The 57,671-nt window shown below is 56.9% G+C and carries 36 protein-coding genes and 2 pseudogenes; 27 read left to right on the forward strand and 11 right to left on the reverse strand.

Annotation, left to right across the window (positions count from 1 at the left end):
- Positions 1-815: 815 nt before the first annotated feature.
- Positions 816-1,417, reverse strand: a pseudogene (locus FJ980_RS35195) (recombinase family protein).
- 1,066 nt (positions 1,418-2,483) lie between these two features.
- On the opposite strand from FJ980_RS35195, the gene FJ980_RS00660 reads away from it, so the two are divergent.
- From FJ980_RS00660 to FJ980_RS00670, 3 genes are all read left to right on the forward strand, one after another.
- Positions 2,484-3,056: a Crp/Fnr family transcriptional regulator gene (locus FJ980_RS00660; RefSeq protein ID WP_246676261.1), complete on the forward strand. Its 573-nt coding sequence runs from the start codon at positions 2,484-2,486 to the stop codon at positions 3,054-3,056.
- Positions 3,057-3,071: 15 nt separating this feature from the next.
- Positions 3,072-3,311: a hypothetical protein gene (locus FJ980_RS00665; RefSeq protein ID WP_140541036.1), complete on the forward strand. Its 240-nt coding sequence runs from the start codon at positions 3,072-3,074 to the stop codon at positions 3,309-3,311.
- Positions 3,312-3,991: 680 nt separating this feature from the next.
- On the forward strand, positions 3,992-4,177 hold the full coding sequence (locus FJ980_RS00670; RefSeq protein ID WP_140541038.1) for a hypothetical protein: 186 nt from the start codon (positions 3,992-3,994) through the stop codon (positions 4,175-4,177).
- Between the two features lie 504 nt (positions 4,178-4,681).
- Here the strand turns inward: FJ980_RS00670 and FJ980_RS00675 are convergent.
- The gene (locus tag FJ980_RS00675) at positions 4,682-5,458 is read right to left on the reverse strand and encodes a hypothetical protein (protein ID WP_140541040.1); all 777 of its coding nucleotides are present in this window, start codon (positions 5,456-5,458) and stop codon (positions 4,682-4,684) included.
- Between the two features lie 517 nt (positions 5,459-5,975).
- Here FJ980_RS00675 and FJ980_RS00680 point away from each other — a divergent pair.
- The 5 genes from FJ980_RS00680 to FJ980_RS34540 all read left to right on the forward strand — a co-directional run bounded on the left by FJ980_RS00680 (position 5,976) and on the right by FJ980_RS34540 (position 9,885).
- Positions 5,976-7,145, forward strand: a complete 1,170-nt coding sequence (locus FJ980_RS00680) for an SH3 domain-containing protein (RefSeq protein WP_140541041.1) — start codon at positions 5,976-5,978, stop codon at positions 7,143-7,145.
- 45 nt (positions 7,146-7,190) lie between these two features.
- Complete coding sequence (locus tag FJ980_RS00685) at positions 7,191-7,571, forward strand: KTSC domain-containing protein (protein ID WP_210241666.1); 381 nt, start codon at positions 7,191-7,193, stop codon at positions 7,569-7,571.
- Positions 7,572-7,573: 2 nt separating this feature from the next.
- A complete protein-coding gene (locus tag FJ980_RS00690) occupies positions 7,574-8,023 on the forward strand; it encodes a hypothetical protein (RefSeq protein WP_140541043.1) in 450 nt (149 codons plus the stop codon).
- A 40-nt stretch (positions 8,024-8,063) separates the two neighbouring features.
- Positions 8,064-8,768 carry an SOS response-associated peptidase gene (locus tag FJ980_RS00695; protein ID WP_140541045.1) on the forward strand — a complete coding sequence of 235 codons (705 nt, stop codon included), beginning with the start codon at positions 8,064-8,066 and terminating at the stop codon, positions 8,766-8,768.
- Between the two features lie 670 nt (positions 8,769-9,438).
- Positions 9,439-9,885 (forward strand): hypothetical protein, encoded by a 447-nt coding sequence (locus FJ980_RS34540; RefSeq protein WP_181170723.1) that lies wholly within the window; start codon positions 9,439-9,441, stop codon positions 9,883-9,885.
- Positions 9,886-10,032: 147 nt separating this feature from the next.
- Here the strand turns inward: FJ980_RS34540 and FJ980_RS00710 are convergent, their stop codons facing one another.
- From FJ980_RS00710 to FJ980_RS00725, 4 genes are all read right to left on the reverse strand, one after another.
- Positions 10,033-10,722: a hypothetical protein gene (locus tag FJ980_RS00710; RefSeq protein ID WP_140541049.1), complete on the reverse strand. Its 690-nt coding sequence runs from the start codon at positions 10,720-10,722 to the stop codon at positions 10,033-10,035.
- Positions 10,723-10,868: 146 nt separating this feature from the next.
- Positions 10,869-11,132, reverse strand: coding sequence for a hypothetical protein (locus FJ980_RS00715; protein WP_348640638.1), 264 nt, complete (start codon positions 11,130-11,132; stop codon positions 10,869-10,871).
- A 5-nt stretch (positions 11,133-11,137) separates the two neighbouring features.
- The gene (locus FJ980_RS00720) at positions 11,138-11,389 is read right to left on the reverse strand and encodes a hypothetical protein (protein ID WP_140541051.1); all 252 of its coding nucleotides are present in this window, start codon (positions 11,387-11,389) and stop codon (positions 11,138-11,140) included.
- Positions 11,390-11,418: 29 nt separating this feature from the next.
- On the reverse strand, positions 11,419-12,009 hold the full coding sequence (locus tag FJ980_RS00725; RefSeq protein WP_140541053.1) for a hypothetical protein: 591 nt from the start codon (positions 12,007-12,009) through the stop codon (positions 11,419-11,421).
- A gap of 74 nt (positions 12,010-12,083) precedes the next feature.
- On the opposite strand from FJ980_RS00725, the gene FJ980_RS34545 reads away from it, so the two are divergent.
- Complete coding sequence (locus tag FJ980_RS34545; RefSeq protein ID WP_181181061.1) at positions 12,084-12,419, forward strand: hypothetical protein; 336 nt, start codon at positions 12,084-12,086, stop codon at positions 12,417-12,419.
- 135 nt (positions 12,420-12,554) lie between these two features.
- Here FJ980_RS34545 and FJ980_RS00730 read toward each other — a convergent pair.
- A pseudogene (locus FJ980_RS00730) lies at positions 12,555-12,758 on the reverse strand (MucR family transcriptional regulator); the annotation flags it as partial.
- Between the two features lie 259 nt (positions 12,759-13,017).
- Between FJ980_RS00730 and FJ980_RS00735 the strand changes: the two are divergent.
- On the forward strand, positions 13,018-13,710 hold the full coding sequence (locus FJ980_RS00735) for a hypothetical protein (protein ID WP_140541055.1): 693 nt from the start codon (positions 13,018-13,020) through the stop codon (positions 13,708-13,710).
- 427 nt (positions 13,711-14,137) lie between these two features.
- On the opposite strand, the gene FJ980_RS00740 is transcribed toward FJ980_RS00735, so the two are convergent.
- The 4 genes from FJ980_RS00740 to FJ980_RS00755 form a co-directional block, all read right to left on the reverse strand.
- Complete coding sequence (locus tag FJ980_RS00740) at positions 14,138-14,719, reverse strand: DUF5675 family protein (protein ID WP_140541056.1); 582 nt, start codon at positions 14,717-14,719, stop codon at positions 14,138-14,140.
- Positions 14,720-14,768: 49 nt separating this feature from the next.
- Positions 14,769-19,778, reverse strand: a complete 5,010-nt coding sequence (locus tag FJ980_RS00745; protein WP_140541057.1) for a hypothetical protein — start codon at positions 19,776-19,778, stop codon at positions 14,769-14,771.
- 134 nt (positions 19,779-19,912) lie between these two features.
- Positions 19,913-27,700 (reverse strand): hypothetical protein, encoded by a 7,788-nt coding sequence (locus tag FJ980_RS00750; protein WP_140541058.1) that lies wholly within the window; start codon positions 27,698-27,700, stop codon positions 19,913-19,915.
- Between the two features lie 35 nt (positions 27,701-27,735).
- Positions 27,736-29,376 (reverse strand): ABC transporter substrate-binding protein, encoded by a 1,641-nt coding sequence (locus tag FJ980_RS00755; RefSeq protein WP_140541059.1) that lies wholly within the window; start codon positions 29,374-29,376, stop codon positions 27,736-27,738.
- 335 nt (positions 29,377-29,711) lie between these two features.
- Between FJ980_RS00755 and FJ980_RS34550 the strand changes: the two genes are divergently transcribed.
- The 17 genes from FJ980_RS34550 to FJ980_RS00840 all read left to right on the forward strand — a co-directional run bounded on the left by FJ980_RS34550 (position 29,712) and on the right by FJ980_RS00840 (position 57,667).
- Complete coding sequence (locus FJ980_RS34550; RefSeq protein WP_181181062.1) at positions 29,712-29,873, forward strand: hypothetical protein; 162 nt, start codon at positions 29,712-29,714, stop codon at positions 29,871-29,873.
- Positions 29,874-29,998: 125 nt separating this feature from the next.
- Positions 29,999-30,625 carry a M35 family metallopeptidase gene (locus tag FJ980_RS00760; protein WP_140541060.1) on the forward strand — a complete coding sequence of 209 codons (627 nt, stop codon included), beginning with the start codon at positions 29,999-30,001 and terminating at the stop codon, positions 30,623-30,625.
- A gap of 137 nt (positions 30,626-30,762) precedes the next feature.
- Positions 30,763-31,383 carry a hypothetical protein gene (locus FJ980_RS00765; protein WP_140541061.1) on the forward strand — a complete coding sequence of 207 codons (621 nt, stop codon included), beginning with the start codon at positions 30,763-30,765 and terminating at the stop codon, positions 31,381-31,383.
- Between the two features lie 1,379 nt (positions 31,384-32,762).
- Positions 32,763-34,931 carry a type I secretion system permease/ATPase gene (locus FJ980_RS00775; protein WP_281406292.1) on the forward strand — a complete coding sequence of 723 codons (2,169 nt, stop codon included), beginning with the start codon at positions 32,763-32,765 and terminating at the stop codon, positions 34,929-34,931.
- 3 nt (positions 34,932-34,934) lie between these two features.
- On the forward strand, positions 34,935-36,380 hold the full coding sequence (locus FJ980_RS00780) for an HlyD family type I secretion periplasmic adaptor subunit (RefSeq protein ID WP_140541062.1): 1,446 nt from the start codon (positions 34,935-34,937) through the stop codon (positions 36,378-36,380).
- Between the two features lie 98 nt (positions 36,381-36,478).
- Positions 36,479-37,261 (forward strand): tetratricopeptide repeat protein, encoded by a 783-nt coding sequence (locus tag FJ980_RS00785; protein ID WP_140541063.1) that lies wholly within the window; start codon positions 36,479-36,481, stop codon positions 37,259-37,261.
- A gap of 1,734 nt (positions 37,262-38,995) precedes the next feature.
- Positions 38,996-47,764 (forward strand): calcium-binding protein, encoded by an 8,769-nt coding sequence (locus tag FJ980_RS00790; protein WP_140541064.1) that lies wholly within the window; start codon positions 38,996-38,998, stop codon positions 47,762-47,764.
- Positions 47,765-48,165: 401 nt separating this feature from the next.
- Positions 48,166-49,311 carry an FAD-dependent oxidoreductase gene (locus FJ980_RS00795; protein ID WP_140541065.1) on the forward strand — a complete coding sequence of 382 codons (1,146 nt, stop codon included), beginning with the start codon at positions 48,166-48,168 and terminating at the stop codon, positions 49,309-49,311.
- Positions 49,312-49,314: 3 nt separating this feature from the next.
- On the forward strand, positions 49,315-49,929 hold the full coding sequence (locus tag FJ980_RS00800) for a hypothetical protein (RefSeq protein ID WP_140541066.1): 615 nt from the start codon (positions 49,315-49,317) through the stop codon (positions 49,927-49,929).
- 4 nt (positions 49,930-49,933) lie between these two features.
- Positions 49,934-50,698 (forward strand): aldo/keto reductase, encoded by a 765-nt coding sequence (locus FJ980_RS00805; protein ID WP_181181063.1) that lies wholly within the window; start codon positions 49,934-49,936, stop codon positions 50,696-50,698.
- Positions 50,695-51,576 (forward strand): DMT family transporter, encoded by an 882-nt coding sequence (locus tag FJ980_RS00810; protein WP_246676263.1) that lies wholly within the window; start codon positions 50,695-50,697, stop codon positions 51,574-51,576. Before FJ980_RS00805 ends, FJ980_RS00810 begins: the two co-directional genes overlap by 4 nt.
- A 42-nt stretch (positions 51,577-51,618) precedes the next feature.
- The gene (locus FJ980_RS00815; protein WP_140541069.1) at positions 51,619-51,909 is read left to right on the forward strand and encodes an alpha-hydroxy-acid oxidizing protein; all 291 of its coding nucleotides are present in this window, start codon (positions 51,619-51,621) and stop codon (positions 51,907-51,909) included.
- On the forward strand, positions 51,906-53,828 hold the full coding sequence (gene qatA / locus FJ980_RS00820; protein WP_140541070.1) for a Qat anti-phage system ATPase QatA: 1,923 nt from the start codon (positions 51,906-51,908) through the stop codon (positions 53,826-53,828). The genes FJ980_RS00815 and qatA overlap by 4 nt, the downstream gene beginning before the upstream one ends.
- A gap of 329 nt (positions 53,829-54,157) precedes the next feature.
- Positions 54,158-54,724, forward strand: a complete 567-nt coding sequence (qatB, locus tag FJ980_RS00825) for a Qat anti-phage system associated protein QatB (protein ID WP_140541071.1) — start codon at positions 54,158-54,160, stop codon at positions 54,722-54,724.
- A gap of 2 nt (positions 54,725-54,726) precedes the next feature.
- Positions 54,727-56,091, forward strand: a complete 1,365-nt coding sequence (gene qatC, locus FJ980_RS00830; RefSeq protein ID WP_140541072.1) for a Qat anti-phage system QueC-like protein QatC — start codon at positions 54,727-54,729, stop codon at positions 56,089-56,091.
- The gene (qatD, locus tag FJ980_RS00835) at positions 56,091-56,855 is read left to right on the forward strand and encodes a Qat anti-phage system TatD family nuclease QatD (RefSeq protein ID WP_140541073.1); all 765 of its coding nucleotides are present in this window, start codon (positions 56,091-56,093) and stop codon (positions 56,853-56,855) included. The genes qatC and qatD overlap by 1 nt, the downstream gene beginning before the upstream one ends.
- Positions 56,852-57,667 carry a hypothetical protein gene (locus tag FJ980_RS00840; protein ID WP_140541074.1) on the forward strand — a complete coding sequence of 272 codons (816 nt, stop codon included), beginning with the start codon at positions 56,852-56,854 and terminating at the stop codon, positions 57,665-57,667. The genes qatD and FJ980_RS00840 overlap by 4 nt, the downstream gene beginning before the upstream one ends.
- The last annotated feature ends 4 nt before the right edge of the window (positions 57,668-57,671 follow it).

The following is a 57,671-nucleotide window of genomic DNA, read 5'->3' on the forward strand; positions in this document are numbered from 1 at the left end:
ACGCGTGACCGCCAGAAAGCCGCTGGAGCGGCTCGTAGTGCCGTCGAGCCCGGTTCCTCTCGGCGTCAAGCAACTCGTGCTCCCCAGTCAAGCCGTTCATAAAAAGCTTGAGCAAATGGGAAGCTAAGCGTTCCCCTTGTTCAGAGGCGGATAAAATGCCGCGCTCAGCGCAGATCGCCCGAAGAACTCGAGCTAGCATCTCGATTTCGCTCGCCTCCAAAAACCGACCTGGATACAGCATGACGCCCGCTCCCAAAAAAGCTCGTTGATCCGGCGTTTACGCTACGTCAGGCACGGCACGCGATTACCTATGATAGTCTCATTGGTTTTTTTCCGATCTAATGCCGCGAAGTTCCTGTTCCGGCCGAGAGGAGGTTGGAGCAGGATCAAATCCATTCTGTCCATGCAGGCAAACCACGATGCAAAAAACATAGTGGCATGCGGGGAGGCACCATGAATTTCGTGAGAAATGGCGTCGGCCCGTTTGAGGCCGCCATGGTCTCGGTCATGACCCTAGCGGCGATCGCAATCATACTCGTCATTGTCCCAGGGATTTACTGAATTTCCCTCCGTCCGTTCATCGTCAGATCACGAATGCCCGCCAGTCACCCGCGGCGTCATGTCCAGATTTTTCTTTGATCTGTCCCCCCGCGGCGATGTCTACCACGATGCGCGAGGGACCTACCTCCTGGCTTCTTGGAAGCCAAGGAGAGGGCCTTCGAGGTAGCTCGCAGGCTGGTAAAAGGTGGAAAGGGCCGCGATGTGGTGTGCACAATCCGGGATATCACCGGCAGCGAGCTGATGCAGCTCCGGATTCAGTGCGTAATTCCCGGTGAGGCCAAAACTGCCTTCGTTGACGAGATCAGCACTAGGGCCGGGCAACGTGGTGCGACGGAATGAGGCGGTATCCCTGCACTGGAGCAAGCCATAACCTTAGCAATACCAGCCGGGCCAAGGCGGTCGGCGTGGAGGGCCATAACACGGCTTCTATCCAGCCGCGGCGTCCCACCCTTGTAGACGCCGTCACGTTTTGCCTACTCGCGCTGTCGTTCTTTGATGAACCGACGCTCCATCTGAGCGACCATACCAAGCACGGTAAGCACGATATGACCCATTTCTACCCGCGTTGACACGTGCGGGTCTAGCACGGTCACGAACGCGCCCTTCTGCTCGCATTCGTAAATCAGGTTGAGGACGTCACGCGTGTCGCGGCCAAGCCGGTCTAGGCGCGTCACCATCAATTCATCTCCGGGGCGGAGGAACTCTAGAACGGTTGCCAGTTCGGCGCGACCGTCGCCGCTGCCGCCCGACACCTTCTCTGACCGAATGACCTCGCACCTTCAGCTTTTAGCTTGGCGAGTTGCGTTTCGAGGTCCTGATCAACCGTGCTGACGCGAGCGTAACCAATGCGAGCCACAGCCTGTCACCTCACGGTCGAAAGGCTCACGCTATCCTGTCGCAAATAGTCAGTGTCAAGTGACCTCTTCGGCGATGAATACTCGCGTGTAGCTCCTTGCAGCTGCACATGGACGAGGCCTGCCCGATCCGAGGCGGGCTTATTTCCCGTCCTCGCTGCTCGTCTCTCTAACGGTCCGGCTTCAACACCTCAGCCACTTCGAATCATTTTTAGCTACTGCTAACAATTGTGATTCCGCAGGAACTGATTTCGGCTTAGCACTCGGCTTAGAAAGAGATTGGGCGGACGCGCGGGTCGGAGCATGACAAACCACGTAAGAAACGGCGGCGACCTATTTGAAGCCGCAATGATCACGGTCATGGCCTTGGCGGTTATCGGTATCATCCTGATCATTGCGGTGGAAATTTACTGACGTCGTTCAGCCCCGCTGTCCAATCGGCCCTTGAGCGGCACCCCGGGTAGACATCGGGGCAAATAAAAACAGTCTCATCTGGTCGCCCGCTTCACAAAAGCCAATCAGGCGCTTGGAATTGTGCAGCAAGCCCCCTTTATCAACGGCATAGAGCGGAACGAATATCAAAGGTATCGTTGAACCGGTTTGGGGTCACGCCTCCTGGGAGCTACGCTTAAGCCGATTACCTCGGGCCGCGACCTCGTGCAGAGGCTTCTGGAAGAAACCGGCATTACCGAGGCAACAAGCGCGAGAGTTGGTGTCACTACTCGGCACGAATTGGTCTTCGCTCGTCCGAGAGGCCAAAGCCATCACCAACAAGCCGAGGCCGCCCAGACTGCGCTCGTAAGACATCTCGCGAAGCTCGCGCTTGGCAGCAAAGCCGCCCGCCAAAATGGAACATTAGCGCCTGATCCCGGTTCGGTACGCAACTCAACCCGGTCACCCAACTTGGCACATGTCCTTTCCCCGAACGTTTTGATCCGTAAGCTTCAGAACATCTCCGATTTGACCCAGTCAGATATAGCTATTTTAGAAGGCATTCCGCTTTCAAAGAGGGAGTGTCGTGCAAACGAGGATATTGTACGCGAGGGCGAGCGACCCACCCATTCATTTGTGGTCTTGGAGGGCTTGGTGGGATCGACCAAGCTTACCGGCGACGGCAAACGGCAGATCACGTCCTTCTTTGTTCCGGGAGATATTCCCGATCTGCACGGTATGCATCTCTCGGTTCTGGACTGCACCTTTTCATCGCTCGCGCGCGCCAGTCTGGGCTTCATGCGGCATGATGCCATGCGAGCCATCTGCGACCGACATGCCTCCATAGCCGCTATATTTTGGCGCTCGACGCTGATCGACGCAGCAATATACCGAGAATGGGTTACCAACGTTGGAAGGCGCGACGCCTATACCCGTATGGCTCACATATTGTGCGAACTGATCGTTCGCCTTCACTCGATGGGGGTTATCAAAGATCATGTAGCCAATCTCCCGGTCACGCAGGCGGCCCTTGCCGACGCGTTGGGCCTGTCGACTGTCCACGTGAACCGAGTGCTTCAGGAGCTGCGACGCAACGGGCTGATATTTACCGAGGGCACCCGATTTCATGCTGTTGATTGGGCCGGGCTCGTCCGAGCCGGAGATTTTGACGCCACCTACTTGCATCAAAGGACCGCAACAACATTCTGATGGCGAGCTGGTGCGATGGCGAGATACTTCTTTGATAGCGGTGATCGCGACGTTGTCCTCAAGGATGAGGTAGGCATCGAATGCGATGGGATCGGGAGCGCGCGTCATCAGGCCATAGAAGGTCTGGTAGACCTGACGAGAGAATTCCTTAAGGACCTCAATGGCCAGGAGTTGTTCATCGAAATCCGCAACGAGCATGGAGAAAAGCTGGCAAAGTTGAGCCTATCTCTGCATGCGCAACCGAGCGCTCAATGAAGGCTAGGGATTTCGGGACTGATCGCGGTCACCCCGCCTGTCCAGCTCACGTGCCGTGCGAACTCGATCCCGATCTCACCGAGAGCGATTGCCAACTCACCGAATGCGTAATGCATGAGACGATATTGTTGGGCCGGTTCGTCGCCTTCGACATGCACGAATAGATGCGCACCCAGGAACCCTCTGGTTCTCACCGGCGGTCTCGGAACGATTCCCTTCCGGGCGAGTTCCTATCTTAGGGCCCCGATTGGATGCCCTGCTCAATGTCCATCCTTAACGAGTCTGCCCAAGCTTTCCGGCAGTTGATCACTTCGGAAGACTACCGTCGAAATTTGCGCGAGCAGCTAAGCTTGGACGTCGGACCGACTCTGCCGACATCTTTCACTGACTTGTTAGCGGCGCTGGATCGGCGGGACGAGGAAACAGATGACGCAAGTTCGTAGGGGCTGGATTGCGCCACTGCATTTCCTCCCATGCGGACTGACGCGATCTTGCCGATATGACCAAATCATACCCGTTGCAGCGGCACCCCAACGCCCCTGCGTTTAGTTCACGCCGCTTCAAATGCCCAGGCTCTAAGCCCGGCAGCCTCCTGTCGAGCTTTTTTCTTTACCTCAACTTTTATGGAACCGAATCCCAAATTCGGAAGTTACGGCCGCTGGGGGTAGAGAGATCCAGCCATGTCAGACGAAAACCAGACGATACCGCTCGTCCAAAAGCTCGTTCAGGAGACCGGCATCACGGAGACGCAAGCGCACGAACTTGCCCTCCTGATCGGCTGGAACTGGAACTCCCTTATGCGAGAGGCGAAGCTCATTCAGGCTGGGGCAGGGGCTGAGCTCGCCGGACCACCTGTCGAGGATTGACGCGCTGACGACGGAGTTCCTATCTCACCATCAAAAAATTGATTCAGCGCAAAGCCACTTCGCCGCCAGTCCCCTAGAAGAAGCGTTGCGGGGGCCAAGGTGGCAGTCAAAACCGAACCAAACCCACACCTCTCTTAGTGGTGAGGCTTCCGGCAATGGCTGCCAACAACTACCTCGCTTGGCACCCAGACTCCGCTGCGCAGCGGTCTTTAGCCGTCCCACAGATTGACGCACTAGGACAATATTTCGGTCCGTATCGACGATCCAACCAATGATGGATGACGGCAAGCAGCGATCCATCGTACCTAAAGAGCTACTGTCAAGAGTGACACTTCAATGTGAAAGACTAATTTCACACTAAAACAGTTGCAGGAGGGTTTCTTGGAACGATCGGTGCCGCGTATCGCCAAACCAAGAGGCAGCAGGCGACGGACGAGCTGCGCGAGAATGCCAACGCAAATGCCTGGACGACTTCGAAGGCCTGCTGGCGAACTGTCAGCCCGGTTAGCTGATAGCTAAGAGTTTAAGAACGGCCTGCAGTGCTTGCTCAGCCACATGGGCTAGCGCATTGCCCGCGAAGCCAGCAACGAGCCACTTCAGAGCGTGAATAAGCACCGCCTCGATCGCGGCCAGCCGAACGGACGAAGCCTTAATCAGCAGAATGCCCGCATCAAGTTCGAACTTCACTCGGTCGCGGTCGTCTGGATCTATTTCGTTGGAAGCCAGCGCAGCGTCATGAGCGGCTTCTATCGCTTCGAGCGTGGCTGTGTATTCGGGCTTGTTGTGATCGAGATGCACAATCCGGTCAGATGCCGGCACTTGAGTTACGTCGATCGGCTTGTCCTTATTTCGCTGAAGGTAGCGCCGCAGATCCCGGATCATCGGGTCGTAAAGGTGCTCCGTCATCTCGTGGAGAGTGTCATTGATGTTGTTGGAGCGGCTATAGAAATAGTTGTGAGCGAACTGCCAAGCCGCGTTCTCGTCGCCGGTAAATGACGCTAAAAGATTCAGCTGTCCGCTCAGAGCTTGTTCGAAGTCCTTTGGCCAGACCATTCGCCCGGACCCAACCATTCCGGTTGGTTCCTTGAGAACCTCTGCCTCGACGCGCTCGATAGGCATCAGGCCGCGAAGCCATGTGAGCCTCGATGCTGATGGCTCTGGGGCGCGTTGCAACAATTGCAGGAACCGCTGCGCGACAGCCGGAAACTCCTGATACCGCGATCCGATCAGACGCTGAGCGAGATCGTCATACTCATCAAGAAACTCTTGGAACTCGTCCATCAGACATCCCCACCCATGGCAGCACCCACTGTAAGATAACGATGGCGCGCTGTATTTCCAAGTAAGACACAATAACAGATGCGGAGCTGCGGAAACGGGGCGCGGATCACGAGACGGGCGGGAGGGAGGACTATCGCAACATCTCCTCCCGCCCGGTCGAAGTCTTTGGGTTCGGCATCATGCGGCTAAGGGTGGCCGCCACCAGATCGGCCTCGCGCGACGCCTCGTTGCACTCCTTGCATGCCCCGAACTCCATGCCTTTGGGCCGATGCTTGCCATCGAAGATGCTGCGAGGCGGGTAGTGCTCCACCGTCTCACTTGGCGTGCTTCCGCCGCAGAATATGCAGAACGGCTGGTCCTCTGATCCGCTGGGAGAATGTTTTTCGCTGCTTTGCTTCGCCCATCGATTCGTCCTCCTCTGACAATAGAGTCCACGCCGAAATTCATAATTTTCGCAACAAGGATTCGACAACTTCGGCTCGCCAACGCTAGACTTCGATCAGGGGTGCTTGGGGCCATGTTTCGCGTTTTCTCGATCCTAGTTGTGTTGTGCAGCGTATCGACTCTGCTAGCTGCTTCGTCCGCCCATGCTGGGTTACAGTTCCAGGCGGGACAGACTGACGGCGGGCTCCGCTACATTTTGGTATCAGGGGATTTTGCCTATCAGGACGACTTGTCGGTCTTTGAGGCACTGGTGCATTCCAGCGCCTCGACGGCGGTTACGTTTCATTCCCCCGGCGGCAACATCCAGAAAGCTATGGACCTGGGTCGGCTCATTAGACGGCTGGGCCTGGCGACCGCACAGTTTAGAGCCTCTGAGTGCGAGTCAGCTTGCTCGTTGGCCTTCCTTGGCGGCGTGATACGTTTTGCCGAGGCGGGCTCGATAGGCGTCCACAAGTCATCGTTTCAGGGCGACGTTCCCTTCACCACGCAAGAGGCGGTCTCCGCTGTCCAGCAAATCACGGCCGACGTCATCACCTACATGATCGAAATGGGTGTGGACCCCGCGCTGCTCCAGCTCTCCCTGCAATACGATAGCAACGACATCCGGTATCTCTCCATGAGCGAGATGGCGAAGTACAAGGTGGTCACTTTCACCCCAGGCGCGGGCCAAGCCACAGTTGCAAATGCGCCGCCATCCTCGATGCCGCCATCTCAGCCCCCACCGCCGACCCCAATCACCACACCACCGCCTCCAGCTAATCCCTCGCTGGTGGTTCCTGAGGCTCATTCTGGCCGGATAGGGCACCCGAGGGGCTCTGCGCCGCTTAAGGCGCTCCCGGAGGGAAAGTCCACTAATGTCGCGGTGCTGCGAAATGGCAGCCCGGTGGCGATCCTGGGCAGTAGCGGCCGGTGGTATCGAGTCCAGGCCGGGAACCAGGTCGGCTACATGCACGACACCTGGGTCCATGTCGATCAATACGACAGCGGGCCTTTCGGACGACGCCACATACAGGTCAAGAGCTTCGACAACTACGCCGAGGCCGAGGCCTATGTCCGAACGTCGTCCATACCAGTCTCCGCCTATCTGGCTACCAACGGGTGGTTCGCGATAACGCTCGACAATACCTACGACGAGCCCATGGCGAGCACCTTGGTCGGCGAGATGAAAGCGCGGGGCGCGATCCCTAGTGACTCCTATTCGACTTTCGGAAACACCTATGTTCGCAAGGTATGCTGCCAGTAGGCGGCCGCCAATCGTCAGGAGTCATCCATGAGAGCGGCGTGTGGAATGTTCCATCGCCTCCTCGCACCCTTTGCGGGCATGAAGTCCCGCGCAGCAATCGCTGGGGTCGCGCTGCTGGCCGCCTCGGGGTTGCTGCACGCCGAGACGGTTGATGTGAAGTATCGCGGGCCGGTGCACCTCGCCAAGTTCCAATGCACTGGGGAGCTAGATAGCAGCGTGCTCAAGCGCGTCTGCTACAACCCCGAGTACTCCTACATGCTCATCCGCCTCAAGCAGACTTGGTATCACTACTGCGAGATTGACCAGGGCACGGTGGACGCACTGTTCGCCGCAGAGTCCAAGGGGCGCTTCTACGATTCGAGCATCAAGGACTCGGGGACTGGCGGCAAGTTTGGCTGCCGGGACAAGCCGGTGCCGGAATTCTGAAAATGACCAACGACAAGCCCGAAAAACCAATTGAATATTTAGGCATCAAGCACGACGAGATATTCACGTTACAGCTCTCGTGGCGCGTTCTGCGACATTCGGCCCGGGCCGATCCCTGGATGCGAAGAAAGGCTGTGAACTATTTGGCTTCGAGGTTGGCATTGGCAATTAGCATCCTGGTTGCGGTGGTGCATTTCATCTGGGCGGTTGGTTCCGAGTGCGGAGTCAATTTCGCCCGGGGTGGTGGGATCATAACTTTTACCGCTGCGGCCTTGTATGCGGTGCGGGAGTGGCATGAGCCTAAAACAGGGTTGTTGAGTGGCGGGGAGGTGGAGCGAATCCACATTTGGAACCCGCTATTTCTCCTCCCACTCCTAGCTGCTATTGGAACGCTAATATGGGCGTACGGCGATCTTCTGCCTTGGCTCAGTTCCAAGGGCTGCCACATGTAAGGCTTGCCCAAAGTTCCGGCGCTAGTGCACATTCGCCCACATGTGCAACCTCTACAACATCACCACCACCCAAGACGCCATCCGCGAGTGGACCCGCGCCATGCGGGACATCATGGGCAACCTTGAGCCGTCGCTGGATGTCTACCCCAACATGCCCGGCGCTGTGGTCCGCAATGCTTCCGATGGCCAGCGTGAGCTTGCCAAGCTGCTCTGGGGTATGCCTACGCCGGCAGAGCGGGTGAAGGGCAAGGCGCACTATGGCACCACCAACATTCGCAATCCGCAGTATGGGCACTGGCAGCAATACGTTGGCGTGCAGAACCGCTGTGTGGTGCCCGTCACGAGCTTCGCGGAGCCGAGCCCTACGCCCAACGATAAGGACCCGGAGACGGGCATACAGCGGAACTACTGGTTTGCACGGGGCGAGGACCGGCCGCTGTTCTTCTTCGCGGGCATATGGACGCGCTGGCGGGGTGTCCGCAGGGTCAAGGATGGGCCGGGCGACTTCGAGCTTTACGGCTTCCTCACGACCAAGCCCAACGCCCTGATTGCGCCGATCCATGAGAAGGCCATGCCCGTGATCCTCACCACGCGGGAGGAGGTGGAAACCTGGTTGACGGCCCCATGGTCCGAAGCGCGACACATGCAACGGACGGCCCCACACGATGCCTTGGTGATCGTCGAGAAGCCGGCCACACAGATCAAAGTTCAGTTAAGTCGCAAATCTCAGTTATCGCTGCTATAACCGCGGTGCTTTCGTTTTGTAGTATTGGGGGGAGCGAACCATGATCGGGTGGTATCTTGCACTGTTGGTAGCTACAGCTATTGTTCTGTTAGGTGCCGTCCTGATCTCGAATGGCGTTAATCGTGGCGACGCAAAGGTAAAAATCTTTGGTGCTGAAGCCAGTGGTGGCACCGGATTGGTTCTTTGTGTGCTAGGAGTTGTTGCGGTTATTTATCTTGTGCAGCACAGCCCAGCTTCTGTGCCAAACCCAACCCCTCCAACTCCAAGCCCAAGCCCTCCAGCTCCAACCCCTAGTCCGCCAACCCCAGCTCCGCCCACTCCCGTGCCCCGCAGCCACGGGTTTTTGATTTTGCTGAACGGGATACTAGGCAAGGTGACGGCAAGTCCGGTCACATGTGGGACATCCACGTTTCACTAATTCCTCCAGATGCCGCGCACCCCAATGGCCGTTGGACGGCCACGTGGCTCTATACGGGAAGCGGTGGCTCGTGGAAGGGATCGCAATACGTGACCATCAAGTTTCTCGGACAAAACGGGGCCGACCTGCATACCGAAACCCCTTCGCTCGCTCGCGACGGTTGCCATTACGGGGGCGGGGTTCGACAGAACTTCGGTGGTGATTTGCCGGTGCCGATGTCCTCCATCGAAAACGTGACCGTGGAGCCCTCAATTGCCGAAGGAAGGACCGGCCCGTGTTGAAAATTCAGGTGCGCTAGTCGTCTTCCCAGATCACGCGCCGAACCATACGGACCCCGACAAGCCGCCTCACGCGTATCTTCACAACCTGGGCAGCGCTGGGGAGCAGGATGTCCACATCAAACTCCCGCCGCTTGCATCGCTCACACCGCAAGTGCCTTTCGACATCCCAGAACGGAAGGTCCCCCACGAGCTTGAGGAGGTCCCCCGGCAGATAGTGGCGCGTGATGTTGCAGTTGATGCAACGGACGCGGATCAGCTGCCCGATGTCGTGGGCACGGCTGAGCGTCTGAACGACGCGGCGGGTTCGGCTGCTGGGCTCCGGCATGGCCAACCGATAGGAAGCTATTCCTCAAAGAGTCAATTCACCCATATTGACATTTTCGTTCCGTTTTTGTTCGATGTTGGTATGGGCGATTAGGAGTCAATGAAATGGACCACATTGTCAGGCTCGACGGCCGCCAGGAGGCTGCCCTCCAGGCCGTCGCGGACAAGTTCGTTGCGATGGGGGGGATTGCAGAAGCCGCCCAAGCGCGAAAGGCACTAGGGCTTCCGGCAATTTAGCGGCCTATGGAATTTCGCCTATCCGAAGCCAGGTTGCCATTTGATCGTTCCCAACGAAACCGGCTCGCACTACATCCATTACGACCCAGTTCGTTCCTTTTTCAATCGAAATGGAGGTGCGGTCTACTTGCCGGAGAACTCCCCCAGGAATCGTTGTCGGAGAGGCAAAAGGCTGGGCGCTAGCCGATTTGTAGTCTTTGATAATCAGTTCCCTGTTCGCCAAGACATTGATCTTGTCGCCTTTCTCAAAAACGGGATCCGAAACAGATGAGTTGACCGGCGCCGCATAATGGTCGCCCTTGTACTTCCCAGATGCCGCATCGATGTATCCGGCAAAAATCCACCCAGTGTCTATGCCCTTTGGAAAACGTCCCTTGTGATCGGGGATGGGGCCGCCCGCCAAGTTCTGAAACGCCATAAAAACGAAGCCGAACACCGCGATTCCACCAACAGCTCGTACGCCAAGCGGCAAAGACAACCCGAACTGACCTGGGATGAGCGTTGCAATTGCGCCAGCACACAGGGAACAAACCAACCCAAAAACCAGGCGAGGGAAAGGGGCAGGTTCTGGCATCCAAATCGCAATCGCCAACATGATGGCGATGAAAACAACCCCGAACGCAAATATCGCGACCTTTTCCCATTGCTGCGGAGCATGATGTGCATGTGGGGTGGGCTGTATAGCTTCGTTCATTTTCCCCTCCTTAAGAGGAAGCTAATCTAGCGCAATACGTCGAACCTGAACAGGTGAAAGCAATCGAGCCCTAGAACGCCTTGAAATTTAACCGGGGAGTAGATCGATTTTTTTCAGCCGGGAAGCCCCGACAAGACCGCACGTACCTATGTGCTGCCCTTCGTGGCACTTTCCTCATCCAAAGCATGCGGCACTGGCAGATAGGCATTTGCCACCAGCCAATCGTCCAGGATCGTCTCGACCAGATCGAGATTCCCCTTGCCCATCTCCGCCGCAAGCCCGGCGAGGATGCGCGCTCCAGGCTCAGCCCGCCAACCTTCCGCAGCAGGAGCGCCGCACGGCGGAGCATCACCTGCAAATCGGCCCGTGACGCGTTTTTCAAGTTCCTGCACGAATTGGTGGCGGGACATAGGTTTCACTCCATGTCGGGTACGTCGCCGCTAACAAATAGCGTGTTCGGCGGCCCGTAGTCCCCGAGCACCGGATCGGCATCCCGGCTCCACGCGATGACCCCAACGTGTTTCCCAACCAGTGCTTTGGCGGTTCGGATCGCCCGCTCTTCACTTTGCTGATCCGCCGGGCCGTACATAAGAAACAGCTCGCCATCGTCGCCGCGGTCGAATGCGACCACAACAATCAGCTTCGGCTTTCTCTGCTCCGGAAGCACGTGCGTGCGTGGACATCCGATGGCCTTTCTCAGTCGAGCGGCGCCGATCCCGCCTCAAGAGCGTCGATCGCGTCGAGCACTGCCTGGCGCTTTGGCTCGATAGGCTCATCTGGGTGGAACCCTGCGAGCGACAGAGACGTATAGGCAACCGTTACGGCGCTGACGAGTTGCTGCGCTTCCGAACTATCCGGAACCTCGGCAGTGGCGGCGAGAGCAAGCAAGAAGACCCTATCGTCATGATATTCGTGCTTGCCGTCTTCGGCCTGGATGATGACCCGCATCCGGCGGAGTGCAGTGGTGCGGTCGGCGAGCTGCACATCCGGATTATGCAGCAACTGCAGGCCATTGACCTGCATGCGCTTCTCGTCCGGCCACCCTTCGCAACACGCCTTGATTGCGGCATTGCTAGCCGCCCACCAAACGTCAGCGGCGGCATATTCGTCTTCCGATGGCTCTTGATCAGGCGGGAAACCCATTTCATCCCAGCCTTCGACTGCGAATGAGCCTTCCGCCGCTTCCTCGGCCGTCAATCCAGATTGCTCGATCACGGCCCGTGCTGCGGCGAGACCGCGCTGTTTTTCGTCAGGGGTGGCTCCCCTGGCGTGCATTGTAATATCCATGATCGGCCTCCTTATGGCCTACAGTGAACAAAATAGGAACAAAGTTGTCAAGGCACCCTTGACTGGATAGGAATATGTTCTCAATTCGGGGTATGCCGCAGCAACCCGAGAAGTGGCCAAGAGGCGCCCGCTGGACTTTGACGCATGCTCACGACGCGGGGCAGGTGGCCGGCATCCACTGCGGCAAATGCAACATCACGCGCTACTATAAGCCGCTCGAGCTGAGGGAAGTCATCGGCAACGTCACGATCGATGAGGTGAGGGACAAGGCTCGCTGCCAGAAGTGTGGCAGCCGGGAATGGATAAGCGCGCTGCTATTCCACGCGACCGGCGAGCAGGCCCACACGATCCGCTATCGGCGCCTGGTGCAAATTCGATGGGAGAAGCGTGTGATTTGGCGCGATGAGTGACTTCCCCCGCGCTGCCAGTCCCAATCCTGTTCGAGCGCAGCGGGACGAGGATTCCAGCGTCTAGCAGCGTTCAGTTCGTCAGCGCAGACCGGTCCGGACGGGCCGCAGTCCTCGCATCTCTTCACCACTCGCCTCTCAGCTGTCAGCAACGGGATCACGTCGGAGCCCGAGCAAAACGGTCAGGGATCGGGGGTCGGCGGGCCGCGCGCTTTTGCCAATGATCGTTGCCGGCTTTGCCGCCGACTGGCCGCCGCGCCCGCTCGCCTTAGCAAGCTCTGACCGTTGCGCGGCATAATTTGGAGCCACCATCGGATAGTCGCGCGCCAAACCCCATTTCTCGCCAGGTTGCATTTACGGTATTTTCGTCCAGCGCGTGTCCGTCAACCTGCGGCCGCTTTCGACAAATCCAATCCCCTGCAGAACACCTCGGCGCGCCGCCAGATCATCGGCTTCCCCTCTCTATAAGTGAACGGGCAGCGAGCACACGCCTCCGAGTGCCAGAATGCCAGCATCAGCATCAATCCGACTTTTCTCTTGACTCTCTGAGCAAGGCGCGGGCACCTCGAAAGGTGCCGCAATGTTCGAGGGGAGGGCCGTCGTGGAAAACAACACGAAACTTGATCGGCGACCGACGCTGCGTCTTTCGGCTTGGTTGCTCCTGGTGGGGCAAACTCTCTACGTGATTATCACGCTGTTTCATACCGGCGGCGATGCCAACAACCATCCAGTCATCTTCCAGAGTTATGCCGCAAGCGGCGCGTGGACTGTCGTCCATATAGCCCAGTTTGGTTGCACCGCTGTTATGCTAGCAGGTCTGTTGGCACTGTTCTTTGGTCTTGACGTCGAGGATGAGATTGCCAAGTGGGCTGGGCGATTTGCCGCCGCTTTGACAGTCGTCACTTTCGCGCTCTATGGGGTGGTCTTGGCAGTCGATGGAGTCGCGCTCAAGCAGGCCGTGGTCGCTTGGGTCAATGCTCCCGAGACCGAGAAGGCTGCGCGCTTTGCAGTAGCCGAGGCCGTCCGCTGGCTAGAGTGGGGAACAAGAAGCTATGAGGCATTCGCATTAGGCCTCGCGATGGTCCTCTTCGCTATAATGGTAGCCCTATCGGCAAAGATCCCGCGGCCAATAGCTTACCTGATGGCGCTCTCGGGTCTCACTTACTGGGTGCAAGGCTGGACCGCTGGCTCCGAAGGCTTCTCGCCAACGCACGTAATAGGTATCGAGGCGGCCGAGGTTTTTAATGTGATTTGGGCCGGGTGGCTGCTCGCCGCATCCAAGAAGCAGGATTGATAGTCGGGCAGCCGCTAACAAGAGCATTCGGTGATGACGGGCTGTTGCACAAGATCTGAGTACTCCACAAAGTGGGGGAGCGGCCCTTCAAGCACGTCCTTGTTGTCGAGAAAGCGCGATGGTAGTCACGATTTCTTGCGACCGACCGTCAAGGGGGTTTTGCTGACGTAGGCCGAGACGATATCCCCTGTCGGGCCGACTAGATCAATATGACTGGGATAGCGTTTTTGCGTTGGCAGAAACGATCTCTGCAGTTATCTCGATAAAAAGGGACGTCTAAGTAGATATCTCGTCCGGCACGGAAACCTCATCGTTATTTATTGTATAACTATCAATTCTTTATCGGCTTTGCTTAAAAAAAGCCAGTACATTAGCGCTCTTCGCGATTGGCGCTGAACATAGCCGCTTCCGCGGTCGTCGTTGGCCATTATTCAGTGATCGTGATCGTGATGCGCTTATTGGGGCAAGAAATAGGATTGTCAGTGCCATAGAACTCGCGCCGGATTTTTACGAGGGGATCGTCCTGTTTCAACGGAAGCAAATTGCCTTTGGCGTCTCTCTTTCGAGATCCAAAAAGAATACACCCGTCCGAATTGCTTGGAAATACACCAGGATGAAAGAGTATGTTAGTTCTCGATTTTCCATCTGGCATCTTCACATTCGCGACCTCAATAAGAAAATCACCTTCGCGTGACATTTGCCCACAACTCGACTGCACAAAATTGTGGTCAGATTGGTAGCGGAGGACCCCGGTGTATGTTCCAGCCGGAATTTTCTTTTCCGGGTTTTCGTAGAAGCGACCGAAATTTTGGTTATTTACCCCGATGTCCCCGAATATACGCGCGCGCATGGTCCCGTGATCGTCTACCTGATCAGTACCGAGCCTCATCAGCTCAATCTTGAATTCGTCAGGAGCGTTTCCCGAACATGTCTCTTGTGAGCGAGCGCTCCCGCCAGCGACTACCGAGACCATCGCGAAAGCGAATAACGCAAAAAGCTTGGATTTCATTTTTTCCTCTTTCTGACGACAGGCCGACGCGTTGAGGCAGACATCATCCTCATTGTTTGGGATATCCATTTCGTTCGTCACACGCGGAGATAGTTTCTCTCTCAAGCGGGATACGGACCATGAAGATGGGACCGGTGTCTGCGGCGCTCCTCGCTTTTTCAGGGCGCGCCCGCGGCAACTGACGGGTCTCACGCACAACTACTGAATGCGACCAACCGTCATGATCGAGTGGACCCTCGATAGTGAACAGTGCGCTCCAATGGTAACCAGCATCAGAAGGAAGGTATATGCCTTTCGGCGGCTTGCCATTTCCGTCGACTATGCTCGATCCAGGCGACCAGTCTTCGCACTCAGCCAAGTTGCCGTCGATATCTTTTACGGTCTCTTCTTGAGCGATGCCGTTCATCGTCCGGCTTCGAATGACTTCAACAACCATTCGTGGTCGCGCGCTTTGTTCCTTCGCGTCCGGGTCGGTAGAAGGTCCATCAATCGCAACTGCAATATCGAATCGTCCATTTTCCCTCGGGCGACAAGTGACGGTTGCTCTTCGTCCAGGGAGCGGCTTGACCCATTCTTTGACGGGCGTCGAGACGCGAAGCCGGACCGGCTCTGATCCTTCGAGTGGGAGATCGTCCTCTCGAGCGTGGGCTTGGTAACGCACCAATCCCAGTCGAACACGAGGGAACGGCAAAGGATCGGTGTTCAACGCGACATTAACATACCAGAGTTCTTGAACTGGATCGAAGCGAGGTTCAAAAGCCTGGAGCGCCACCGCCATGTACGTGACCGGAGTTTGATCCGCTGCTGCCTGCGTCGGATCTCCGTCCGAGCCCGGCTGCTTAGTGTCTGGGGCAGCAGTTGCTGACGTCTGGCCGGATATGGGTATCGGCATAAAGGCGCGCGGGATATTCGTCCCCTCCAACGACAGCCGTGCCGGGTCGATCAGCGGCCCGGTTGGAAATTTGGCCTGGGAGACGTCATCGCTGGCAAGTGGATCGGCACCCCAGCGAGTAACGTAGGAGCCGCCTGCGCCGAGATCCTCGTCGTAGAAGTCCGGGGTCGTCTCGGGTTCAGATTGATCGCCGGTAGGAAAAAGTAACTGGCCATTGTCGTCTTTCGCCGATCCCCTAGCAAAAAGACCCGGAGGCCATAAGACAAGGGCGATCTTTTCTCCCTCGCCTGAACTGAAGAACGGGCGCGCATGCCAGATGGTCAAGACGCAGGATTGCTCAACGCCGACAGTGAAGGAATTGTCTGTATTGATGAGAGGCTTGATCCATCTATGCGATAGCGCCACGCTGACATGATCGATCACAGGGGGCGCTGGCCTGGTGGTGGCCGGGAGCCAAATATAACATGGGGCACTTTCCGGAGGAGCTTTAACGTCTTTTGGATCTCTCGGAGGCAGCAAACCGGAATGACGGTTGATGGGACGTGTCTTGATTGACAGGTACCTTGCGCCGCTGCAGTGAAAAGCTGCAGGCAAGGCTGCACGCAATGCTTTGCCAAATTGTCGCCCATCTCCCCACGCGGCAGCCATCAGGTCTTGCAGGGGGTAAGGACTCAGGCGCGATCGGCCGTCTTTTGGCAACGGTAGGCCGTCGAGCTTCAGGACCGTAATTTGCTTGCGAGGAAAGTCGACTGTGCCATTCTCATTGAGAATGAAGCCGAACGGCTTCGTTTTTTCCAGTTCGTTCGGTATAAAGTTGCCGTCAAGGCGCTGTTCCCTTGTGAGGCCCATCTCCGGATTGTCAAGGGATTCGTCGAAGGGCGCAGCGGAAACTGCTTCGACCAAGAGACCCCCGGTGCTTGCGGGATCGAACCTGACCACGCCTCCGATCAGCGTGTCTGTTGCACCTTCCTGAATGCTGTCCAATCCCCAATCTGAAAGCGGCGTGCCGTTGAGGAAGTTGGCCGGCGTTTGCGGAGCCGGAAGCAGGGCTGCATCGGGCGTCTTAACAGCATCGGCCGGAGCAAAGACGCGCCGCGTTATGGCCATTTCGGGGCCAAGTTGTGGGGTGGCTATCAAGCAATCCTCGACAGCATGTGTTACCCGCATCGTCAAGGGGCTGGCCAAAACCGAATTTGGTTTCAGCAACAGCTCCCGGTATGTGAGGCCAGCAAGGGTCTGCACGGTTTCTCGCGGAGGCGCCGTCAGGCCGCCAGCGCCGAGGCAAGCAGATGCCGCCGCCTTGCCATATCGGTCAACATCGTTTGGAAACTCCGTTTTCAATTGCTTCGTGAGGATGTCGATGCACGCGGCGTGCAAATCTCCCGTCGCGTCACTTTCTGCGACGAGTAGAAGACCAGCGGATTCGATCGCATCAAACCACTCGGTAAGTTGGCCGACCGTCGGCGCGCACCAGGCCTGGAGTACTAAGGTTTCCCCTCGAGCGAGGCTGACCTGAACGCAGTGGACTTGGACAGCGTCTTTCTGGGCTTTGGCGACAACTTTTCCCTTGGCCGTCAACCAGCGCCGCCCCAAGAACCGGAGTCGTGAATCATTTTCTCCAGGATGAGCATCCACTGACTTCAGCTCGAGATGAATCGGCACCACATCCGGCCAGGCGGGTAGCTGTTCGTTGACGGATTTATCTGGCCAAGTGCGGGCGCCGACCGGAACTGCGATGGGATCCTCAATAAACGGCGAGTTCTCTAACCCTTCTTCGGCGGGTAGCTTAAGGCCAAAGACCATCACGCTCGCAGCCGGATCCGGATAATAGACGTAACGATGCTCGGAAGAGATATCTCCAACGCGGACGCGGTTGGGTTTGGGGTCGTCAGGGGTATCTTTCCTGCCTATCAGTGAAAGTCCGGGTAATCCTTGCTTCGGTACAGTGACGTTACTTCCGCTGTTTCGCAGAACATCGTGAAGCATCGCGAACTGGAGCGGCACGGGAGGTGGAACAATGAGTCGTCGCGTGGAGGCTAAACTGTGTTCGGGGTCGATCGTGCTGCGAACATACATGTCGGCACTCCGTTGAGGTGGCTTCATATCGCCGAGCACCTGTATGTCGTTCTCGAGCACCAAAGACATCGGAGCATTGATCCGCTCGTGGCGTAAGAACCGGCGGCCGCCCAACTTGTTGGACTGCTCTTCGGGAACTGCGGGCAATGACACGGCAGGTGACAGCTTGCTTACGTTTGCAACTCCGTCAGGCGTCATGCTTCCGCCTCCTTCGAAAACGGGCGCCAATGCCGTATAGTAAGACCAACCGAAGCGCAGCGTGGGACTGAGTAGTTGATTGTCGTTCTTAGGACGACTTGGCGACTTGAAGTGTCGCGTGATGTCGAGCTCCTCGATAACGGGTAGTATCGTTTCCCGAAGGACTTTGCCGCTTTTCTGATCGATTTCCGGCGGTGGAACCCCGCCTGGGTCACTTCCCCACAGAGCGACGGTGCTATCCTCAATAATCTTTATTGCGCGGGCGGTAACCGGGTCCTCCGGCGTCGTGACAGGCTCGTCGGGTGGCGAGTCGGCCATCCTTTGGAGGGCAGGCATTGCCATTGCACCATCCAGTTCGACCCGACGACGTGCATCTGCCGACAGGCGGCGGCGGGAGAGTTCCTCTTCGATCCAGCCTGCGTCGACTTTCTGTTCAGGCTTGGGATCCAAGAATTTAATTACGCGATAGTCAGGACTCCTCCAGAGTATCTGTCCTTTTTTAATTTCCACCCCGACCATTAAGCGGTCGCCTATCTTCAAGGCATTGGCGTCTTCGATCATGTCTCGGGGAAGGCAATCTCTCGGAGGCTTAGCATCATCTTTGATATCCTTTGCTTCGATGATACGCAGCCCACCATTCTGTAAGATCGGTAGTCCATGCTCAATTGGAGCGAGTGCGGATCCCTTTGAGGTGCTTGTGATCTTGGCAGCCTGATTGTTGATGCTACTCTCGTTTGCCAGCGCAGTGTCTATCGTAATGATGTCGAAAACGGGCTTCTTTTCTTCGTCGCGGAGAGCCAGGTTTCGCATGCCGAACGTAATTGACGCGTTCTCCTCATTTCCCAAAACTTCTTCCCACGACGCCGGGCAGAAAATCCGGCCGGACCCGGAACCGTGGTCGAAGCGTGCCAACGTCCAACTTGCATCGTCCCGATCGGGAGCCAGGAGCACGAACGGTGTCTCCATTTTCGACAAATTCTGTCTGAGGTAGTCTGTATCGATTAGTAGGTCGAATGCGAAACCAAACAGACGTTGTAGGGTCGGCAGGCTCAGTAGAGCTCCCAATCGGCGCTTGGCGGTTGCCAGTTCGTCCTCGGGCGACGCACAGTAGGACGCAGACTGTTCGCTTGGCGTCGTTAGATGATGAGCCGCGTGAACGTTCTCCAGCACTTTCGTTGCCGCGATATCACCTGCGAGTATGGCCTTAGCCAGCGCCCGCGCGTCCAGCCACATAGTATTTGGCGTTTTTCCGGCGAGCACCGCCGCCGTCCTCTTGCGGTAAGGTGCAAGCCAAAATTCCTCGTTCTCGGGGGAGTTGACGTCCGAGATAGATAACGGAACGTCAGATGAGAGACTGGCGACACGCGTCATAGGTTCGCCCTGATACCAGGGCCTGGCAAGGCTCAATTCTGTTGGGTCATTGCCGCGCATCGCCAACCGCGTATCCGCGCTTGCAATGGCCTCCAACACCGAGCGTCCCCTCTGCAAAGTGAAAACAAGAGACGACGGGCCATGCGGCGTTGGCAGGTAGGCGGAGCATTTTTCCCCGGAAGGTAAGTTGCTAAGAGTCTTTGCCAGTAGATCCCAGAACGATGAACCGGAGGCTTCAGGGTCCATCACGCGCCGCCAAAGCCTGTCGATCCGCTCCCCGTCTGTGGGTGCCGCCCAGGCCAATTTCGCGCTGGCGCGGATGCTTCCGTTTTGCTCAGCTTGCTTCGCAAGTTTTCGAATTCTTCCTTCGGCCTCCTTGCGAGTCCCAAGACCCAGTGGGAGTGGGATAATCCGCAGGCTGAGAGTCCCCTCATTGAACTCAACATTCTTGCCGATCTCGGATGGCCATGAGCTGAGATCAACTGAAGGGGAACTGCTTCCAACCCAAGGGCGCAGAAGCATGCAAACGCGTGCACGCTCAGCGTCGAAGCCATCTGCGACTATACGACTCGACAGTGAGACAAATGTTCCCGTAGGGCCGGCGTCGAGTGGAGGCTTCGGTGCTGAACTGTTTTTCGAATGAACATGGACAGGTGTCATTGGACGGCTTCTGGAACGAAATCGGGATCAAACTGTGCTTCAAAATCAGACCAGGTCTCTTCTGGGCTAAGGCTGTATATCAGCAAGATGGCCGATTGCTTTGCGGGCAAGCAGGCGGGTGCGAAGTCGCCGAGAGCTGCAACCTGAAGATTATATCCGGGGAGCATGTTGAAAGCTGCTTGTTTGCCCCCCCCTCCAAAGCCAGCTTGCATAGTTCGGGCTACACGGATCGTGTAGCTAACCTCTATAAAGCGTCCGACTGAGAACTTGAAGGTTAGCTGGGCTTCGCCAGAAACCGAACTGTCGCCGTCACGTTTGAAGAGACGTAGGGTGAAGGCAGCGCTAACGCCAAAGCAGGCGATATGCGCCGTAAAACCCGCCGAAAATAAAGCCGCAAAAGTGCATCCCAGTTTGTCCTTCCTGACGAACGCACCTGTAGTGACATAAGCTGTTCCCTGAAGTGGCCCATATCCGATCGACGCTACACCGCCGAATTGAAAGCTCGCTTCGAAAGCTTCGATTCCTTGTGGGCTCGCCTCGAGGGCCATGTATCCCGATCCACCGTATATTCCCGCGGAGATCATGAAGGGATTGTCGAGCGAGCCGAGGGCGGCGCGAACACGCGCACTGCCATTCGAAAATGGCAGCACAATAGCCCCCGCGAAATTGACGTTGGTGAAGGTTACGCCAAGCGTAATAACAGGAAGTCCGATTCGATAACCGGCCTCGATGGAGGGGTTATCAATATGTACGATCGTATACGGACCATTCCCATTCCCGTCACCTCCGAATGACAGAGAACGGGAGAGGTCGGCGAGGAAGCTTAGTTTGTCGCCGAACTTGATATCCTCTGCCCCGAGAGGCGCATTTACGCTTCCGCGCCCATCGTTGACACCCTTGGTGTATGTGACGCCGTCTTTGAACGTAAAGGTCATGATCGAGAGGATATCGAGTTCGAAGGCGGTGACCTTTCCGTTCACCTCGGTTTGTGGAGCGCCGGGGTTGTCGAGCCGTATAGTCGCCTTTCCACCAAGTGTCAGAATCTGTTCGTTGCCGATAGGACGAAACGTTCCTATGCCAACCGAAGTTTCCTTGAGCGGCAGTGACAGGCTGCTCTTCAGTGTTCGGGTCGTCGGGACTGCGTTGGCCAAACCATCCGCGATCTGTTGCCGCAGAGATTCGACGTCCAGAACTTTAGTGATTTGTGATCGAACCCCTATACGCGAAAAATATTCGATATGATGCAATATTCTTTGCGGAGCGGACCTTCCGCTCTGCCACTGAGCCAATACAGCTGTTAGTTCGGCTATCGCTTTTTTGCCACTAAGACTCGTTGTCTCTTCCGCGAGCCCATCGTTAACCTGATCCGAGCAGGTGCCATCGCCGCGCGGAACCAGTAGAATGAACTTCTCCCAGCTCTCTCCGCAGGCGTCCGCTACATCGTTTCCGGGTGAGCCGAACAATTTTGCAATGAGCGCGAATGCGCCCTTCGTAGGCTGTTGAGGAGAACCAAATTTTTGCTGGATACTCCGATATACTTGGTCCCTCCGGTCCCTGATATCTTGGTAGACAACAGCGATTTGGTTCAAAACCTTCCCGGCAGCATCATCGAGATTGGGCTTGAACCCCTTGAGCAAGTTTGCCATTGCCGGACGAAATATCTGGTCAAACAGGTCCGCCTCTGCTTTCCGCAGGACTTCGGTCGCTATTTTCTTCACGGCCGTTCCTACGTCATTACCGGCCAGCTTCTGGATTGCCGCAAGATTAGGAGACTGAGCGGAAGCAATAGTAACAAGCTGGGTCTCGACAGCATTCCTTGCAATTTCAAGCTCTTTTAGAGCTTCGCCTTGAGCGTCAATTGCGCTGGTCAACCCTCCCTGCATCTCCGGGGGAAGCGCCTTGACAAGCTTTGCTAGCTCGTCAATCGCGGCCTTCCACAGCGCTTGCCCATCTGACGTGGCGCTGCGGAGCGCAATCGTTTCTGCGTCGAGCATTGCTGATCGCAAGAGCTCGATCATTTGCTTCTGGATATCCTGCCAAACTGGCAGAAGGCCTGATGCACCAGCCGGCAAAGCGGGTGGGGGGACGTCCCTTGGAAAAAGCGATGCGAAATCGAGCCACATAGCGAGCAGTGTCTGGCGCTGAGCGTTCAACGCCGCCACCGTTTGGACCGTGCTTATGTCAAATCTTATACACGCGAAATAATTAGGGATTGTGGAAATAGCACGCTCCACAAGGACTTGCGTGGCGTCTATCTCTGGGGAGACATTTGCCAGAAATTCGCTGAGAGCTTTCTCCCATGCGCTGAGGAAGATTGTCATAGTATTGACGGCCGTCACGAATTCGCCTGGGCTTTTACTGGCGAGATTGGTGCGAATCGTCTTGATGCCATCGACCGCGTCTTTAATCGTTTTAACCGCCGACTTTGCTGTCGTGCTTGAATCGTCAACAACGGCATCGAGAAGCTTACGAAGGCTTCCGATTGCCTGTGTGCACACGCTATTGGACAGTTGGACCAAGCCATTTACCTGGTTTTGGACGGCTTCCGCGTCGTTGATCGCGTCGACGGCCAATTGCAAAGCGGTGCCAAGGCTTGCTCTGTCGAGTACACTGCCGAGATTCTGCTCAGCAAGGGAAATGACGCTTTTGGTTAGCCCGTAGAGAGGTCCCTCACGCAGGCCCATGACCTTTGAGGGTAGCGCACCGACTCGTTTCGTGATTTCTTCTATCGGATTTCTGTTTTTCCAGACTTCAGGGTTGCCGGCGACGACGGCGACGTTAGCGGAGAATTTTGCGAGATCATTTGCATCCGCTCCGGCGTCCATAATCAAAACGACGGTGCCCGGCAGGCTTTTCGCCGCCTCGGCGACGAGTTCTGTAAGCTGATCTTGAATGGTGTTCCAAGGAGCAAATGTTTGAAATGTCTTGGCGATTTCTTGTTGCGACGAGATGAGGTAAAAACGAAGCCGCTCTGCGAAAGTGCTTATCGGCGTTCGCGCAATGGTTTCGAGTTCGCGTACAACTCGTTGCCCCAAAGTCCAGATCTCGGTCGCGGAGTCGACTTGTTTCGCAATCCTTTCAGCATCACTGAGCGTTTGGTCGGCATCAGGCGCCTCAATCACCGTTATCAATGCTTCGCCCAAATCGTTCAGCGCGCAGGTGAAGTCCGGAAATAGCACCGAGCCAGTATTTTCGTCGAGTTGCTGCCGGAGAGCTTGGATAGGACCCTGAAGTTGTTTCGCGACATCGAGGAGTTGCGTCCCGGTGAAGTTTGTGATTTCCTCAAGGAGAGGAATATGGCTGCCAAGATCACCTGTGACAGCTTCGATGAAAACCGTCAGCTTGATCAGGCCAAAGAGGGTGGCGTCCTCACCGAAATGCCCAATAGCTAGTTCCTTGTTGTCATACCTCCTAGGCGTGCCCCCCGACGAACAGGCTCCTGGCGAGATCGGTGGCGACCCAGCGGCCCCACCCGCCGCAGGGTTCGTTTCGACCCCTGGCGATTGTGCGGTTGACGCTTGATCTTGAGGGGGAGCTTCGGCTGCAGTGGGAACAGCCCTGCAGTCCTTGAAGCCGGCCGGCTGCGGCCCGGCAATCCCGAAGCGCCTGTTCAAACCATAGATTACCTTGGCTGGCCTGGCGACGGTACCAGCTTGGTCGCCATGGTCACCCATATTGAGCTTGGGAAGCGGATCGTTCGTGACACGCAAAAAGGTCTCGGGGTCTGCTATCCCGCAATATTCCGGGGGGTTGAAGCCATTGTAAACGTAATTCTTTTCGTACTCGACCTCCAAAACCGGAGCGGCTGACCCCGTTAGCCCTTGGATCTGCTGTGGTCGGATTTGGGCTTTGGTCATCCGCGGGTAGAAGGGCGGCTGTTCAGCCGCAACCAGTTCAGAATTGAATGCGAACTCGCTGTCGCCCTTAACCGCCTCTAGCAATTGCCAGTCGGTGACGAAAGTGCACTGACCCTTGCGCTGTTCGTCGGCATAGGTTCGCAGAGCGCCGTTGTGTTCTACTTTGTTCCACTGCTTCGGCTTATCAAGATCCTTCGACTCGCCAGTTTCTGCAACCTTCGCGTCCTTTGAGGGTTTGAGGGTATCGTCGCTTTCGGGCTTTTCTCCTCCATAGTATTTCGTGAGCGCCTCGAGAGTTGCCGGATCGCTGGCCGCTCGATGGTCAGCGAAAATTAGCGCCATGGAGATAGGCGTTGGTTGCCCATCGACACGCATACGGAATCTTACTGTACCTTTCGTCCCAATGTCCGTGCGTGGCCAGAAGACAATCCCAGCCAGTTGGCCCAGACGTGGTTCCTCTCCTTTTGCTCTACGATCCACCCAACCCCTGATGCGACCATGAGGGCCGGCTCTTGCAGATCCTAGCATCCGGTTGATCGTCTCAAGACGGTTCTGAGGCAAGTCTTCCGCCGTGCCTGCGAGGGGGAGTGGATCTATTAGCGGTTTGTCGTCCAAAGGATCAACGAGATCAGGCGTGCGAAGGGTAAGAAGCGAGATTTCCCGAGGCTGAAAATCGCGGCCTTCGAAGGATTGCGCGACCGCGGGATACTGATGTGAGGCCTGCGTGACCTCAATGTAGATGCGGGTGGCCTGTTCGACAGAATATCCGAGCGACGGACGTTTGGGGTCTATTGGCCGCAATCGTGGTTCGGTCACCTTGACGAGAGACGCTTTGTGACAAAGTGGAAATAGATATCCGCGGCGGACCACGGTCGTAATTATATCGGACCCGTCAGAAATTAGCTCGCGCCAGTGCTGCAGACTGTAACTCCTGAAGTAGCTGTTCTTGCTCCCATTGGCGCTCCCGGCGGTCACCAATGGGAACGTTGTGTCGAGGTCGAGCATGGCACCCGTTGCGCCCAACGCGAGCCGCCGAGTTCGCAAGGGGACAGGCAAATAGATGGCAATTGGGGTTTTTGGATCGCTGTCCGTGATATAGTCGTTGCTGGGCGGCGCAATCTGACTACTTACCTCTTTGTCCTTCGAAGCGATAACTGGCAGGCCGTACATGGACGTGAGAGCCACCAACTCCGCCTGATCCTGCGGGCTCATAGCCGTTCGGTACCAACGGCCGCTCGGAGATTGCCAGCGTTCGAGTTGCTTTAGATCGTCTGAGGAAGCACTCTTCAGAAACGTGTCTCGTTTAAATTCCTCAAAATGCTCTGACCAAATCGCTCGCAATGACGAGACTTTTTGCTGTTCGAAGAGACGTGCCTGCCATATCTGCGTCAGAGCGGGTGCATCCGCGGAGCAGTCGGGCCGGCGCGGCGCCCCCTTAGGCGTGATCCACCGAGCGTCTTGCGCTGGGGATAGTATCAAGCCTGTCGGAATTTCAAGGGCGGTGTGAAAGTCGCTCGGCTGCTGAACCAAAGCGGCGATCTCACGAACACGGGCATCACCGGTCTTCTTTTCCCCTACCTTGATGCCTCGGTTTGTCAGGATTTCAGCAGAACGCGATTCCTCAATTAGTTTGTCCCTATCCAGATACTGCCGGGAGGCGCGCTGCACGACGCGCAGCTCAAACTTTTCCCAGGCGGTCAAGCTCTCAACGGTGAGCGGGATAGGATCATTCGCTAGCGAGAAGGCCAGGCGTGACGGCTCTGAAATCCAAGCCTCGACTGGGCGGCGAAAACCCTCCAAAACCTCGTCAACCGAGTCGCCATCGCGAAGGGTGTCAGACTGACTCCTTCTGAATTTCTCTAGCCGCTCAATCAGAGCCGCTTGCATGCCTCGCTCCTGCTGCTCCTTTTGCGGAGGCGTCAGGTCAGGCAGCTTCAGCCCTGCCTTCTTCCAGATCGATTGCAATTCCTCCTCGGAGAAGGGCCAACTTGGTAACAAGATCCAAGGGTGTCTAGCCCGCGGGTTATTCGGATCGATCGGGTGTTCCGGATCGAAGTTCTGAAAATCTCTGAAATCGTCAGAACGCGCGCTAGCTTCTTTCCAAAGGTCGTCAACGTCGTCGGGTCGCGTGACAGCGCCTGACTTGTTGTTTTTAACCCAATCAGAGGCGTCCGAGCGGCTCATTGGAAACACAGGCCGCGCCAGGGTTTCCGCAGCTTCGTCAAAGTCCGCCGCAGTGAATTTCTCGGTGTCCTTCTTGCTAATCAGCTTGTCGAGCCGCTCCCTCCTATTTTTCACTGCAAAAACTCGTGCTGCTCTCCGCGCTTCAACAGTAAATAAGCCAGTCGGTCCAATCCAAACACCAAATTTCTGACCGTCGGCTTGATCCCACTGATTCGCAAATTGTGCAAAAGGGCTATAACCTCCGTCCGTTTGTTCCTTTGCCGTTTTTTCATCCTGAATTGCCTGGCGTAGCTTTTGTGATTCCTGGCTGGTAGGCGACAGTCCTTGTAGCAGTCTCAATTGCGCTTGGGGTACGGCATCGCCCGCGTCGGGCAACGGATGCTCCTGGCGCAGAAAACTTCTTTCCATGATGTGCTGAGGCGGAAACTCGGCTAGCAAAACCGCCTCGTCGGGCTCGGTCGCGGAGTCCATCTGGTCGGAGTGCAGCGGGACGAGTTCTACGCTTTTGTTGATCGACAAGTCGATATTGTGGAATTGGAAAGACAGGCAAAGTAGATCCTGTCCTCGCCACAAGCGCAACTTGGCGCGGTCGGGCAGCGGAATTCTTAGAACCGAATCCGGCGTAGCGTATGCAAACACGGGTGAAGGACGATCAAGCGAGAGCACCTTGGTCTTTGCAGGCGGTGCGGAAGCGTGAAGCAACCGCAGAGCGGCCCCCCCTAGGTCAAACCGTGTACGGTCCACTTGATCCAATGCCAATGTCGTCGACATTAGGCGAACGTCCATAGAGAATGACTTCAGTTTGCCACTGCTTGCCGTGACCTCGATTGGACGCGTTGACACATGATCAATACCGTCTTCTGCAACTTTGGCTTCGAACGAGGTTTTCGGCGTATTCAGCCGCCACAGGTCATCCATCGCTTGGATTGACCAATGTTGATCGCGGCCCTGCGAAGTCCGCGTGGCGAGTTGACAGCGGACCTGGGTCGCTTCGCAACGAGGGCTATGAATTAACAGATCGAACGGTCCTTTCAATGAAATCCCACGGTCGCGCCAGAAAGTTGCCGTAACGCCAGTCGCTGCTCGTAAATGCAACTGCATGTATTTGCTTTTGGCGAGGTCGAATTCCGCCGGCGTCTCGTCATTTGTAAGTTGAGCGCACTCGTTCCCGTCAACGTGCGAAATAAGTAATCGACGTCCAAAGAAACGGTTGCCGAACGCTGCGAAAAGCTGGCGGCCCTCGGCTTCGAGCGCCGTCTCTTGCGAGGCGGTATCGAATACCAGGGATGCCCGGTTTGGGCAGGTGACCTGACCTCCGAAGAGACGTGCGACCAACTCGGCTGGCTTTCTTGCTATTAGCTTAGCTGAAAATCTAACGGCTTTAGGCTGCTCTGGCAGAGGAACAACAGCCACAGCTGTAATAGAGCGTCCAAACCGCCACGTTCCACTAATCGTCCAGCCATGGCCGGATTGTTGGAGGATGAAATCGATCCGGCGTAGGTCGTCCCGGATCGTTCGGACGATCGTTAACTCGTTAGTCGTCTGAACTATTCGCGTCGCTCCGGGAAGGAGTCGTTCTGGATCAAGACGCAGAACATCTGCGCCGTCCCGGCGAACCACGAATCCGGTGAGATCATGAACAAAGTGCGGTCCTGCTGGCTGTTCGTCCGCATGCCCCGAAGTTGTCGCAAGCACCGTAGCGCCAACTCCTCCTAGAAACTCCCGTCGAGTGATCTTGTTCATAGCTAGAAATAACTCGCCGATTGATTAGCTAGAGCCTACGAATGCGTTGGAAGACTGTATCGAGTTTGATTGTCAATTGCGCCGATCTGGGGGAGCAAGCCCCTGGATCCCGTTACATAAGCAGCCTCCTCAAGCAGAAAGGCATACGGACCGCGATCGGTCAGAGCCTTTTGAACTTCCTTATAGAGCGACAACTGCACCTCAGGGTCCTTCTCCTGCGCTGCCTTCTTGATCACCTCGCTGATCTTCGCGTCGTGCCAATGGCAGTACCAAGCAAGGGTGTGAGGCTCGTCGAACATGTTGACATCCTCCCGATCAGAATTGGCGCAAAGTGCGTTTGCATTACTATGCGCGTGGAGATAGTCCGAACTCAGGGTGATGAGCGCGAGCTGGTGTTTGCGCATTTGCAACCGCTCACGAAAGGCACCGGCGGACGATGCGGCATTGAGCTTGAGCGTTATACCGAAAGGCGCCAATTCCTTGGCTAACCAAATGGCCACCGCAGATCGTCCGGCGCTCACAACGAAGTCGAGCTGAAGGTCGCCTGCGTGATTGGCCAGCGCAGTCTTTGCTTCACCAACGTTCCAAGCTCGGGTGAATTCGTCGACCAGAGAATTGCCCACTACGGATGGCCAAAATCGATCGCATGCGTCCCACCTTACGGAGTTCAGCCAACAGGCTAGTGCATTAGTGTTGATGGCTTTGCGAATTCCTGTACGGACCTCCGTGACGTCAAGCGGCGGTTCGGCGGTGTTCATGCACAGAATGAGCAGGTTAGCTTTGCGCTCTCGGAGAGCGTGGACAGTATCTCCGTTCGATTTGGAACTCACAGCTACGCTGGGTGAAGTGCACATTTTGGAAGGCGCACTCGGCGCATTCCAGGCAACCTCAACTTGCCCACACTGAAGCAGACGTTGCTGTTCTCGGGGATCAGGTACATTTCGAACAATTAGCGGGAGGCCCATGATCGCCTTGGAGTTGTCTGGATGATAGGCGTTTCGCTGCAAAACGATCTCATCGGTGCGCACAGCGTTTGTAATCTGGAATGGACCCGAGCCCGCGCTATTAAATCTTAGCCAAGCCTCACCATCGTCGTGGGAACCTGGCGGGTAAGGGGGACTGAGTTCTGGGGAGTAGTGGCGCCTCACTAGGGCACTATCGAGGATACTGCTGCTCGCAGACGTCAGGCAGTGCAGTACGATTTGTTCTTCCACGAAGCTTGGAAGCGTAAGGACCAGCACATTGGGCAAAGTCTTGTCGACTTCGATACAGCTCGGCGCGTTCGTCGCGGTGAGGCCGAGATGAGCAAGTGGGAGTGCTGGGCCGCTGTTGATCCAGAGTGCTCGCCTGAGACTGAAGACCACATCAACTGCAGATATCTCATTTCCCGAAGCAAACCTGCGACCGTCTGCGACCGTAAATCGCCAGACTGATCCGTCATTCTCCCATGTAGCCAGCCCAGGTGCGAGCTTTCCGCCCTCTAGGGTGATGAGCGTATCATATAGGTTGCCGATGAGCTCAAAGGCTGATGAGGAGAACGCGATGTGCGGGTCAAAGCTTTGGATATCGCCAATTTGCTTCGCAATAACGATGTGTCCCTTGTCCGGCTGATCGCATTTCGCAGCCGAAGTTGCCCGCCCGATGGAAGGCATCGCCAACCCGCCGGCTGCTATCAAGCCCAACACACCCCGGCGATGTATAGGCGCCACGGGCAAGCTCCATCAATGAGGAAGGCACTAAAAAACGAGCGGCGGCGCGACTGAGCGCCAGCCAAGTTCCCCCGCCCCCACGTCAAACGTAGAGTAGAGCTACAAAAATATTGAACTCAGAATGCGAGTGTATATTCTACCTGTCAAGACAGCTGAAGACACGCCGCTCGCTTTTCTGTGGGCGGCCGTGCTCGCTAGGCGGCTGTGTCTATCGCTCCGCCGCGAACGCAAGTTCGTCGTCAGGCTATACTATGCAGTAAATGTAGGCGCTGTGGCACGTTATATCATCAGGGGAGATAGTGATGGGCGTGAATGTGCAATTGCAAAATGTGACTGTCGATGGTGATTGGATCGAAGGCGATATAGATATCGAGATCGACGAGCTTGGTTCGAATGTCAGCAAGACCACACACTTCAAGACCAAGAAGGACTTGCAGCAGGATGGACCTCGGGGGTGGATTTAAGCTGCAATATACCGGCACCTTGGAGCCGCCGAACAATGCCTGCATTTCAGGGCGGATTTCCCTAGGGTTTCTAGGTGTGGATTTGCCTAAGCAATGCGTGGCCCTTTAAGATAGGAGAATTTGTAGTGCTGAAGAACGCGCTCATCTTTGCTGCATTTCTTGTGTTCGGCCTTCCGGCGGCAGCCGCGTCGTCGGTTCCGTGTATGGGAAGCGATCTAACGGGCGCGGAAACGGCGCAAGCGGACGCGAAAGGCACGCTTAATTCGGCAATTCATTTTCTGGCAGGTGGAGACGCCAAGACTCAACAGCTTGTGACGCGTTGGTTTGGTCGAAGTGATCAGGCAACAGTGGCCGCCGTCTCATCGGTCCTTTCCCGGACGTCAGATTGGGTCGACAAGGTTGCCCTCTACTGTCTGTATGAGAATGATGGAACCTTAGTGGACTCGGTGACAGCACCTGACGGCTCGATTATCTTGCGTGACACTGCGGGTAGCACGTACGCGTACGTTGACCCCGGCGATCTTACAAAAATCAATCTCGGGCTTGCTTTTTTCAACGCGCCGGCAATCGGCGTGAACAGTAAGCTAGGTACGATCGTTCATGAAGTTACACATTATTTTTTGACAGGTAATACTGACGACATCGGGTATGGAAAGGACGATTGCCTGCAATTGGCTAAAGATAATCCGGAGTCTGCGTTAAAGAACGCGGACAATTTCGAATATTTTATCGAAGAATGGATTTCATCATAGGATGAGGAGTCGTGCATTCGCGTGACCTCGCCGAGTCGCTGTTCTAGTCGATGAGCTTGAGGCCTTTGAAATCCGACTCGCCAGTCAAGCCATCAAACTGTGTAAGTAAGCAATACTGAATGTTTCGGGGGATGGCCATGTTGGCTAGTAAAAGTGCTCGCCGCTTGTTGGTGACATTCTCGTTGACCGCTAACATTGCAGCGGTCTCGGCGGCGGAAAACACCTGTGAATGCACTAAAAATCAGAAAGCATCAGCCAGCGCTCATGGGACGTGTTCGGTTGCTGACCTCGCAAGCAAATGCACGATAACATTTGAGGCTGGGAAAGCGAAAGAGGTTGCCCTGCAAGAGATCGAGAAGCAGGGCTTCCTGAACGGTCTGCAGTTCTTCAAAAGCGGTCAGGGCGATGCTATTACCCAAGGATTACAGGTTCTCCACGACCCACAGGATGTATTCCAAGCAGCTGGGACCGATGCCTCTGCATTTGCAAACACCCTCTTTTTGGCGCTCTCGCCTGCGATTGTGCAGGCTGATCCCTCAGCCTTGAAGCTCTCCCTTGACGTCCTCCAGAGCAACTCTGGAGACGTTGCGAGCGCATTTGCAGACTTTAACGCGGGTTCCCCCAAGCAGATAAACGGCGAATTCAGCAATAGCACGCTTTTTGTTCAGCACGGTTGCGTCGCCATTGTAAAACAATCATGGCGGGTTTTTTTGAAAACTGAATGGTCTTCAGCTTCTTCGGCAGGCTGCATACCTTAATAAGAGATGGCGGCGATGCTCGAAGCAATTTGGGAAGCAGTACCGAGGGTTCAGTCGACTTTTGCGCTGGTAGCGTTCCTTGCCGCTGCGTGTCTAACAGCGTACATATTGACCCTTCGTCATCGAGCTAAAGTAATCGAAGGTGCTTCCGATGATCTGCGTGCTGATTTGGTGAACGCCCTAAACGAATCTTTTCATATAGACACAAGCGGTATATCGAAAGTTCAGAGATATAATCTCGCCATGCAGATGCTTCGTGAGCGGAGGAGTCGGCTTGCGATGTGGCTCGTGTTCAGTGTTGTGGTGCTTTTAATTTTAGCGGGATGGACAGCCTATTCTACGGTACAAAACTTAGTGTCTTTTGAGGGCAAGCTCGGTTTGTTGGTCAATTCGATGAAGGACGATCCCAACTCTCCGGCTGTAACTAACTCTTCCGACATTTCGGATTTTTGGGTGTCGAGCACAACTGCTGCCTCTACGCGGGCTCTAATCCTACGCGTCTGCGAGACCAACACCTGCCTATCCTGTAAACAGGATGGCCGAACAATTCGGGTCTCTGCAGACGGGCCGCTTAAATCTTACGATGACAAGAATGGGGTTAGCCTCAAAAGCTGCCAGTGAGGTCAGGCGTTTCCTGGGCAGGACGACCTTGCTTGCTGGCTGTGTGGTGCTCACATTTTCGCTGCCGGCATCGGCGACGAACACACCGTGCAGCGGGCACAAAGGCGGGATAGCGCACTGCCAAGGTAGCACCTTTATTTGCAATGACGGATCTGTCAGCGTCAGCAAGAAGAACTGCGCGGTCTACATGGGTGGTAATCTCGGCCTAATGGGAAGCGAGCAAAGGGAGATGTCTTCAGCCAGCGTACCGGATGATTGCTACTGCCGCTCTGGCCAGTTCTGTGTCGGTCCGAGGGGAGGGCACTACTGCATCACTGACAGTGGTTCGAGGAGCTACCTTCGCAACTAGCTCGCCGTAAAGAACGGTTCTGGGTGGATACGTCTCAGTGTGAAAGACTAATTTCACACTGAGGAGTCGTTCGGGCTCTGAGAGCAGTCGATGACTCAAGACGGCGTAATTTCCAGAGTCTGAACGGCCGCTTTGTGCCTTCATGTCGGTCGTTCTGGGCGGCATGGCGATGAACTCGAAGCGGACTTTCGTAGCAAACCAACTGCGGCCTCACCAGGGCCTGTCTACGAACTAACACCCGAGAACCAGAGCGCAAATCATCAGAGTTATATTAAATATTGCTAATATCATATATCGGCACCTTTCGTTCAACATCGAGTTCAAATATTTCTTCAACCCCTGCTTGCGCTCGAAATGGAAGCGGGGCATGAATATCTAAGTACTATTTCCGAGCCTTACCGGGGGGTAAGTGGATTCCGTCACGCCTATAGTGGCTGGACTGGACAGCGGTGTCATTTGCTTGACGATGTTGACCCAGTATTTGCGCCAGCCTGCAGATCCTGATGCCATCCGCCATGATCTCGGTCTTGGCGAGCGGGTGGCCGATCGCGTCGATATCGTGAGGGCGGCAAAGCGGTTGAAGCTTAAGGCCAGGATCGTGCAGCCTTCGCCGAAGCGATTGGATCGCTTGCCGCTGCCCGTCATAGTGGAGAAGGAGGACGGGAGCTTTGCCGTACTGGCAGCCGCTTCCGCCGGCAAGGTGCTGGTGCAGGACCCACAGGTTGGCACGCCACGGGAGATGACCCGTGAGGAATTTGCGGCGCTCTGGAGCGGACATGTCATCCTGGTGACCAGCCGCGCCTTTGCGCAAGGGTTTTCCAGACGGTTCGATTTCTCCTGGTTCGTCCCGGAGATCATCCGCTACCGCCGGATTTTTGCCGAAGTGCTGCTGGCCTCCTTCTTCGTGCAGCTGCTTGGCCTGATCTCGCCGATTTTCTTCCAACTGGTGATTGACAAGGTGCTGGTTCACAACGGCCTGACCACACTGGAGGTGCTGGTCATCGGCCTGTCGGCGGTGTCGATGTTCGAGGTGCTGCTCACCGGGCTTCGCACCTACATCACCATCCACACTACCAGCCGCATCGATGTCGCGCTGGGCGCCAAGCTCTTCCACCACCTGCTCGGCCTGCCGATCGCCTATTTCGAGGCGAGGCAAACCGGCCAGACCGTGGCGCGCGTGCATGAACTCGAAAACATCCGCGCCTTCCTCACCGGCTCGGCGCTCACCGTGCTGCTCGATGTTCTGTTCCTCTTCGTCTTCCTGGCGGTGATGTACCTCTACAGCGGCTGGCTGACTTTGATCGTCATCTGCTCGATCCCGGCCTATGTCATCCTGTCGATGGCGGTGACGCCGGAGTTCCGCCGCCGAATCGAGGAGAAATTCAACCGCGGCGCCGAGAACCAGACTTTTCTTGTCGAATCGATCGTCGGCGTCGAGACGCTGAAGGCCATGGCGGTCGAGCCGCAGATGCAGCGGCGTTGGGAAGACCAACTCGCCGGCTATGTCGCGGCCGGCTTCCGCACGGCAAGGCTTTCCAACTTCGCCAGCAACACGGCGCAGTTCATCTCCAAGGCGGTGATCGTCGCCACCATGTGGTTCGGCGCCAAGGCGGTGCTGGCCGGCGACATGACGGTCGGCCAACTGGTCGCCTTCAACATCATGGCGGGTCGCGTCGCCGGTCCGGTGCTGCGGCTGGCGCAGCTGTGGCAGGACCTGCAGCAGGTGCGCATCTCGGTCGATCGCCTGGGCGACATCCTCAACGCGCCGGTCGAGCTTTCCGGCGGCGCGGGGCAGGGCTCATTGCGCAAGATCGCTGGGCATGCCGCCTTCGACCACGTCACCTTCCGCTACAGGCCAGGTGAGCGCGAGATTTTGAGCGACGTCTCCTTCCGGGTCGAACCCGGCGAGATCATCGGCATCGTCGGGCCATCGGGTTCCGGCAAGAGCACGGTGGCAAAGCTTTTGCAGCGGCTGCATGTGCCGGAGCGTGGCCGCGTGCTGATCGACGGCGTCGACCTGGCGCTGATCGATCCGCGCAGCCTGCGCCGCCAGATAGGCGTGGTGCTCCAGGAAAACATCCTTTTCCGTCGCACCGTGCGCGAGAACATTGCGCTAGCTGACCCGGCGCTACCGCTGGAGCGCGTCATCGAGGCGGCAAAACTTTCTGGCGCACATGAGTTCATCGTCCAGCTCAAATCCGGCTATGACACGGTATTGGAGGAGCGCGGCGCCAACCTGTCCGGCGGGCAGCGCCAGCGCATCGCCATTGCTCGTGCGCTGGTCAGCAACCCGCGCATCCTGATCTTCGACGAGGCGACCAGCGCGCTCGACTACGAGTCCGAATACGTCATTCAGCAGAACATGCGGCAGATGGCAAAGGGGCGTACGGTGTTCATCATCGCGCATCGCTTGGCGGCACTCCGCGACGCAACCCGCATCCTCACCATCGAGGCCGGCCGCATCACCGAGCAGGGCACGCACGAGGAGCTGTTGCATAGGGACGGTCGCTACGCCCAACTGTACCGCCTGCAGGCCGAGCAGCGGCCGGCGGCACCCCAACAGGAGGCGGCGGAATAGACCATGGGTCGCTACTGGAACGCCGTGAAAGAAGGATTGGCGCGGGAGGCGGCCACAAAACGCCCGGCGCTCAATTGCCACGAGCGCGAGTTCCAGGCCGCCGCGATCGAGATTCTGGAGACTCCGGCTTCGCCGGCTGCGCGTATCTTCGCCGCCCTGATAATGGTGTTCGCCACCGGCGCGCTCGCCTGGTCTTGGTTCGGCCGCATCGACACCTATGCCACGGTGCAGGGCAAGCTGATCCCGATCGGCAAGGTGCAGGTCGTTGAACCGCTAATCACTGGAACGGTGAAGGCGCTGCATGCCAGGCTAGGCGCCCATGTCGAGGCGGGTGAGGTGTTGGTCGAGCTCGATCCTTCCCAATATGCCGCTGAGCGGCAGAAGCTCACGGGCAATCTCGAAGCCGCTCAGGTCTCGGAGGCCCGGTTCAAGGCGCTGGTCGCCGCAGTGGCACAGGAAACCAATGCGGCCGATGCCGATTTCGTACCCCCCGCTGGCGCGCCGAAAGTGCTCGTCGACCTGCAGCGCCAGCAGATGCGGCAGTCTCTTGCCGCCTACCAGGCCGAGCAGGCAAGCCTTGAGGCGGCAATCGCGCAAAAGCGCGTTGAGATCGAACGCGGTAACCGCACGCTGGTTGAGCGCCGCAAGCTGGTGACGCTCGCCGGCGACAGGTTGGATGTCTACGAGCAACTGGAAAAGCGCCAGGTCGGGATCAAGACCAGCACCATCGAGGCGCGCCAGGGCGAGCAGGACCAATTGATGGCGGCGGTCGATGGCGAAGGGCAGGTGGCCGAGTTGGAGGCCACCGTCCTGACGCTGATCGCGCAGAGGCGCGAAAGGCGCGAGGCCTATCTCGATAAGGTCAACACCGAGTTGGTCGAGGTCGACCGCTCGATCGGCGAATTGAAGCAGGATTTCGCTAAAGCCGAACTGTTCGAGCGCTCGAGCGTGCTGAAATCCCCCGTCGCCGGTCGCGTGCAGCAACTGGAGGTCAACACGCTTGGCGAAGTGGTGCAGACCGGTCAGAGGCTGATGGTGATCGTGCCCGACGGCACTAAGCTCGAGATCGAAGCCATGCTGCTCAACCGCGATAAGGGTTTTGTCCATGAGGGGCAGGAAGCGAGAGTGAAACTGGAGGCCTTCCCCTTCACGCGCTACGGCACCCTCGACGGCGAAGTGGTGACGGTCTCCAACGATGCGATCTCGGCCAGCGCGCCGCAGCAGGGGCTGGGCGCCAAGCAGGAGACGGCGCATGACACGGCCGGGCCGCTGGTTTTTCCGGTAAGAATTGCGCTCACCGAGACGTCGATATGGGTCGAGGGTAAGGACGTAACGCTGACTCCGGGCATGTCGGTGACGGCCGAGGTAAAGACAGGCGATCGGCGCGTACTGGAGTTCCTGCTCGACCCGCTAATGGAGATGGCGGATGAGGCGTTCCATGAGCGGTAGAGGGGCGAGTCTGCTCGACCGAGCCGGAGCAACGCCGTGGGCCATACGTGGCGCGAGGCTTGCGAGCATTGCCGAAGTACAGAGGTCAGAAGGTAGAGATGACAATTATCGCTAAACCATCCAGGGCAGGGACGATTCTGGCGAAGATTATCCTTGCAATGTGGATAGGCCTTTTAGCCGGCCGAAGCCAAGCCGTCGCCGGTGCAGCTGAAGCCGATGCCGCCTTCCACGCGAACAACTATGGGGAGGCATTCAAAGAATGGCAGGAAGTCGCCAAAGCTGGTGACGCAGCGGGCGAATATAATCTCGGGTTTATGTACTCAGAGGGGCTGGGGGTCACTTTAGACTATTCCAAGGCGGCTGAGTGGTGGGCCAAAGCTGCGGCGCAGGATTTTCCGACCGCTCAATTGAGCCTTGGCCTCTTATACTCTCTGGGCAAGGGTGTTGCTAAAGATGATGTGGTAGCGGCCGAGCTTTGGCGAAAGGCTGCGGTCAAAGGCTCATCCAAAGCGCAACAATATCTCGGGGATGCTTATTTCTTCGGCAAGGGAGTATCTCAGAGCAACTCTGAAGCTGTTTCCTGGTGGGCCAAAGCCGCCGAGCAAGGAGAGGTCGCCGCCCAGGTCAATCTAGCGACTTCATTTCTTAATGGACAGGGAGTGCAAAAAGACGTCGCCGCTGCCTTTTCATGGTACGAAAAGGCAGCGAATGGCAATAACGGGAAGGCACAGTACAACCTAGCTATAATGTATTTAAAGGGCGTTGGTGTTCAAAGGAATCCAGAGATTGCTCTGCAATGGTTAAAGCGATCGGCCGCGCAGGGATATGCGGGTGCTCAAGAAGCGTTAGATCGCCTTCAGGCAGCCATGGGTAAACCCTGAGAGGGTATCTCAGAATCTATTTTGTAGCTTTTTTGTTTTTTTACCGCGGAGGAATCGATGGGCGGCAGATATGGATCTAATGGCGGGTTATTCGGTAGAAACCCAAATCTTACTTCAAGTATAAATGACTTCGGCAGCAGCGTAAGCTTAAGTCAAAATTTCGGAGCTTATCAAGTATCGGGAACTCTCTCAAGAGATTGGAACACCGGAGAGCTAACGGGAAGCGTATTTGCCGGCGTTGGCACACCGGGGCCGCTCAATGCAAATGTGGGAGTACAGGCTGACACGAATGGGAGGATCGGTTTTGTCGGAGGTGTGGCGCTTAATTGGGGTGTTTCAAGCACGACGTTAGCTAACGTTGAGGTTGGATTGGATTTTGATAGGGCGATTGACCCCTCACTCCCGTCGGCGTCCTCACTTGGGAATATTGATCTCTCGCCATTCGGGGCCGCCTACTATCAGGTTAACCAACCGGGACTCGTAGCAAAGCCGTACGTCGATTTCGACGTACTGCCAGGGTTGCCCACGTTGTCGAGCCCTTATGTGCCAGGCGCAGCTTTTCAAGCGGCGATGGCTATGCCGGGCAACAGTGCATTCTTGATGGGAGTCGCTGGCACAACAGCATCGACTTGGCGCCCGGGTGTGACTTACGCGAATCTGCAATTTGCCTACGACGCGATTGCTCAACAGCAATTTTTCGACGGTACGCTTCAAGCCTGGACGGGCTGGGATACGCCCAGAGAGCGTATGACACCCGCTGATTGGGCGGATCAAAACGGCGGGGTGTCAGTGCCCTCCCAAAGTGCTTTCACGACCAGCAACAACAGTATGGGTCCCTTTGCGCCGATCGGAGAGCAGCGGCCGGGGACAAATTCGGCACCGAGCGCCGGCGTAACATCCAACAATTCCTTTACCGAAAACAACAACAGTATGGGACCCTTTGCCCCTGTCGGAGAGCAGCGGCCGGGGACCAATTCGGCACCGAGTGGAACTCCAGGATTTGGTCCCGGCTCCGCGGGCGATTCTCGCGCGGCCGACAGGACTTCGGCGCCGGGCGGTGGAGGCTCGTACGGCACCAGTGGAGCAACCCAAAGCGGGAATCCGACCGGCCGCAATGTCGGTTACGGTAATGGCGCCGGCGATAACTACACTGGCGCGGAAGAAAACGGCACTGGATCTTCTTATAATGTAAGCAAACCCACACACTATTCTCCTGATCCCGGCTTTGTCGGAGGGCTGCCGGTCACGGATATCTCGCCAGCACCGCCTAAGTTTGACGCCATGCCATCTTGGGATCCAACCGTTACGCAAATCTATAGCCCGGTTGGATATGTACCTGCCGCCACCGTAAAAGCTCGGCCGACTGCGCGTCCCCGTCCCGCTCCAGCAGCCCGAGTCCGCGCAGTGGCTCCGCCTATATTCGCTCCTGCACTGATTTACGTGCCAGGCGTGGGCTACACTGATCGCTCCGCCCCCATTGACAAAGTAGGTGCGGTTGCGCAGCAGGCGTTGGCCGATGGATTGTCGCCTGCTGCAGCTCGGGCGAAAGCTCTATCGTATGCGGCGCAGCAGCATTTAAATATAAATGATCCGAACCTGAAGATGAGGGTTGAAAATACTCTTGGCGCGGGTGGAGGTAAGTCAGATCATACTAACAATTCTGGTCCAAGTGGAATTGGCGGGAGCTACCACGGGGTTGCGACTGTCGGTGACCATTATGGACACGATAGCGGTGTGACAGGCGACCGAGACAATGGCTGGAACGGTAAGCCTGTCATTCTCGATCTGGACGGCAATGGCCTTTCGATCAATACGCTTGACTCCTCATCGCAATTCCTCGACCTCGATGGCGACGGTTACCAGCACCGCACCGCCTGGGCCGGCGCCGGTAACGGCGTTTTGGTGCTCGATGCCGATGGCGACGGCAAGATCAGCCGCTCGAGCGAATTCGTCTTCACCGAATGGGACCAGACGGCGGACAGCGATCTCGATGCGCTGAAAAGCGTGTTCGACACTAATCACAACGGCTTGCTCGATGCGGGCGATGACCGCTGGGCCGACTTCAAGGTCATGGTCAATGGCCAGTTGGTATCACTTGCTTCACTCGGCGTCGCCTCGATTGGATTGACGGCGACGGGTAGCGGCCAGAATTTTGCTGATGGCTCGGCGATCACCGGTACAGCGACCTATACCAAGACCGATGGAACCACGGGCGCTGACGGTGATGCGGTGTTGGCCTCCGACGCCAACGGCTACATCATCAAGTCGAACACCGTCACCAATGGCGACGGCTCGACGACCACTACGCTTGGCGGCTACGACAAGGACGGCACGCTGGCCTTCCATAACCGCATCACCGTCAGCGCCGACGGCCTGTCGACCACCACCCAGTTCGACGATGACGGGAACGGTACCTACGAGCGTTCGCAGACCGATGTGAGGACAGTCACGGCGGGCGTGCGCCAGCGCGTCGTCTCCGATTTTCACACCGATGGCTCATTGGCTGAGCGCACCACCACGACAACCAGCGCCGACAAAACGACGGTGACAACGGCGCTCGACCAGGACGGCGACGGCGCCACCGATCAGACGCAGGTCTTCGTCAAGAATGCCGACGGTTCCACCACGACGACGGTGTCTGAGAACAGCGTCAACGGCACCTTGCTGCGCAAGGTCGTCACCACGGCATCCGCGGATGGCCTGATCAAGGTCGTTCAGAGCGATTCGACCGGAACCGGCACCTACGACCTGACCAGTACCGAGACGACGGTCGTGGCCGGTGACGGCACGCGCACTAAAACAGTTGCCGAAACTTCGAGCGGCGGCACATTGATCGATCGCGAGCTGACCGTCACCAGCGCCGATGGCCGCACCCGCACCGTGTCGCACGACGTGGACGGTGATGGCAGCTATGAAACCCGTGACGTGACAGCCATCACCAACGGCGCTGGCAGTTCGTCCGTAACAACCGTCTCTACGTACAGCTCGACTAACGTGCTGATCGGCAAGACGGTGGCCACCACAAGCAGCGACAGTCTGTCCAAGACGATTGCGACGGATTCGAACGGCGACGGACAGGCGGATCTCGTCTCGTCGGATGTGACCGTGGTTGGCGCCGGTGGTAGTCTGGCCGAAACGCAGCAGGTCAAGAGCCGTGACGGCTCCCCGCTGTCCAGCAGCGTGACCAACACCAGCGGTGACCGAAAGACGATTTCGATCTCCACCGACGTCAATGGGGATGGCCATGTCGACATGGCCAAGACGATCGTCGTCGACGGTGCCGGCGTGACGACTTCAACCGTCAGCCAGTACAATGCCGACGGCTCCCTTGTTGGTCGGACTTATGACCAAACCTCCGCTGACGGCCTGTCTTTGACCCACAAGACCGACATCGATGGCGACGGCACCTATGATACCGTCGTCACCGATGTGACAACGACGGATGCCTTCAGCAACCGTACGCGCACGGTTACGACGAAGAGCGCCAACGGTACGCTGGTCGGCAGCTCCGCGATCACGACCAGTGCCGACAGCCTGACGCAGACCGAAAAGGACGACATCGACGGCAACGGAACAATCGAACGCACGAATGTCACCGCCACAGTTCTTGGAGGCGATGGCAGCCGCACGGTGACGTCCTCGACGACCAGCGCCAGCGGCGCCTTATTGGCCAAAACCGAGGTTAAGACCAGCGCCGACCGCAAGACGACCACCACGAAGATCGATGCCAACGGCGACACGAAGATCGATCGCACTGTCGTCGATGTCCTCAATGCGGATGGCAGCGAGGTCTCCACCGTATCCGACACCGACAGCAACGGTGTGCTGCATGGCAAAACCGAAACAAGTATCTCAAGCGATGGCCTGACCAAGACTGTCAAACAGGACGTCAATGGTGACGGTGCCTATGACACCACAACCCAGTCCGTGACCGCTATCGCGGCGTCAGGCACTCGCACGACGATCAGCTCGACGACCTCCGGCAACGGCACGTTGCTGTCGAGGGCGGTCGCCGCTGTGTCGGCCAATGGGCTGAGCGTCAATCTGCAGACTGATGCCGACGGCAATGGCGTTGTTGAACGTAAATCCAGCGACGTTACCGTCCTCAACGCGGATGGATCGAGGACCCGAACCGTCTCGGAATTGAACGGTGGGGGGGCGCTAATCGACAAGACAGTCACGTTTGCCAGTGCCGATGGACACACGGTGACGACATCGACCGATCTTGACGGCGACGGGCTTTTCGACCTCGTGTCCTCCGATGTGAAGCTTCTCGGATCGAACGGCAGCACCAGCGAGACGCTGCAGGTGAAAAGCCGTGACGGTTCGCTGCTTTCCAGCTCGACCATCTACACCAGTGCCGACCAAAAAACGATTTCGATAGCGGCTGACGCGGACGGCGATGGCCACGTGGATACAATTAAGACGATCGTCGACGACGACGCTGGAGTCACTACTTCCAAAGTACTCTTTTTCAATCCCGACGGATCCAGCAACATCAAAAAATGGGATGTGATATCTGCCAACGGCCTGTCGGTAACTAGTAGGGCTGATCTCGACTGCGATGCCGTTGCCGACGTGGTTATCACGGACGTTACGACCATAGACGCATATGACAGTCGCACTCGAACTGTTACGACAAGGAGCGCCAACGGCACGCTGATCGGCAGCTCCTCCGTCACCACGAGCGCCAATGGCCTCGTCCAGACCGAGAAGGACGATATTAACGCCGACGGTACCGTCGACCGCACGACAGTCACCACGACCGTTCTCGGCTCTGACGGGAGCAAGACGGTAACTTCGACGACCACCAGCAACAGCGGTGCTATGCTGGCGAAGACGGAAGTCGTGACAGGTGCCGACCAAAAGACGGTTACGACCAAGATCGATGCCAACGGCGATAGCAAGACGGATCGGACGCAGGTCGACATCCTGAATGCCGATGGCAGCCTTACGACGACGGTGTCAGATACCGACATCAACGGAGTGCTGCATGCCAAGGCGGAGACGACACACTCCGCCGATGGCCTGACCACGACCTTGAAGCAGGACGTGAACGGCGACGGCGTCTACGACACGATCACGCAAGCCGTAACCACAATCGCCGCCTCAGGCGCTCGCACCACCACCACCTCGAGCACGTCCAATAACGGCACGCTGCTGTCGAAGGCGATTGCGACGGTCTCGGGGAATGGCCTGACCGCCGATATCCAAATGGATGCCGACGGGGATGGCATCGTAGAGAACAAGTCGAGCGACGTCACCGTTCTCAACGCCGATAGCTCAACGGTCAGGACGGCCTCGGCACTCACCGGCACGGGGGCTCTGATCGGCAAGACCATCACGACCACCAGCGCCAATGGCATGACATCTACAGTTCAGGTCGATCTCGACGGAAACGGCACGATCGACCGGACCAGCACCGCCACCACGACGCTCGGCGCCGACGGATCGAAGACCGACACCGTGACCGTCAAAAATGCCAACAATGCACAGATTGCCCGGTTCCAAACAGACACCAGCGGGGATGGCAACACGCTGACGACGAGCAGGGATGTTGATGGCAATGGCACGACGGATGAAGCCAGTTCAACCGTCCTCAACGCCAACGGCTCAACCACGGCGGTCAATCGCACCTATACATCCGGCATTTTGACGTCGTCGGCGACACGCACCCTCAGCGCGAACAGCCTCTCCAGCACGCTTGCCACCGATCTTGACGGCAACGGCACGATCGACCAGTCGACCACCGATGTTGTTGTGCTTAATGCCGATGGCAGCAAGACCGAAACCATTACCGATCTCGACGCCGCTGGCGCCGTGAAGGACAAGACTACTGTCGTTACCAGTGCCAATGGCCTTGTGAAGACGACAACCTGGGCGGCTGTCGGCGCGACCATCAGCCGCTCCAAGGTCGACACCATCGTCCTCAATGCGGACGGCAGCACCACCGAGACCGTCGATTACAAGAAAGCCGACGGATCGCTGGAGAGCCGCACCGTCACAACGGTCAGCGCCAACCGGCTAACCACCACAGTTACCCAGGACTACAACGGCGATGGCGCCATCGATCTGACGACGACGACCGTGAGGGCGGCCGATGGCAGCGTAACGACGACCACGACGGGTCCCGACACGACGGCCAATGCGTTAGGAACCGGCGCCTTTACGACGTCCCCTTCGTCCACCAGCAAGACGACCACTGTCAGCGCGGACGGGCTGAGCAGCACGACGATATATGGCGCGACGTCGGTTGACTATCTCCCGGACCTGCCCAGCAAGCGGACTACGGAAACGGCGATCGGAGTCGATGGCTCGACGGTTCAAACAATTAAAGCCTATGAGTCAACGACCCTAACCGAGCAGACCAGGACGACGACAGCCGGCGACGGCCTTGCGACCACCAAGGAATGGGATCTCAACGGCGACGGAACCTATGACCGCAAGGAGACGGACGTCACGGTCCTCAACGCCGATGGATCAAAAGTCCACACCGTCAACAAGTTCGACGGGGCGGCACAGACCAGCAGCTTCGTGGCAACGACCAGCGCCAATGGCCTGTCGACGACGACGAGCTTGGACCTGTTTGGGACCAATCCGTTCAGCCAGGATTCTACGGATATCACGGCCATCAATGCTGATGGGTCGACCACAAGAACGGTGACCAACTACAAGGCGGATGGCTCGCAGCTGTCGAAGTTCATCACAGCGACGTCAAGCAATGGCCGATCGGTCACCACTCAAGAAGATATCGACGGGGTTGTTGGGATAGACCGTGTCACTGTTGACGCCACAAGAGTATTGGCCGATGGCTCTGTGGTCGAAACGGTCAAGAGGTCAACACCGGCCGGGGTGCTCTTGGACAGCACGGTCACCACGACGAGCGGTGATCGGCGCTTGATCTCGATTTCGCGGGACGCCGATGGCGACGGCACGGTTGACCAGACCGAAGTCACCACCAAGGTCGTCGACGGCTCGGTGACCACACTGATCACCGACTTCAGCGGCGCCAATCACAAACTGAGCACTACGAAGATTTCTACGAGCGCCGACGGGCTTTTGACCACAACCCAATGGGATTTCAATGCCGACGGAACTATCGACCAGACTCGCCGGATCAACGTTGCGCATCTAGGAGATGGGGTAACGGACACCAAGACCAGAGACGGAACGGGTGTGTCTGACACTTTTTACAATAAGACAACGACATATACGAGCGATGACGGCCGTAGCAGTTGGACTGGGATCGATTATGACGCCAGCGGCGGTGGCTTCGATAATATGGACAGCATCATCACCATGGCGGATGGATCTACCGTCGAGGGTATACACAACAGGAACGTAAATGTATCGCATCTGATCCCGGGTACGATCTACTGGCAAGCAGCGATCCCTGCCAATGTCATCATTAAGACCAGCGCTGACGGGCTGACGACAAACTATTGGTATGACTACGGCGGCACCGGCACGAATCCGGTCGGCTCGGAAAATCCAGATCTGACCCACTACGAAGTAACGGCAGTTGCCCATGTGCAGATTGATGGCTCGGTCGTCACGGAGATAACAGGTCGCCGGCTTTGGGACGGCCCAGTCACAGGAAAAGGCATCCTGACGGTGAGCGCCGACGGCATGACCACGACGCTGCTCAAGGACGCCGACAACAATGGCACTTACGAACACAAGGAAGTGGCGGTCACCCGGATCGACGGCTCCATCCAAAAGATCGTCACGGACTACAATTCAAGCGGTGTAGTGACCCAGACAGTTACCACGGACGTCAGCGCTGACGGCCAATCCACGTCGGTCATAACCGCCAATGCTACGACGGGAACAGGCACGACGACCAGCGTCGGCGTCGAATTCATGTCGCCCGGCACGACCAACGATACCATCACCGGCAGTTCAGGCGACGACCAGATCAACGGCGGTGCCGGCAACGACACGATCAATGGCGGCGCTGGCGACGACTTCATTGACGGCGGCATTGGCGCAGACACGATGAACGGCGGCGCCGGCAATGACACTTATGTTGTCGATAACGTCTCGGATGTGGTGAGCGAGGCCGCCAGTCAGGGCACCGACACAGTGCTGAGTTCGATCACCTACACGATCTCGGATTCCGATGTTGAAAACCTGACGCTGACGGGCACGGCGGCCATCAATGGCTCAGGCAATGGCTCGTCAAATATCCTAACCGGCAATTCTGGAAACAACACCCTCACCGGAAACGGCGGCAACGACACCTTCTTCGGAGGCGCTGGCAACGACTTTATTCTGGGCAACACCGGCAGCGACACGTTGTGCGGCGGTACCGGTAACGATCATCTTGAAGGCGGCAATGGTAACGACAACTACATCTTTCAACGCGGCGACGGCAGCGATTATATCGGCGACTTCCAGAATACCAGAGCAGCTGGTTCAGGTGATCCTGCGGCAGCTCAAGCCTTGGGCGTTTCCGCCACCGGTATCGTCGATACGTGGATTGGCGGCTACATGTGGAGCACTGTTTTCAACCAGTTGCTAAAGCTTGGTGATGCTGGCAGCGACACCCTGACACTTACAGGGGGAATCAAGGCGGAGGATCTGTCGTTTACGTGGACGGGACCGAATAGCGACGATCTAACTATCACCATTGGCGGCGGGCCAACAGGTGACAGCGTAACGTTGGGTCAGGAGTCGATCGCCGGTGCACGTATCGACAAGCTTCAGCTCGACGGTATGGCCGCAATGAACTTGGTGGTCTCGAGAGCCATCGGAGCAACGGTGAATGCTGGGACGGGATCTAATATCATCTTCGGGCTTTCCGGAAACGAAACCCTCTGGGGCAACACCGGGGTGGACATTATCTATGGCGGGACCGGAAACGATGTGCTTTCGGCCGGGACGGGTGACGACACTTTGGTCGGCGGCACCGGCAATGACTATGAGAACGGCGAAGGCGGCAGCGACAAGTACGCATTCCGGCGCGGGGATGGCGCCGATACGATCGAAGACTTCAGCATGGTCGTGACGACCGCGGCGGCCGACATCAGCGCTGCCCAGGCCTTGGGTGTTTCCGCGACGGGATACACCAACACCTGGATTGGTGGCTATCTTTGGCAGACTAGCAGCAACAGCCTGCTGAAGCTGATCGATGGGACCGGCTCCGACACGCTGTCGTTGGAAGGCGGCATCACGGCGGATGACCTTTCCTTCTCATGGATCGGCGTGGGTGCGGATAATCTGCAGCTTACCATCGCTGGTGGGCCAGCCGGCGACAGCATCCGGATGGATCAGCAGAAAACGGCTGTCGCAAAGATCGAGAAGATCTCACTTGACGGCGTCGGCACGATGAACCTCAACGTTGCCGCGTCGGCTGGCGCAACGGTGAGTGCCGGCGCAGGCTCAAACCTCATCTTCGGCCTATCCGGAAACGAAACGCTCTATGGCAACATTGGCAACGACGTAATCTATGGCGCATCTGGCAATGACGTCATTGCTGGCGGTGCGGGGGACGACACTCTCGTTGGCGGATTTGGCAACGACTGGATGGATGGCGGGGACGGAAGCGACAGGTTTGTCTTTCGACGCGGCGACGGGAGCGACGGGGTTGGCGACTTCAGCATGGTCTATACGACCGCTACTGCCGATTTGAATGCCGCCCAAGCTATTGGGGTTTCGGCGAGCGGCATCAGGGATACTTGGGTTGGCGGTTATAATTGGCAAACAAGCACCAATAGTCTCCTGAAACTGATCGCTACGACAGGAACCGACACCTTGTCCCTTGAAGGTGGGATCAGACTGGACGATCTATCATTTTCGTGGGCTGGGCCCCGCTCCGAGGACCTGATCATCAGTATTGCCGGCGGTCCGGCAGGCGAAACTGTTCGCATATATCAGCAGGCTGTTGGAGTCTCGAAGATTGAAAAACTCGCCCTCGATGGCATCGGTGCCCTCAATCTCGCAGTCGCAAGCTCACCAGGCGCCACCGTCAGTGGCGCTACTGATGCCGACATCATCTTCGGCCTGGCCGGCAATGAAACGCTGAACGGCAATACCGGCAACGATATCCTTTCTGGCGGCGCCGGCAACGACACGCTAATTGGCGGCACCGGCAATGATCAGTATCGTTTCAGAGCCGGAGACGGATCAGACACCATCGTCGAATCCGGATCCTTTACCGACAACGATGAACTGAATTTCGGCACGGGAATCGACTCGAACGAACTCTGGTTCGCTCAGCAGGGAAACAATCTCGTGATCTCAGTTCTGGGCACGACAGACAAGGTGACGGTCAGCAACTGGTTCGCCGGTCCGGGAAATGTCGTCGAGACAATCAAATCGGGTGACGGCAAGGTGCTGAACCAATCCGATGTAGCCACTTTGGTAGCCGCCATGGCGGGTTTCGACCCTGCGACGGCGCCGACCGGATCCGGTATCCAGCCGAACGACCCGAGGCTCGGTGATCCGAACCATGTTGGCACGATCGCTGCAGCCATGCAGCACACTTGGATGGCGGCTTGAGATTAAAAGTTCAGCGTAAAGCCGGGCCGAGGTGGCTCGGCTTTACTAACTGCAGATGGCCATCGCTCCCACTCCAGTGTTAATGACGCCACCGTTGACTGTAATCAGCTCGATATGGGTATTTAATAATTCCATCGTCCAAGCACGCCTATTTGCCGGCAATGGACATGCGCCTTAGCTTTTGTTTTGATCGTATTTTCATAATTATGATACGTAATAATATTACATAGACCAAGCGCAAGGTAATCAATTAGAGGATTCTAACGTAAGTAAGTATTGACCCGAGCAGTCAAAAAGTCTTTGAAGAAATCGTCATAAAAGTGTCATAAAAGACATTGCTTCGCCGACAGGCATCCATTATTTTCTTCCATGAATAATGGCGGTGATCTTGGAGTCGACGATTGATTCATAAGTATGATGTAGCCCTTGTCGGCGGTGGGATCACCGGCCTCATGGCTGCCCAAAAGCTGAGCGACATTGGAATGCGTGTCGTTCTGATCGAGAAGCACGCGACTTTCGCATCAGGCCCCTCTACACGCAATGAGGGGTGGCTTCATAGGGGCACTTACCACGCGGCATCCATAAGAGATCGCGCAACCGCGCTCCAGGTGGCTAGCCGTTGCATCTACGGACATGAGCAACTTCGCCGTTTCAGCCCGGAAGCGCTTGAGGATATCGACGTTAAACCTCTGGTGTTGATCAGAGCCGAGGACCGTGTTTCAGAGGTGGTGTCCCGCTGGGACGAAGCCGAAGTACGCTATCGACCCATTTCGCTATCAGCGGCCAAGGCGCGAATTCCAGCCGCTAACTTCGACAATGCGGCAGCAGTCTTCGAGGCAGACGACGTCAGCCTCAACACACGTCTGCTTTACCGGAAGCTACATGCGCTGGCCCGAAAGGCAGGGTGTGACTTCTTCGTTGGCGCCGAGATTCTGCGGATTGAGGGCCAAGCTGCTACTATCAAAGACATGGACGGGCGGATCAACGCCGTCGAGGCTCAGAAGTTCGTGTATTCAGCTGGCACTGGTGCAAAGTCCGCTTTCCAGGAATATCACAACATTGAACTTCCGATCCGATACTGGAAAAGCCATTTGGTCGTAACCAAGCGGTTGGCATCGGCCGGCGTTTTCTATGTTGATGCTCACGAAGCCGCGATGATGCATCATGGCCAGATGAGCATCGTGGGTCTCAATGAAGACGCCATGCTGTGCCACGCGCCGTCCTATGATGTTGTACCAGATCGGGCACAGAATCTCCGCAACGCAATCAGACGTATATTCCCCGATTGGATCGGTGAAGACGCCGTCGATATCGCCTGCACTAAGGTTGACTTGGTTAGTGATACAGATAGTGCGCGCTCACTGAATATCGCTATAAGAGAACCAAAGCCCGGTCATATCTGCGTCTTGCCTGGTAAAATGACTGAAGCGCCATACCTGACCGACGTGCTGACGTCCTACCTACATCATCATCTCGACGACTCTCCAATCTCGATGAGACCTTGTGACGAATTCGTTCGCGAAGAAGCGCCTCTCAAAGTGGCCTAGAAGATGTCCCTCATCGATTATCTAAACCAAACCCGATACGGGCAAGATCTTCTCACCATTGATGAAGTTATTCGTCTGTCCGATCGAGGAAATACCATCTTCGATCCCTGCTCGGTGTTAATATCAAAACACGCGGTGATCGGCGCTTCGAACGTTTTCTTCCCCGGCGTCTATTTGCTTTGCGAGGAAGGGGCGGAACTCGTGGTTGGCGATTTCAACAGATTCTATCCCAATACCTTGTTGGAAGCCTCGGGCGGTGCAATCAGAGTCGGGACGCAAAACCAGTTTGGCGAGGGTGGATTCACCGCAAAAGCCAATCGCCAGGGCGCATCGATATCGATCGGCGATTACGGCAGATACATCAATGGAGCCGCGGTGTTTGGGTCCACAAGCCTCGGCTCGGGAAGCCAGCTCATTGGCGCCGTCACGGTAGACAGCTGTCATCTCCAAGAGGGTGGGGATTTTCGAGAGCCTGATCCGGACAAGCGAGCCGGTCTGTTGAAAGGCTTTGGCACAGCGAAGAACCTTACAATTCCCGCTGGTCATGTGATCACCGGCTCCGGTTCGTTTCACCTCGACAACTTGGTGCCGCAATCCTTCTATCATCCGAAAGCCTGAGATCGTGCGTTTAGTAGAACTTGGACTTGGGCTCCTTTCTATTGGGAGAACGTGGGGAACTGCAAAAGTGCCGCCGCCGACCCGTGAGAACGGACGCCTTCTCATTCACGAGGCATATTCAAGCGGGATCCGCTTCTTTGACACCGCGCCAGCCTATGGGGAGAGCGAAATTGTCTTCGGTGAGGCTGTCGCCGAAAAACCGGATATGCTCGCCGATATTTCAATTGCGACCAAGATGGGAGAAGACTGGAATCCGGACTTGGGCGTTAGCTGGGTCAGTCATTCCAGAGACGATCTGCTACGCAGCATAAATCGTAGTCTAGATCGCCTGTCTCGTATCGATGTCTTGCAGTTGCACAAAGCCAACCCTTTCAATGTGACATCAAGCGCGGTTCTGTCGGCTTTCGAACATGCTAGAAAACTCGGAGTCAAAATCACCGGTGCGTCTGTGAGTGACATGGAGACTGCCGCGCTTGCGTGTCAGTCAGGTCACTATGATTTGCTGCAATTTCCATACAACGCTATCCAACCCGGTTTCGTCGATGTCTTTACGATGTTGCGGCAGAAAGGCATGAAGGCGATCATAAATCGGCCATTTGCTATGGGGCAATTGGCGCTGCAGCAGAACCGCCATCAATCTCTGATTGACGCTTTCAGTTTCGTTCTTGGTGCCGATTTCACCGGAGTCGTTTTGACCGGAACTTCTTCGACAATTCACCTCGCCACCAACATGGCGGCCTTTGCCGAGGCGCGCCGCCAGTGTGGATGATTTTTGGAATCTCCGCCGGCACCATCCTAGGATTTTACGATTTCTGGACTAAGAAGGCGATGCATGACAATGGCGTGCTGCCAGTAGTCTTTTGGTCCGCGCTTTTTGGAGCCTTGGCATGGCTGCCCTCATTCCTCCCGGTAGCGCAATCTGTCGGAATGTACGTTGATCTGGCCAAGACCTCGGTCGCAGAACAATCGCTCATTCTGGTCAAATCACTTGCGATGACCGCATCTTGGCTTTTGGCTTATTATTCTGTCCGTGAACTGCCCATGTCATTCTCGGGGGCCGTTCGCGCCTCTGGTCCGCTATGGACTCTTCTAGCCGGGGCGATCGTATTTGGAGAGATGCTGGCCCCAATTCAACTGGTTGCGGTCGGCAGTTCTGTTGGGGCGTATTACATTCTCTCGATCGCCGGCAGAAAGGAAGGCATTCGAGTTCTGAGCAGCAGACCCGTGGCAATGATGGTGGGGGCAACCGTGCTATCGGCCATGACCACGGTATATGACAAGTTCATCGTGCAAAGCTTAGGCACGCCGGCCTACGCCGTTCAAGCATACTCAGCTATTGATAGATGTATTCTGTCATTGGCGGTCCTATTGTTGGCGACACGAACCAGGCCTGTGCGACGATCAGTTCGCTGGGATATCTATATCCCGCTCGTTGGCCTCTCATGGGTCGCCGCGGAACTTGTCTACTTTTATGCAATCCAAGACCCTGCTGCCAACGTCACTTATCTGTCGATCTTTCGGCGTACCAGCCTTGTTGTAGGTTTTCTGCTATCGGCAGCGCTGATCGGTGAGAAGAACGTTCCAGCCAAATCGTTTGTAGTGGCAATTATTGTGTTGTCGACTATTATGATGGTGATGTCTCGCTAGTTTCGTTGAATAGATTGGGCCAACGGATAGGGGGTCTGCTTTGTGGATAGCGCCGTCGCGGGGCGCCGACTGCGCGACGTCCGAAACGGCTTCTCATTGCCGTTCAAATTGACGCTCGCGAAGATCTTGCGTCTTGCCACGCACCCGACTCGGGCTTTGCGAATGGCACGCGCTGGCAGCCCCAAATTAAAGGTGATGGCGGCCGAGCTCGGTCAGCACTCTTCGCGGCAACGCGAAGAGCCACTGAACATATGTGTTAGTCGAATAGGCGAAAGTATTGTGTCGGTTGGTGAACGGAGTATCTTTATTTCAAAGAGTGGGGGAGATGAATGATTGTCGCCGACAACGAAACGGCCGTCGATTACCTGTATTATGATCCGATCGCGAAGACGGTGGCGGGACTTATCAGGGCGAGATCAGGCGATCCGCTGACCATCGGTCTGCACGGCGATTGGGGTGCGGGTAAATCAAGCGCCCTGCTGATGATCGAGGCGGCGTTTGCAGGCGACAAGCGCACTCTCTGCGTTCGATTCAACGGTTGGGCGTTTGAAGGATACGACGACGCCAAGGCCGTTCTGATCGAAACCATCGTTTCGGAGTTGCTGGCCAAGCGGACGCTGACGACCAAGGTTAAGGAGAAAGCGGCTGCCGTTCTCAAAAACGTGGACTGGTTCAAAGTCGCCCGGACAGCCGGTGGGGCAGCGCTGACGCTTTTCACAGGTATCCCTGCCGGCGGCCTTTTGGAAGGAGTGGCGTCGGCTGCCAAGCAGCTAATCTCCAACCCTGGAGAAGTTCTTACGGGGGAGATGCTAAACAGGGTGCTCGACGGGGCATCGGCTCATCTGAAGAGCAGTTCCTCAAGCGGGGAAACTACGCCGCAGCGCATGCATGAGTTCCGAAAGGACTTCGAGGAGCTTCTGGAAGCGGCGGATATCGATCGGCTGGTGGTTCTGATAGACGACCTCGACCGCTGTTTGCCAGCAACCGCAATCGCAACCCTAGAAGCAGTACGACTGTTTCTGTTCGTGCCGCGTGCAGCGTTTGTGGTGGCCGCCGACGAGGGCATGATTGAATATGCCGTGCGGAACCATTTCCCGGACTTGCCCGCCTCCCAAGGTTCCGGGAGCTATGCGCGGAATTATCTGGAAAAGCTGATCCAAGTCCCTTTCAGGATGCCGCCCCTCGGTTCAGTCGAAACCCGCATTTTCCTTACGCTCCTTCTAGCCTTGTCGTCGGGACTGAAAGAGGATGAGTTTAACAAGGTCCTGCCGATCGCCCGTGACGCCCTACAGAGACCTTGGCTCGACAAAGGCTTTGACCGGGCCAAGATCGCAACGGCCCTTAATCCCATACCACCCCCACTGGAAGCAGGGATACAGCTAGCTGCCGAGATCACGCCGATGCTGGCCGAGGGGGCTCGTGGGAATCCGCGCCAGGTTAAGCGGTTCGTCAACACGCTCACGCTCCGGCTCGCGATCGCGGACGAGCGCAAATTCCGCGATGAAATAAAAGAGACCGTGCTGGCAAAGTTGATGCTGGCGGAGCGGTTCGCCCCGGAGGTTTTTGACGCAATCGCTTTGGAGCTCGACGCCAACGGGCACTCGAAGACGGTAGCTGCTCTCGAAGCCTTGGCATCCGGCACTCCGCCGGACACTGCGAAATCAAGCGGCAAAAAGAAGCCAGTCGATACCGCCGAGTCGTTGGGCAAGGACTGGCCGAACATCGAATGGGCGAAGCGGTGGGCCGGTATTCGGTTCCCTCTCGCCGGCATAGACCTGCGACCATATTTCTTTGTGAGCCGTGATCGGCGCGCCGCCCTAGCAAGTGTGCTCGCCGCAGGACCAGTGGAGGAGATGGTCGAAAGACTTTCGGCCTCCTCTCTCGGCGCCAAGTCGATAGCTGTTTCGGAGTTGTCAGCGCTCACGTCAGTAGACGCAGAGCGAATATTCCATGCTCTTGCTGCAAAAGTTGATGCCGCGGACGACCTGAGCAAACGCCCTATTGCTGCAGACGGTTTAGCAGCCCTCTGCAACGCTAGACCCGAACTTCGGCCTCCACTAATTGCCTTACTGGATAGATTGCCCGCGGCAAACATAGGCGGCTGGGTAACGACCGGCTGGGGTTCTTCCGTTACCGGACCGCAAGCCGCAGCATTCAAGGGATTGCTCGAGAAGTGGAGGGATTCTGGTAACAAAGCTTTGAGCGCCGTCGCTAAGATGGAACTCGATACACCCCTGAAGGCGAAGCACTGATGGGGACGTCAGGAGGCAACAAGGGGTCGAAGCGTGCGCTGACACCCACCTGGGTAGACAGCCCGACCCCGACGCCGGCTCCGGTTCCGCCACCGTCGACGCCGACACCCGTGCCCAACCAACCAGGCGCGCCTGGAGCCCCGGCCCAACCTGGGTCCGCTCCTCAGCAGCCAGTCGTGCCTGCAGTCACTCTACCACCACTTCCGGCCATCGATGGGGCGGAGACACTCGGTCCCGCTCGCTCAGCCTTCTCGCGAGCCGCTTCCGGGTCGGGTGGCGGCAGTACCCGATCGGGACTCGGCAAGAGTGCGTCGCGATACGTGCGCGCCATGGGCGGCTCCGGTGCCGCCGCGAAGGTCATGGCCCCCTCACGCAGGGTGGCTTCCGGCCTGGGTCAGTTGGCAAACGACGTGGGCACTCAGGGTGCGGCCGAAGCGCTACGGCCCTTCAACCTTGAAAGTCTGGCCGGATCACCCGCTAGCCAAGTCCTGACCGCCCTGACAGATGTCCTGTGCCCTGACGGAGGTCCGATAGACGAGGCGATTGCGCGTTCGGCAATGCTCGAAACTGCAGCAGAATTGGCAGCCAGCGGGGACGTACCGTTCGACGCTTTACCGCCACCAGCATTGGAGGCGATTTTTCTTGGCACAATTGCACGATCGATCACGGCGAAGCTTTTCAATGAACTCGCCGGCGGTGCCGTCAAGCTGTCGAGCGACACGGCCACCCTGCGTAGTGTGGAAAACACTCTTCGGGACTACATCCAGGGCAAGGTCAATGACGTATTCACCGCGTCGGGCAGGGCGTTGGCGAGCATTCCACGGGCACAGATCGATAGCTTTGTGACAGCGATCTACGAGGGTGCTTTCGCGCTTCTCGAAGCTTTCGGAGAGTGACGATGAGACGCTTTGCCTTCATCGGCCGAATGGGCGTTTTGGATATGGCGGCCGTCTCGATAGTTCAACCCGACGCGGTTCCAGTTGAGGTTCAGTTCGTCAACACATTCAGCCGCCTGGACTACGGGATAGGTGACGCCCTTGAAAAGCTCAGAACCTTGGGGCTCTGTCCGTCTGAGACCGCCGTTGACCTTCTCATCTTGGCAGCGCTGATCAACGCTGCGGACACCAGGGTATCGCGCGCAAGGAACGCGCAGAACGGCTGGACGCGCGAACTGGATCTGACTGTACCGGTGTCGAATGTCGCACTCTGGCGATCCCAAAGTGATTTGCTGGAACGCACTTTGAGATTCCTGACCGGTGATCACTGGAGGATTTTCTTTAGGGAGCGCCCACCCGGCTTCGGCGCCTTGGCACAAGTTCCGACCGTCATGGCGCTGACAGGTTTTGATGAGGTCTGCCTGTTTTCCGGAGGGCTCGACAGCCTAATCGGAGCCATCGATCTTTTCGATAGGGGACGGCGACCGCTCCTTGTAAGCCACTACTGGGACTCGGAGACAAGCAAAGCGCAGCAGGCACTCCTTTATCAGCTAGGGAAGAAGATGGCGCCCCGGGAGGTCTATGCACTCCGAACGCGTCTGGGCTTTGACAAGAATCACGTTGACACTGGTGAAATAGAAGAAACCCAACGCGGCCGTTCATTCCTGTTCTTTGCCCTAGCGACGTTGGCGGCCTCGTCCCTGGCCGGGACCATCCAAGTCATCGTACCGGAGAACGGTCTTATAGGCCTCAACGTACCGTTGGATCCCCTCAGGTTGGGAGCCTTAAGTACCCGGACGACGCATCCCTTCTACATGGCAAGGATCAATGAACTCATCGCCAATCTGGATATTCCGGTGACATTGGTGAATCCGTATCGCCACATGACCAAGGGCGAGATGGTGGTTGCCTGCAAAGACCTGCCGTTTCTCAGGCAGGTAGTGGCGAGTTCGATGTCTTGCTCTTCGCCCGCAAAGGCACGCTACAAACGGATGTCGCCGCGCCATTGCGGAACCTGCGTGCCATGCCTCATACGTCGGGCATCCCTTACCCCGAGTCTTGGCATAGTCGACCCCACCCTGTATGCGGTACCGAGCCTCAATGATCACACGCTCGATACCCGGTCGGCCGAGGGTGAGCACGTTCGTTCGTTCCAGTTGATGGTGGATAAGCTCGCGGCGGCACCTCATTTAGCGGACGCCTTGGTATGGTTGCCTGGCCCGCTAGGCGATGCGCCCAGTGAATTGGCAGACTACGTTGGGGTTTTCCGTCGGGGTATGGCAGAGGTGGGAGGCTTATTGAAAAAGGTCAAAGCGAAGCCTGCCTAATGACATCTACGCCACGTTTCGTTGATTTTCACTGCCACCTCGATCTTTATCCCGACTTGGCTAAGGCCATTGCCCTATGCGAGGAGGCCCGCACGGCAACGCTCGCGGTCACGACGACGCCAAAGGCTTTCCGCCAGAACCAGAAGCTGGCGAAGGGCAAAGAGTTCGTCCGTGTCGCACTAGGGCTTCACCCACACTTGGCCGATGCCCGCTGGAATGAACTAGCACTATTTGAGGCATTGCTTCCCGAAACTCGCTATGTCGGTGAGATTGGGCTTGACGCTGGCCCCCGTTTCTACCGCAGCATGGAAAAGCAGACCGAGGTCTTCCGTCAGATCCTGCAGCTGTGCGCGACCCGTGGAGGCAAGGTGCTGTCCATCCATGCTGTCCGCGCCACAGCTCAAATTCTGGACCATCTTGAGGAGCTCTTTCCGCGATCCGCTGGGCGCGTCGTATTCCACTGGTTCAGCGGCACGATCACCGAGGCGCGGCGCGCCGCCGCATTTGGTTGCTACTTCTCGGTCAACCAAGCGATGTTCCGCAATGGGCGAGGTCAGGAACTTGTTAGATCGCTTCCGCTTGACCGAATCCTAACGGAAACGGACGGGCCATTCGTCGAAGTGGGTGACAAGCCGGTGAATCCTGGTGACGTTGCCCAGGCAGTAAAGCTCATCGCCGCGGCAATGGAATTGGAGACCGAAACCCTGCGGCGACAAGTTGTGAGCAATTTCGCAGCCCTTGTCGCGGACAGGGTGATATCATGACGATTGCTCCAGAAAACGGCTTAGTCCAGTTCTTTTGCCGACACCTAGTTGGTCTCTGCGTGGCGTATCGCCACATCCCTGACGACGACGAGAAGCCGGAACGCTTCTCAATCTGCTCCGGCACGCTCATCCTTATCCACAACGTGCTGTGCTTTCTCACAGCAGGTCACGTATTGAAGGAACTAGACGAACTGCGCAGTCATCCGAACGTCAAAATCGAGAGTTCTGCTTTTGCAGACACGTTCGGACTTGGGACCGTCAGCGATGTCCCGGTCCCGTTCGACTTGGTGACCGCTGACCTTTTCTACATCGATGACGACGAGGAAGGGCTGGATTTCGGCGTCATTGCAATCAACCCACACTTTGCCCGCTTGCTCGCGAAGAACGGCGTGGTCGCGCTAGCCGAGGAGCAATGGGCACACCAGCATAAAGTTGCCTTTGACCGTTACGCCTTGCTCGGCCTTCCGGTGGAACTCACGCCCGATCGGGTAACACCGGGTGTCGGCGGTAGCGCAACGCCCGTTATGGCGTTTTTGACGCCGACGACCGCTGATCCGAATCGCAAACCTCGGCGTCACGCTCAGTTCGTGGCTAAGCTAGACGGACCCGAACCCAAGGATGCCAAGGGTATGAGTGGGGGACCAATTTTCGGATTCCGGATCGATCCAGGTCCAGAGGTTCGATACTGGGTCGTCGCGCTTCAGAGCTCTTGGGACCCGGATTCCCGGACGATCTACGCTACGCCGATGCCAACCCTTGCCTCTCTAATGACCGAATGGGCATCAGCAGCGATCAGAGCCGCTACAACCTAGAAGG

The sequence above is a fragment of the Mesorhizobium sp. B1-1-5 genome (assembly GCF_006443065.1).
Taxonomy (GTDB): domain Bacteria; phylum Pseudomonadota; class Alphaproteobacteria; order Rhizobiales; family Rhizobiaceae; genus Mesorhizobium.

Excerpts from the sequence above, each read along its gene's own strand:
- FJ980_RS00745 (WP_140541057.1), bottom strand. The coding sequence starts at position 19,778 with ATGCTTCTGCGCCCTTGGGTTGGAAGCAGTTCCCCTTCAGTTGATCTC.
- FJ980_RS00675 (WP_140541040.1), bottom strand. The coding sequence starts at position 5,458 with ATGGACGAGTTCCAAGAGTTTCTTGATGAGTATGACGATCTCGCTCAG.
- FJ980_RS00765 (WP_140541061.1), top strand. The coding sequence starts at position 30,763 with ATGTTGGCTAGTAAAAGTGCTCGCCGCTTGTTGGTGACATTCTCGTTG.
- FJ980_RS00810 (WP_246676263.1), top strand. The coding sequence starts at position 50,695 with ATGATTTTTGGAATCTCCGCCGGCACCATCCTAGGATTTTACGATTTC.
- FJ980_RS34550 (WP_181181062.1), top strand. The coding sequence starts at position 29,712 with ATGGGCGTGAATGTGCAATTGCAAAATGTGACTGTCGATGGTGATTGG.
- qatC (WP_140541072.1), top strand. The coding sequence starts at position 54,727 with ATGAGACGCTTTGCCTTCATCGGCCGAATGGGCGTTTTGGATATGGCG.
- FJ980_RS00690 (WP_140541043.1), top strand. The coding sequence starts at position 7,574 with ATGACCAACGACAAGCCCGAAAAACCAATTGAATATTTAGGCATCAAG.
- qatA (WP_140541070.1), top strand. The coding sequence starts at position 51,906 with ATGATTGTCGCCGACAACGAAACGGCCGTCGATTACCTGTATTATGAT.
- FJ980_RS00665 (WP_140541036.1), top strand. The coding sequence starts at position 3,072 with ATGGCGAGATACTTCTTTGATAGCGGTGATCGCGACGTTGTCCTCAAG.
- FJ980_RS00780 (WP_140541062.1), top strand. The coding sequence starts at position 34,935 with ATGGGTCGCTACTGGAACGCCGTGAAAGAAGGATTGGCGCGGGAGGCG.
- FJ980_RS00785 (WP_140541063.1), top strand. The coding sequence starts at position 36,479 with ATGACAATTATCGCTAAACCATCCAGGGCAGGGACGATTCTGGCGAAG.
- FJ980_RS00840 (WP_140541074.1), top strand. The coding sequence starts at position 56,852 with ATGACGATTGCTCCAGAAAACGGCTTAGTCCAGTTCTTTTGCCGACAC.
- FJ980_RS00710 (WP_140541049.1), bottom strand. The coding sequence starts at position 10,722 with ATGAACGAAGCTATACAGCCCACCCCACATGCACATCATGCTCCGCAG.
- FJ980_RS00800 (WP_140541066.1), top strand. The coding sequence starts at position 49,315 with ATGTCCCTCATCGATTATCTAAACCAAACCCGATACGGGCAAGATCTT.
- FJ980_RS00680 (WP_140541041.1), top strand. The coding sequence starts at position 5,976 with ATGTTTCGCGTTTTCTCGATCCTAGTTGTGTTGTGCAGCGTATCGACT.
- FJ980_RS34545 (WP_181181061.1), top strand. The coding sequence starts at position 12,084 with ATGTTCTCAATTCGGGGTATGCCGCAGCAACCCGAGAAGTGGCCAAGA.
- FJ980_RS00685 (WP_210241666.1), top strand. The coding sequence starts at position 7,191 with ATGTTCCATCGCCTCCTCGCACCCTTTGCGGGCATGAAGTCCCGCGCA.
- FJ980_RS00715 (WP_348640638.1), bottom strand. The coding sequence starts at position 11,132 with ATGTCCCGCCACCAATTCGTGCAGGAACTTGAAAAACGCGTCACGGGC.
- qatB (WP_140541071.1), top strand. The coding sequence starts at position 54,158 with ATGGGCGGCTCCGGTGCCGCCGCGAAGGTCATGGCCCCCTCACGCAGG.
- qatD (WP_140541073.1), top strand. The coding sequence starts at position 56,091 with ATGACATCTACGCCACGTTTCGTTGATTTTCACTGCCACCTCGATCTT.
- FJ980_RS00670 (WP_140541038.1), top strand. The coding sequence starts at position 3,992 with ATGTCAGACGAAAACCAGACGATACCGCTCGTCCAAAAGCTCGTTCAG.
- FJ980_RS00725 (WP_140541053.1), bottom strand. The coding sequence starts at position 12,009 with ATGGATATTACAATGCACGCCAGGGGAGCCACCCCTGACGAAAAACAG.
- FJ980_RS00695 (WP_140541045.1), top strand. The coding sequence starts at position 8,064 with ATGTGCAACCTCTACAACATCACCACCACCCAAGACGCCATCCGCGAG.
- FJ980_RS00740 (WP_140541056.1), bottom strand. The coding sequence starts at position 14,719 with ATGAAATCCAAGCTTTTTGCGTTATTCGCTTTCGCGATGGTCTCGGTA.
- FJ980_RS00750 (WP_140541058.1), bottom strand. The coding sequence starts at position 27,700 with ATGAACAAGATCACTCGACGGGAGTTTCTAGGAGGAGTTGGCGCTACG.